The organism is Pseudomonas sp. FP2294 (assembly GCF_030687625.1).
Taxonomy (GTDB): domain Bacteria; phylum Pseudomonadota; class Gammaproteobacteria; order Pseudomonadales; family Pseudomonadaceae; genus Aquipseudomonas; species Aquipseudomonas shahriarae.
Genome location: NZ_CP117441.1, coordinates 516,688 through 574,358, shown reverse-complemented (window position 1 = coordinate 574,358; position 57,671 = coordinate 516,688). Strand labels below are relative to the sequence as shown.

The window sequence follows — 57,671 nt, the reverse complement described above, 5'->3', positions numbered from 1 at the left end:
CACGGCCAGAGGAAGTTGTTATGCCCAAACACCAGTTCTGCCGGCAGCAAGCCTTCGGCAATCAGGCGTTGCGGGCCATACAGGTCGGCCAGCACCGCATTGAGCAAGCGCGCACGCTGGGCAATGCCTGCCGACAAGTGCGCCCACTCATCCGCCGCCAATACATGGGGCAGCAGGTCCAGTTCCCATGGGCGGTCGGCGCCCTTGGGGTCGGCATAGACGTTGTAGGTCACGCCGTTTTCCTGGATCTGCCGCGTCAGCAACGCCTGGCGCTGGGCCAGTTGCGCCGGGGTGCTGCGCTGCAGGTGGTCGAGCAGGCGCTGCCAATGGGCGCGCACCGCGCCGCTGCCATCCAGCAGTTCGTGATAGGTGCCCGCAGTCAGCGGGTAACGGTCGAGCAAGTCGGACATGGAACGCTCGGCAGGGGCAAGGGAAGCCAGATTAACCTAACAAACACTGCAAATCCTCTGTGGAAACTGGCCGTGTGGGGAAGCGGGCTTGCTCGCGATAGCAGTGCGTCAGCCAATGCATGTCCTGGCTGATACTCGGTCATCGCGGGCAAGCCCGCTCCCACATAAGCCCGCGCCTACAGGTGGGGTTGTGTTTAGTCATTTTTATTGGGGAACCGCCGCAGATCCAGGGTCATTGGCAGTTCATCGTTGATCACCATCGCCGGCACCGGCAATTTGCCCGGGCTGTGACCCAGGCGGAAAAACCGCGCCATGCGCCGGCTTTCCGCTTCGTTGGCATTCACCGGCAAGCTGTCGTAATTGCGCCCACCCGGATGGGCCACGTGGTATTGGCAGCCGCCCAGGGAGCGTTGCATCCAGGTATCCAGCAAATCGAACACCAGCGGTGCATGCACCGCGATGGTCGGCTGCAGGCAATTGGCCGGTTGCCAGGCGCGATAACGCACGCCCGCGACGAATTCCCCCACCCGGCCGGTGGCGTGCAGTGGCACCGCCACCCCGTTGCAGGTCAGCACATAGCGCTGCGGCGCCAGGCCGCTGAGTTTTACCTGCAAGCGCTCCAGGGATGAATCCACGTAGCGCACCGTACCGCCCGCCGCGCCCTCTTCGCCCAGCACATGCCAGGGCTCCAGGGCCTGGCGCAGTTCCAACTCGATACCGCTGACGGCATAGTCGCCGACCTTGGGAAAACGGAATTCCAGGTGTGCCGCGAACCACTCGGCGCGCAGTGGATAACCGGCGGCGTTGAGCTCGACGATCACGTCGGCAAAGTCCTGCTCGATAAAGTGCGGCAGCAGGAAGCGGTCGTGTAGCTCCGTGCCCCAGCGCGCCAGCTTCGGCGGCGCGTAGGGCTCACGCCAGAAGCGCGCCACCAGGGCGCGCAGCAGCAGCTGTTGGGTCAGGCTCATGCGTGCATGGGGCGGCATCTCAAAGGCGCGCAGCTCCAGCAGGCCCAGGCGCCCGGTAGCACCGTCCGGCGAGTAGAGCTTGTCGATGCAGAATTCGGCGCGGTGGGTATTGCCGGTGACGTCGATCAGCAAGTTGCGCAGCAAGCGGTCCACCCGCCACGGCGGGCATTCCTCGCCTGGCGCGGGCATCTGCGCAAAGGCGATTTCCAATTCGTACAACGCGTCATTGCGCGCCTCATCCACCCGTGGCGCCTGGGAGGTCGGGCCGATAAACAGCCCGGAAAACAGGTACGACAACGACGGATGGTTATGCCAGTAACTGATCAGGCTGCGCAGCAGGTCCGGGCGGCGCAGGAACGGCGAATCCTTGGGCGTGGCCCCACCCAGCACAAAGTGGTTGCCACCGCCGGTGCCGGTGTGGCGCCCGTCGATCATGAACTTTTCGGTGGTCAGGCGGGTTTGCCGGGCCTCTTCATAGAGGAACTCGGTGCGCTCCACCAGTTCGTCCCAGGTGGCGGACGGCTGCACGTTGACCTCGATCACGCCAGGGTCTGGCGTCACGCGGAAGCTGCTCAGGCGCGGGTCGCTCGGCGGCTCGTAGCCTTCCAGCAATACCGGGCAATGCAGTTCCTGGGCGGTGGCCTCGATGGCGGTCACCAACTCCAGGTAATCCTCGACCCGCTCCAGGGGCGGCATAAACAGGTAGAGCCGCCCTCCCCGCGCTTCGGCGCACAAGGCGGTGCGGGTCAGCCAGTCGGCAGACTCGTCGACCTTGGGTACACGCTCGTCGCTGGGGGCCGGCTCGCCCGGGGCTGACGCGCTGATGGCCAGCGCCGGCAGATCTTGATTGGGATCGGTGGGGTGCACAAAGGGGTAATCTGCCGCCGTCACCCAGGGCTGCGAGGCCAGGGGCAAGCGATAGCCCAGCGGCGAATCCCCCGGCACTAGCCGGCAATGGGTGTCACGCAGGTACCAGCGGCCGCTCTGCCAGCGATCATTGGCTGCGGTGCGCGCCAGGGGCAGCACATGACCGATGACTTTATCCAGGCCCTGGCTGAACACCTTGCGCAGGCGTTCGCGCTCCAGCTCATCCTCCAGGCGTGAATCCTGAGCGCTGACGTTCTGTGGCAAGGCACCTTCGCGCCACAGGTAGTAAAAATTGTCCTCGAAGGCCGGGAATACAAAGCGCGCAGGGAGCTTCAGGCGCTCGGCAATGCTCGCCAGGAAGCGCCCGGCCATGACCTCATCCGCGCCGTAGTCTTGCTGCTCGTCGGCGATCAGCGCGTCGTTGTGCCAGACCGGCACGCCGTCCCGACGCCAATGACAATTGAGCGACCAACGCGGCAGTTGCTCGCCGGGGTACCACTTGCCCTGGCCGAAGTGCACCAGACCCTTGGGCGCGTAGTGCTTGCGCATGCGCTGGAACAGCTCGGCGGACAGTCGGCGCTTGTCCGGGCCCAGGGCAGCGGTGTTCCACTCGGCACCGTCGGGGTCGTCGATGGACACAAAGGTCGGTTCGCCGCCCATGGTCAGGCGCACATCGTCCTTGAGCAGGTCGCTATCAATCTGCCGGCCCAGGGCCTGGATCGCCAGCCATTGTTCTTCGGTGTAGGGCTTGGTCACCCGAGGGGCTTCCCAAATGCGCTCCACCGACATTTCGTGGGTGAACTCACACTCGCACGGCTCCACCAGCCCACTGATCGGGGCGGCAGACGATGGATCGGGACTACAGGCCAATGGGATATGCCCTTCACCGGCGAATAGACCGGAGGTAGCATCCAGGCCGATCCAGCCGGCGCCGGGCAAATACACCTCGCACCAGGCGTGCAAGTCGGTGAAGTCCACCTCGGTGCCGGAGGGCCCGTCGAGGGCTTTGACGTCGGCGGTCAACTGGATCAGGTAACCGGAGACAAACCGCGCCGCCAAACCCAGGTTGCGCAGCAGTTGCACCAGCAGCCAGGCCGAGTCGCGGCACGAGCCGGAGGCGTTTTCCAGGGTGAATTCCGGGGTTTGCACGCCCGGCTCCATGCGGATCAGGTAGCCGATATCCGCCGCCAGGCGCTGGTTGAGGCCGACCAGGAAATCCACGGCCGGCAGCGGCGTGCGGTCAAGACCGGCCAGGTACGCAGCAAACTTCGGCGTCAGCGGCAGAGTTTCCAGATACGGCGCCAGCTCGCGCTGCTCGTCGGCGGCGTAGCTGAAGGGGATTTTTTCGGCGTAGGGCTCAAGGAAAAAGTCGAACGGATTGAACACCGCCATCTCGGCGACCAAGTCGACCTCGATACGCAGCTCATCGGTCTTTTCCGGAAACACCAGGCGCGCCAGGTAATTGCCCTGGGGATCTTGCTGCCAATTGATGAAATGCTGCTCGGGCAGCACCTTCAGCGCGTAGGACAGGATCCGCGTGCGGCTATGGGCCGCCGGTCGCAGACGCACAATCTGTGGGCCAAGCTCCACAGCGCGGTCGTAACGGTAATGCGTAACATGGTGCAACGCGACATGAATCGACACGGCGGCCTCCTGCGAGCCAGAGCATGAACACAAAGCGCGCAAGACTTATGCCAGAGCGGCGGTCATTGCGCTTTATCGAGGGAGCCGGTGCAGTACAGCACCAAAACGGCGCGAGAGCGGCCGTCGTGGTGCGAGGGTTGCACATATTTGTGGCGCAAGTGCGGGGCGCAGTGGTGAATCTACCCAATCAGCGCTTTTTGCGCGTTGCGTTGAAACCGGTTATCGAAGGCAACGCCTTCACATGCGACTACTCGATCTAGCGGTTGATTTGACAGACTGCCGAATGCGACGGATTCCAACGAGTTTTGTACGCATCTCTCGTTGAACCTTGCTGTTAAGTGTCAACAATCCAAGGAATGGGAATAACAGCGCCAACCCATAGAGAACTTTATGAGGCTGGTACTGAACCATTGGAACTACAAACACTAGACAGGCGAGGTAGATACCGACCATCACCCACACCCAGGAGGGTCGGCCCCGCAAAATCATAAAGTTGCTATGGACCGTCAACAGAATGAGCAGCGCCCCGACCAACATGATCTTGAGCCCCACTTGAGCCAGCGGCACATCACGAAAATAAGTGACGAACGCCAGCGCAACAGCCAATGCCAACGAAAAATACGCAGCGAATACACCACCCAGAAACGTCAGAAAGTATTGCCTGAAAAAGTCGCGTAGCGTCATTAACTCGTTCATTCGCTTACCCCATCAACGCTTTTTGCGCGTTGCGATTACGGCTTGGCGCAGGTGGCGTATTTCGAGCAGCCGCTGGCGCATTTCGCGATGGCGCTTGCTATTGAGCAGCAGCAAGCCCAGCAGCGGGAACAGTACGGTGGAGCCATAAACCAGGCCATTGACGTCGTATTGAATCATCGGCAACACGAACAGCAGACAACTGCCCAGGTATCCCGCCACCAGCCTCGTAGCCCAAGAGTACCCACGCGCAATCATCACATTGCCAAACACCAACACTGCCACCAGCACCAGGATCGCGCCCCCCGTATAGCTGGACTTGAGCGCAGGATCAACGCCGCGTAAATACGTCACGCCAGCCATGGAAATCGCCGCAGCCCCCGAAAAGATCGCCATGAAGATGGTGCCCATGAACACGGGGAAATAACGGGCCAGGAAACGGCCCATGTCGGGAAAGCCGCTCACTGCGTTAACTCCTCGTACAGGCCGCTCGCGTTGAGGCAGGGCTAGTGAACATAAACAATCAAAGGTTTTTGTACTTTGCAGTCGCAGCCTCGCGCAGATGGCGCAGCTCGACGAGTTTCTGTCGCATTTCCCGATGACGCTGACTATTGAGCAACAGCAACCCCGCCAACGGAAACAGCAGCCCCATTACATACGCTGCCATATGTGGCCGATAGCTATAGGTTGGCAACACGACCAGCAAACATACAACGTAGAAGGCTGCGATAGCCCAAGCCCCCCATTCTCGCCCTCTGATCATGACGAAATGGCTGAACGCCAAGAGCAAGCCCAAGAAAACTGCCGCCAGAAAAGAGTAACGCGCCCGCTCTGGGTCACTGCGAAAAAATGTACTTGATGCCAATGAAATAGCGGCAGAGAGAGAGAAGCAGGCAAGGAAGAACGCGCATATAAACGCTGGAAAATATTGCGCCAAAAAAGCTCTTAATGAACCAGGACGATCCATCACTCAACCTCCTCATAGAGGCCAACTGCAATCGTTCGAATGTTGCCTGATATAGCGCTCCCGGTAAGACCAACGGCAGCCCCGAGGGAGTCTCTGATCTGCGTCACAGTAGCGTGATTGATCTCGCTAGCTGAATAGCGCTTGGCCAGCAGACCGGAGCGCTGGCGCAGTTTCAAGAGTTTATTGCTCAGTCTTGGATCTTTCAGGCTCAGCAACTCTTTGGTGAGCGCCTTGCGTTGCTGGCGGGTCAACCCCTTGGACAACTCGTACCAACTTCTGCCAGTGGTCACCTTTCGAGCCTGCAGCAGCCGAAGAGTGGTCAGAGTAGAGGCGCCGGCACCCAGCAGTGAAGCGGCGTCCAATACCGGCATTGCATAGCGATACCAGTCCTCGCTATCCATATCGTCGTTGGCTGCCGGGTCATTGAGTTCGTTGATAGTTCTCACCCCCCCGACGACACATTGCGCAGTACTGGCCGCTGCAGCCGTCGCACCGATGCCCGCCACCACCAGGCTCGCGCCACCCGTGAAAGGCACGGCGACTGTACCGCTGAACACAACAATCCAACCGAGGATTGCGCCCGCACAAGACAGGGTCGTATTGACTGCTTCGCCCACCAACCGGGACTCACGCGGGTTGTTAGCCACCTGATTGGCAAACTGCGCCGGCGAAATGTACCTCTGCGCCTCACGCAAAATGATGCGCTTGGGCTTGATGCTGCAGATCGGCTTGAACTCGCGCAGGGTAATGACATTGAAGTCAGCGTCGATATACACCACCCCTGCGCCGACGATGCCGGGGTCGGCGTCGATGGCCGCGAACAGCCGTGGCAGGTTGATCTGGCTTTCGATGCGCTGGCGCGCCATGAACTGGGAGCGGTTGGAGTCCATGCCGATGTTGAGCAAGGGGTTGCTCATGGGGTGTTCTTCCTTGAAATAGGTGGTGTCTGAACTGGCGCCTTCGCGAGCAAGCCCGCTCCCACAGTTGACCGAGTTCCAGCATGAGAATGCGGTCGAATGTGGGAGCGGGCTTGCTCGCGAAGGCGATTCAATGGGCGCCACCTTAACAAACAGGTTTCCCACCCGCTAGAAAGCAAAACGCCAGCACGAGGCTGGCGTTTTGCATTTCAGGCTGCGATCAACGCGGTACGACCGGCTTACGCGCAGGCTTCTTGCCTTTGCCCTTGGCCGCGTCGGTGCGCTCTTTAGCCGCCTGCTTGTTGCGGGCCATGGCCGCGGCCTTGGCTTGTTCGCGCTTGTCCCACGGGTTGCTGCCGTCGCTGCCACGAGGCGGCAGGCCGGTGTGCTGGGTGAGGATCCTGGTGGTGGTTTCCTTGGCGACCTTATGGCTGCCCACCGGCGTCGAGTTCTTGCGACGGGCGCTCTGGTAGCTGTCGGTGGACGGCTGATGCAGCGGAATCAACTGATCCTTGCCCGGCCCGATCAGGTCGGCGCGGCCCATGCGGGTCAGCGCTTCACGCAGCATCGGCCAGCCTTTGGGGTCGTGGTAGCGCAGGAACGCCTTGTGCAGACGGCGCTGTTCTTCGCTCTTGACGATGGTCACCGCGTCGCTCTTATAGGTGACCTTGCGCAGCGGGTTCTTGCCCGAGTGGTACATCGCGGTGGCGGTGGCCATTGGCGACGGGTAGAACGCCTGCACCTGGTCGGCGCGGAAGCCATTGCCCTTGAGCCACAGGGCCAGGTTCATCATGTCTTCATCGGTGGTGCCGGGGTGGGCGGCGATGAAGTACGGGATCAGGTACTGCTCCTTGCCCGCTTCCTTGGTGTACTTCTCGAACATGCGCTTGAACTTGTCATAGCTGCCAATGCCCGGTTTCATCATCTGGTTGAGCGGACCTTCCTCGGTGTGTTCCGGGGCGATCTTCAGGTAGCCACCGACGTGGTGGGTCACCAGCTCTTTGACATATTCCGGCGACTCCACGGCCAGGTCGTAACGCAGGCCGGAAGCGATCAAAATCTTCTTCACACCCGGCAAGGCACGGGCGCTGCGGTACAGCTGGATCAGCGACGAGTGGTCGGTGTTCAGGTTCGGGCAGATGCCCGGGAACACGCAGGACGGCTTGCGGCACGCGGATTCGATTTCCGGGCTCTTGCAGGCGATGCGGTACATGTTCGCGGTCGGCCCGCCAAGGTCGGAAATCACCCCGGTGAAGCCTGGGACCTTGTCGCGGATCTCTTCGATCTCGCGGATGATCGACTCTTCGGAACGGTTCTGGATGATCCGGCCTTCGTGCTCGGTGATCGAGCAGAAGGTGCAGCCGCCGAAGCAGCCACGCATGATGTTCACCGAGAAGCGGATCATGTCGTAGGCCGGGATTTTTTCCTTGCCGTACACAGGATGCGGGACACGGGCGTAAGGCATGCCAAACACGTAGTCCATTTCTTCGGTGGTCATGGGAATGGGCGGTGGGTTGAACCACACGTCCACTTCGCCGTGCTTCTGCACCAGGGCGCGGGCGTTGCCTGGGTTGGTTTCCAGGTGCAACACGCGGTTGGCGTGGGCATACAGCACTGCGTCGCCACGGACCTTTTCCACCGATGGCAGGCGGATCACGGTCTTGTCGCGGGTCATGCGCGGGCTGGCGAGGATCTGTACGACCTTGGCTTCTTCCGGGTCTTCAACCGGGCCCTTTTCCTGCTCGATGGCGCAGGCCTGGGTGTCCTGGGTATTCACGTACGGGTTGATGATCTTGTCGACCTTGCCCGGGCGGTCGATACGGGTGGAGTCCACTTCGTACCAGCCCGCTGGCGTGTCACGGCGAATGAACGCGGTGCCACGCACGTCGGTGATGTCTTCGATCTTGTGGCCCCACGACAGGCGCTGGGCAACTTCGACAATCGCCCGCTCGGCGTTGCCGTACAACAGGATGTCGGCGGTGGCGTCGATCAGGATCGAGTTGCGCACCCGGTCCTGCCAGTAGTCGTAGTGGGCGATGCGGCGCAGGGAAGCTTCGATGCCACCGAGCACGATCGGCACGTTCTTGTAGGCTTCCTTGCAACGCTGGCTGTACACCAGGCTCGCACGGTCCGGACGTTTACCGGCCATGCCGCCAGGGGTGTAGGCGTCGTCGGAGCGGATTTTCTTGTCGGCGGTGTAGCGGTTGATCATCGAGTCCATGTTGCCGGCCGCGACGCCGAAGAACAGGTTCGGCTCGCCGAGCTTCATGAAGTCGTCTTTGGACTGCCAGTTGGGCTGGGCAATGATCCCGACGCGGAAGCCCTGGGACTCCAGCAGCCGGCCAATGATCGCCATGCCGAACGAAGGATGGTCCACGTAGGCATCACCGGTGACGATGATGATGTCGCATGAATCCCAGCCAAGCTGATCCATCTCCTCCCTGCTCATGGGCAGGAATGGCGCTGGACCGAAACATTCGGCCCAGTACTTGGGATAGTCAAATAACGGCTTGGCTGTTTGCATGACGGTGACCGGTGTTGAGATGAAAAATCGCGGGCGCGGAATATAGCACAAAATTTGACCAATTCCGACGGTAATGGTCGGAATTGTGCTGACTCCATCGCGGGCTAGCCCGCCCCCACACTTGAATGGTGAATGCTTTCAAATGTGCGGGCGGGCTTGCCTGCGACAGGGCCCTTATAGACGCTGGAAACTATTCGTCGTCGTCGAAGTTATAACTGCCCGGCGCCAGGTTCTCGAAGCGCGTGTACTTACCGATGAACGCCAGGCGGATAAAGCCGATCGGCCCGTTCCGCTGCTTGCCGATGATGATTTCGGCAATGCCCTTGTGCTCGGTTTCCGGGTGATACACCTCGTCGCGGTACACGAACATGATCACGTCGGCGTCCTGCTCGATCGCTCCGGATTCACGCAAGTCGGAGTTCACCGGGCGCTTGTTGGGACGCTGCTCCAGGGAACGGTTGAGCTGGGACAGCGCCACCACCGGGCAGTTGAATTCCTTGGCCAGGGCTTTGAGGGACCGGGAGATTTCGGAAATCTCGTTGGTACGGTTGTCGCCGCTGGAGCCGGGGATCTGCATCAACTGCAGGTAGTCGATCATGATCAGGGCGATATCGCCGTGCTCACGCACCAGGCGCCGGGTACGCGCACGCATCTCGGACGGGCTGATACCGGCGGTGTCGTCGATAAACAGCTTGCGGTCGTTGAGCAGGTTGACCGCCGAGGTCAGGCGCGGCCAGTCGTCGTCTTCCAGACGACCGGCACGCACTTTGGTCTGGTCGATCCGGCCCAGGGACGAGAGCATACGCATGATCAGCGATTCGCCTGGCATCTCCAGGGAGTACACCAGCACGGCCTTGTCGCTGCGCAACACGGCGTTTTCCACCAGGTTCATCGCAAAGGTCGTCTTACCCATGGATGGACGGCCGGCGACGATGATCAGGTCGGACGGCTGCAGGCCGCTGGTCTTCTCGTCGAGGTCGGTGTAGCCGGTGGAAATACCGGTGATGGCGTTGTCAGTGTTGAACAAGGTGTCGATACGGTCGATGGCCTTGGTCAACAGGTCGTTGACGCTGACCGGGCCACCAGTTTTCGGGCGGGCCTCAGCGATCTGGAAGATCTGCCGTTCGGCTTCGTCGAGGATCTCGGCGGCGGTGCGGCCTTCAGGGTTAAAGGCACTGTCGGCGATTTCGGTGCTGATGCCGATCAACTGGCGCAGGGTCGCCCGCTCGCGCACGATCTGGGCATAGGCCTTGATGTTGGCGACGGACGGGGTGTTTTTTGCCAGCTCACCGAGGTAGCCGAGGCCACCGACTTGCGAGGTCTGGCCTTCCTTGTCCAGTTGCTCGGCCAGGGTCACCACGTCAATCGGTGAGTTCTGGTCGGCCAGCTTGGCAATGGCGCGGAAGATCAGGCGGTGGTCATGCCGATAGAAATCACCGTCCGAGACTTGATCGAGCACACGTTCCCAGGCGTTGTTATCCAGCATCAAGCCACCGAGCACGGCCTGTTCGGCCTCGATGGAATGCGGCGGCACCTTCAGGGCAGCGGTTTGCAGATCGTATTGCTCAGGAGCTGAAATATCGTTCATGGCCACTTGGAATTAGGGGGTGTGAAAAAAACAAAAGGCACGACCTGTAAACAGGATCGTGCCCGATGTTAACCGCCTGGCACGCGAGGTGCCAGTCAGTTAGGTGCTACTTAAGCTGCTACCACGACAACGCGTACGGTGGCTTCAACTTCAGCGTGCAGGTGCACGGCTACGTCGAATTCGCCTACGTTGCGGATGGTGCCGTTCGGCAGACGAACTTCGCTCTTCTGCACTTCAACGCCGGAGGCGGTCAGTGCATCAGCGATGTCGTGGGTGCCGATCGAACCGAACAGCTTGCCTTCGTCACCGGCGGTGGCAGTGATAGTCACTTCCAGCTCGGCCAGTTGGGCAGCACGGGTTTCAGCCGAAGCTTTCTTGTCTGCTGCGGCTTTTTCCAGCTCAGCGCGACGCTCTTCAAACGCGGCCAGGTTGGCAGCGGTTGCAGCGGTGGCTTTGCCGTATGGCAGCAGGTAGTTACGACCGTAGCCGGCCTTAACGTTTACTTTGTCGCCCAGGTTGCCCAGGTTGGCGACTTTTTCCAGAAGGATCAGTTGCATGTGAAAATCCTCTAACTTTTAACCTTCACCGTTCGCGTTGTCGGCGTCTTTCGGCGCCAGACGACCGCGAAAATCAATCAGGCCGTCGACAATGGCCAAGACCACGAGTAACGGATAGATCAGCTGCATAAACAGCAACAGCGTCACGTACAACCCCACCAGCCAGAACTTGGCCAGGCGCTTTTGCGCCACCAGCCCGTGCATCAGGGCCAGCCCGGCAATCACCAGCGGTACGCTGCACAACGGCGTCAACATGGCCATTTGCGGACCAAAGTTCGGCCCTACAAGCATGCACGCCAGCAGCAACATCGCTGGTCCTGCGGGGATTCTGATACTGCGAAACTCGCGACCAAAACCACCCGGGTTATACAACAACGCCTGCCAGTAGCGCCCAAGAATCAGGCTCAGCACACTGACGATCTGCAACAGTGCCGCTATCAGGCCGGTAAGGACCGGAGCAATCAGTGTGGCCATGCGCGCTCGCTCATCTACCGACAATTGCTGGTAGAGATCCCCGAGGGCCAGTGGCAGGATTTTTACCAACTCCTGCGACAGCGCCTCGATTTGCGGGCGGAAAGCCGCGCCAAGCACCACTGAATACACCACTCCCAATGCCACGCTGACCAGCAGCGTACGGACCCAGGACTCACTTGCGCGTAAAACCAACGCAAGGCTCGAAGACCCCAGCAGTACCAGAAGTACCCGTGGATCGTCGAATTGCAGCCACCAGATCAAGGCCGGCAGCAACCCCAGGGCAAGAACGCCCAGGGCGTCCTTCAAACCGCGCCGCAGCAGCACAAGGCTTCCTGCGGCGGCACCCAACCAATACAACAACGGCAATGCAGCACATCCAGCCACTACCAGAGTGGCCTGCACACGACCGCGCATGATGAACTCAGCTAAGGCGCGCATGCATTCAATCCCTTACTACTTGTCGACTGCCCGGTCTCAGCGGCCGTGGCTGTCGGTGTAGGCCAGCAGGGCCAGGAAGCGGGCGCGCTTGATAGCGGTGGCCAGCTGACGCTGATAACGAGCTTTGGTACCGGTGATACGGCTTGGAACAATTTTGCCGGTCTCGGATACGTAGGCTTTCAGAGTGTTGAGATCTTTGTAGTCGATCTCCTTCACTTCTTCAGCGGTGAAGCGGCAAAACTTACGACGACGGAAGAAACGTGCCATTTGATAGGCTCCTTAATAAGGTCCGTGGATTACTCGTCAGCGTTATCGCTGTTGTCGCTGTCATCACTATCAGCGCTTTCAGCGCCTTCGTGCTCAGGACGGTCGCGACGCTCACGGCGCTCACTGCGGTTTTCTTCAGCCTTGAGCATCTCGGATTGGCCGGTAACGGCTTCTTCGCGACGGATGACCAGGTTACGGATCACTGCATCGTTGTAGCGGAAGTTGTCTTCCAGCTCGGCCAGGGCCTTGCCAGTGCACTCAACGTTCAGCATCACGTAGTGAGCCTTGTGAACATTGTTGATTGCGTAGGCCAGTTGACGACGGCCCCAATCTTCCAGACGGTGGATTTTGCCGCCGTCTTCTTCGATCAGCTTGGTGTAACGCTCTACCATGCCGCCGACTTGCTCGCTTTGATCCGGGTGGACCAAAAAGATGATTTCGTAATGACGCATGAATGCTCCTTACGGGTTGTAGCCTGCCGCTCAAAAACGGTCAGACAAGGAGTGAATGACACTTAGGAATCTTGCCACTGGGAGGCACATGCGTGCCCGCCGGGAAGGCAAGGGGCGCAATTGTAGAGAAGGGGGAGAAAGGGCGCAAGGCAATTGGTGATTATTTGTACAACCTTCCAAACCCTGCAAACCAGTGTGGGAGCGGGCTTGCTCGCGAATACGTTAGGCCAGCCAACATCTATGGCGACTGACACTGCGCATTCGCGAGCAAGCCCGCTCCCACATTTGGACCTGCGCCAGACCTGATTACTTCTTGGACTTGGCCTTGGCGCCACGCTGACGCTGGGCTTCGAACAGGCAGACGCCCGTCGCGACTGAAACGTTGAGGCTGCTGACGCTACCGGCCATCGGCAAGTGCACCAGGTAGTCGCAATGCTCTCGGGTCAGGCGCCGCATGCCCTTGCCTTCAGCACCCATGATCAGGATGGTCGGGCCGGTGAGGTCCTGGTCATAGATGCTGACCTCGGCCTCACCCGCCGTACCCACGACCCACAAGCCGCGCTGCTGGAGTTTTTCCAGGGTGCGCGCCAGGTTGGTCACGGCCACCAACGGAATCACTTCCGCTGCGCCGCAGGCGACTTTACGCACGACCGGGGTCAAGGTAGCCGACTTGTCTTTCGGCACGATCACCGCCAGCGCGCCGGCAGCGTCCGCCGAACGCAGGCAGGCGCCGAGGTTGTGCGGGTCGGTCACGCCGTCCAGCACCAGCAACAGCGGCGCACCTTCGGTGCGGTCGAGCAGCTCGTCGAGCATGGCCTCGCCCCAGACCTGGCTCGGACTCACGTCCGCCACCACGCCCTGGTGTACGCCTTCGACCCAGACGTCCATTTCGCGCCGCTCGGCCTGGCCGATGGCAACTTTATTCTGGTTGGCCAGCTCGACCAACGCTTGAACGCGCGGCTCGCTACGACCCTCGGCCAACCACACTTGCTTGACGCGCTTGGGGTGGTGACGCAGCAACGCTTCTACGGCGTGTACGCCGTAGATTTTTTCCAGACTCATGACTTGGCCTTAGGTTTGCGCGACCCGCCGCTCTTGGCAGGGGCCGAACCCGCTTTTGGCGGGCCTTTACGGTGTTTACTCGGTTTGCTCGACGGCTTGTCGGCGGCCTGGGACTTTCCCCCAGACGCCGCTTTACCACCGCTTTTGGCTTCGTTGAGCAACTGCTGCTTCAACTCGCGACTCTTGCGCAACTCGGCGTTTTTCGCCGCCGCATCACTGGGGCGGTACGCGTCGCTGACCTTTTCCTTGGCCGAGGAGCGGCGCGCAGGCTTGGCCGGCGCAGGCTCGGCAGCCGCTGCAGCTTTCGCAGGAGCGCCTTTTTTCGCCGGCGCTGTGGTTTCGGCACCCCGCTTTTTTCGGCCAATCGGCGCTTCGAGGGTTTTTTCAGCCATCTCGAAGTCGATCTTGCGTTCGTCGAGATCGACGCGCATGACCCGTACTTCTACGGTATCGCCCAAACGGAAGCTGCGACCGGTGCGCTCGCCCGCCAGGCGGTGATGCACAGGATCGAAGTGGTAGTAGTCACCCGGCAAGGCGGTGACATGCACCAGGCCTTCGACGTAGATGTCGGTCAGCTCGACGAACAGACCAAAACCGGTCACGGCGGTGATAACACCTGGGAACGACTCGCCTACGCGGTCCTTCATGAACTCGCACTTGAGCCAGTTCACCACGTCACGGGTGGCTTCGTCGGCACGGCGCTCGCTCATGGAGCACTGCTCGCCCAGCTGTTCCAGGGCCGCTTCGTCGTACGGATAGATCCGCGCCTTCGGAATGGTCATGGCACCGGCGCGCTTGACGTGCGGGGTGTTCTGCTTGGAGTGGATCACGCTGCGGATGGCGCGGTGCGTGAGCAAGTCCGGGTAACGGCGGATCGGCGAGGTGAAGTGGGTATACGCCTCGTAATTCAGGCCGAAGTGGCCCTGGTTGTCGGCGCTGTACACCGCCTGGCTGAGGGAGCGCAGCATCACGGTCTGGATCAGGTGGAAGTCCGGACGGTCCTTGATGCTGGCCAACAGAGCCTGGTAATCCTTCGGCGACGGGCCATCCTTGCCTTTGTGCAGGGACAGACCAAGCTCGCCCAGGAAGGCGCGCAGTTTTTCCAGGCGCTCCGGTGGCGGACCATCGTGCACCCGGTACAGCGCAGGAATCTCGTGCTTCTTCAGGAATTCGGCGGTGGCCACGTTGGCCGCCAGCATGCACTCCTCGATCAGCTTGTGCGCGTCATTGCGGGTGGTCGGCGTGATTTCCGCGATTTTGCGCTCGGAACCGAAGATGATCCGGGTTTCCTGGGTTTCAAAATCTATCGCGCCACGGACATGACGTGCGCCCAGCAACACCTTGTACAGCGAGTAGAGCTGCTTGAGGTGTGGAACTACGTCAGCGTACTGGCTGCGCAAAGCCTTGGCTTCGCTGGTTTTCGGCGTTTCCAGGATAGTGCTGACCTTGTTGTAGGTCAGGCGGGCCTGGGAGTGGATCACCGCTTCGTAGAACTGGTAGTCGGTCATTTCGCCGGTTTTCGAGATGGTCATCTCGCACACCATGGCCAAACGGTCGACTTTCGGGTTCAGGGAGCACAGGCCGTTGGACAGCTGCTCAGGCAGCATCGGGATCACGCGCTCAGGGAAGTACACGGAGTTGCCGCGCACCTGGGCTTCGTTATCCAGGGCCGAACCGATCTTCACGTAGCTGGATACGTCGGCAATCGCGACGAACAACTTCCAGCCGCCGGAGAACAGGCGCAGCTTGCCGGGCTTGGCTTCGCAGTAGACCGCATCGTCGAAGTCGCGGGCATCTTCGCCGTCAATGGTGACGAACGGCAGATGACGCAGGTCGATGCGTTTCTCTTTGTCTTTTTCTTCGACTTCCGGCTTGAGCTTGGCGGCTTCTTTGAGCACAGCCTCCGGCCAGACGTGAGGAATATCGTAGGTGCGCAGCGCAACATCGATTTCCATGCCCGGCGCCATGTAGTTGCCGACCACTTCGACGATATCGCCCTGTGGCTGGAAGCGCGGGGTTGGCCAGTGGGTGATTTTCACCTCGACGAACTGACCGACCTTGGCGGCGCCATTGCGGCCCGGGGTCACCAGCACTTCCTGCTGGACCTTCGGGTTGTCCGGAATCACGAAGCCGATGCCGCCTTCTTCGAAGTAGCGACCGACGATGGATTCGTGGGCACGGGACACCACTTCGACGATCACGCCTTCGCGTCGACCGCGACGGTCCAGGCCGGACACGCGCGCCAGGGCGCGGTCGCCATCGAACACCAGGCGCATTTGCGCCGGGCTCATGAACAGGTCGTCACTGCCGTCATCAGGGATCAGGAAGCCGAAGCCATCACGGTGACCGGCAATGCGGCCAAGGATCAGGTCGAGCTTGTCCACCGGCGCGTAAGTGCCGCGACGGGTGTAGATCAACTGTGCATCGCGCTCCATGGCGCGCAGGCGGCGGCGCAGTGCTTCGAGTTGGTCTTCGGTGGTCAGACCGAATTCTTCAACCAGCTGCTCGCGGCTAGCAGGCGAACCCCGATCGGCGAGATGCGCCAGGATCAGTTCGCGGCTAGGAATAGGGTTTTCATATTTTTCCGCTTCACGAGCGGCCTCGGGATCGAGGGACTGCCAATCGGCCATTAGAGAGTTTTCACCTTGTCTATATGTGGGTTAGTTTGGCATACGCGTATTGAAACGGGAAATTTCAAGCAATAACTAGCCCGCAAATGCGTTTTATAGCCGCGCAAAACCACCTTGCGTGACCGCCTGCGAAATTTTCCAGGCTTTTTTGATGACGGGGGTTTACAGCTCAAAAGCCACTCCGTATAGTGCGCGCCATCGACGACGGCAACGTTGAAGATACTGCCCAGATGGTGAAATTGGTAGACACGCCAGCTTCAGGTGCTGGTGACCGCAAGGTCGTGGAAGTTCGAGTCTTCTTCTGGGCACCAATTCAAAACTTGAGGTTTGCGCCTTGAGTCTCACAAAAACCCGCGGAAGCGGGTTTTTGCGTTATAGCCCTTTGATTTTTAACCCAAAAGTTGATTTATAAAATCAAATCAGGGGTTTACAGATCAAAAAGCCCGCCGTATAGTTCGCCCCATCAACAGCGGCAACGTTGCTTGATAATGCCCAGGTGGTGAAATTGGTAGACACGCCAGCTTCAGGTGCTGGTGATCGCAAGGTCGTGGAAGTTCGAGTCTTCTCCTGGGCACCAAATTCAGATCAAACCCGCGAAAGCGGGTTTTTTCGTTTCCGGGGTTTAAAAACTCCACCCGCAATTCCCGCTGCGCCCGCACTTGAGAAGTTTTATCGTTTATCCTTGCAATGATTTGTTGCACTCAAGTGAGGAACACCCCGGATGATGATCCGCGATATCCGTCTCAAGACATCCCTTCTGCGTGGCCTGACCATCACTCTGCTCGGCCTGACCCTGCTCTCTCCCACCGCCTACTCGGCCGACAAGGTTGAACTGACCCTGTACAACGGCCAGCACAAGGAAGTCGGCGATGAACTCGCCAAGGCCTTCGAAGCCAAGACCGGCATTCATGTGAATGTACGCAAGGGCAGCAGCAACCAACTGGCCAGCCAGGTCGTCGAAGAGGGTGAGCGCTCCCCCGCCGACGTGATCTACACCGAAGAATCCCCACCACTGAACAAACTTGGCGAACAAGGCCTGCTGGCCACTATCGACGCCAGTACCCTGGATGTCCTGCCCAAGGAATACGTGGCCGCCAATGGCGCCTGGATGGGCGTCACCGCACGTACCCGGGTAGTGGCCTTCAATCCGAAATTGATCAAGGAAGAAGAGCTACCCAAGTCGGTACTGGATTTCGCCAACCCCGAGTGGCAGGGCAAAGTGGGCTTCGTCCCCACCAGCGGCGCCTTCCAGGAACAGGCCGTGGCCATCATCAAACTGCATGGTCGCGATGCCGCCGAAGAATGGCTGACCGGGCTGCGCGCGTTCGGCAAGGTCTACAGCAATAACATGGTCGCCCTCAAAGCCGTGGAAAACGGCGAAGTAGCGACGGTGCTGGTGAATAACTACTACTGGTTTGCCCTGAAAAAGGAAAAAACCAACCTGGATTCGCAACTGCACTACTTCACCGATGGCGATGCTGGCGGCCTGATCACCGTATCGGCAGCAGCGGCATTGAAATCCAGCAAGCACCCCAAGCAAGCCCAGCAACTGCTGGCGTTCATGGCCAGCGAAGAAGGCCAGCGGGTTATCACCAACACCTCCGCCGAGTACCCGCTGCGCAAGGGCATGCAGTCCAACCGCGGCCTCAAGCCATTCAGCGAACTGCAACCGCCCAAAGTCACTCCCGCCGACCTGGGCAACGCCGAAGAAGCCCTGGAGCTGGAACGTGACGTTGGCTTGAACTGATGACCCCATCGCAATCTGCCCCCGCCTTGCGCGGCGGCTTTAGCCCCCGGCGCAAACGCCCGTCAATCTGGCTGCTGCTGCCGGTCTTTTTACTGGTGGGCTTGAGCCTGCTGCCGTTGGTGTATGTGGGCCTCAAGGCCTGGCAAGCCGGCTGGGCCGAGGCTGTGCATCTGCTGTGGCGCCCGTATGTGTTCGGGCTACTGCGCAACACCTTGGCATTAATGGTCGGCGTGACCGTCGCCTGCGCGGTGATCGGCCTGTCCCTGGCCTGGCTGCTGGAGCGCAGCAACCTGCCGGGCCGGCGGATCTGGGGCGTAATCCTGTGCCTGCCGTTTGCCGTGCCGGCGTTTGTCAGCAGCTTTACCTGGGTATCCCTGAGCGCCCAGTTCGAAGGCCTGGGCGGCGCCATCCTGGTCATGACCCTGTCCAAATACCCCCTGGTGTTCCTGCCGGTGGCGGCCACCCTGCGCAACCTGGACCCGTCCCTGGAAGAGTCGGCCCGCACCCTGGGGCTCAATCGCTGGAGCGTGTTTTTTCGCATCACCCTGCCGTTGCTGTGGCCGTCGCTGCTGGCCGGCGCCCTGTTGATCGCCTTGCATATGCTGGTGGAATTCGGCGCCCTGTCGATCATCGGCCTGCAGACCTTCACCACGGCGATCTACCAACAGTTCGAATTGGAGTTCAGCAACGCCAATGCGGCGATGCTGTCTGCGGTGCTGCTGGTCATGTGCCTGACCCTGCTGTGGCTGGAACTGCGCGTGCGCGGCAAGGGCCGGCATGTGCGCACCGGACAAGGCGCGGCGCGGCATGCCGAACAGGTTCGACTGGGCAGATGGGCGCCATTGGGCCAGCTGTACTGCCTGATGCTGGCGATCATTGGCAGTGGCATTCCGTTGGGGATGCTCGGCTACTGGCTGGCCGTGGGTTCTTCAGCAGCCTTCCCGGTAGCCGAGATCAGCGAGGCGCTGCTGTCCTCCCTGGCGCTGTCCCTGGGCGGCGCGGCACTCTGCCTGGCGCTGGCCGTACCGGTGGGTCTTCTGGTGGTGCGCTACAAAGGCCAACTGGCGCTGTGGGCCGAACGCCTGCCCTACTTGCTGCACGCCCTGCCCGGCCTGGTGATTGCCCTGACCCTGGTGTATTTCGCCCTGCATTACGTGCCGGCGCTGTATCAGACCTCGGCGTTGCTGCTGATCGCCTACGCGCTGCTGTTCCTGCCACTGGCCCAGGCGCCGATCCGTACCGCCCTGAACAAGGCTGCACCGCAACTGGAAGAGGCGGCCCGCACCCTCGGCGCATCGTCATTCAGCGCGTTTTGCCGGGTGACCCTGCCGATTATCTTTCCGGCATTGGGCGCGGCGTTTGCGCTGGTGTTCCTCGATGCGATGAAGGAGTTGACCGCGACTTTGCTGCTCAGTCCAACCGGGTTGAATACCCTGGCCACGGCGGTGTGGGCGCACACCTCGAATGTGGAGTTTGCGGCGGCGGCGCCTTATGCGGCGCTGTTGATTCTGGTGTCGGGGCTGCCCGTCTACCTGCTCACGACACGGATGTATCTGAGCCGCTGAGAGCGCTATCGCAGGCAAGCCAGCTCCCACATTGGAGTGGGTTTGCCCGCGATAAGGCCCGAGCCGCCAACCTCAGGCCCGGAACTGCCCCAGGCTGGCCTTCAACTGCGCCGCCAAGCCATCCAGCACCTTGCCACTGGCCGTGGTTTCCACCACCGCCTGCGCTGCGCGCTCGGCCTGGGCATGGATCACCTCGACCCGCCCCCGCACCGCATGCGCGCCCTGGGCCTGATGTTCGGCAGCCCGGGTCGCCAGGCCAATCGCCGCATGCACCTGCTCCACTGAGTCTTGCACCGTTTGCTGCAAGCGCACACTTTCGCGCAGCACCAGCAGACCCTCGCTGGCCTGGCGCCCGGCCTTGCCGATGGTTTCCACCGCCTCACGCGCGCCTTGCTGCAACGCCACGATATGCGCCTGGATATCACCGGTAGAGCTTTGGGTTTTACTGGCCAGTGCCCGCACTTCGTCTGCCACCACCGCAAAACCCCGCCCGGTTTCACCGGCACGCGCTGCTTCAATGGCGGCATTCAGGGCCAGCAGGTTGGTTTGCTCGGCAATGCCGTGGATCACCGTCAGCACCACTTCAATCTGCTCGCTTTGCTGGGCCAGGCGCTCGATCACCTTGGAGCCGGCCTGCACCTGCCCGGCCAAGGCCTCGATCAAACTGCCGACTTCGGCCGAAGTACGGGAATTTTCATCCGTGGCCTGACGGATATCCACCACCTGCTGCAACGCGGCTTGCATGGCATGGCTTTCGGCCTGGGCCTCGTCAGCCATTTGCGACAGCGCCCGCAGGCTCTCGGCCACTTCATCACGCTGCAAACCTGCTGCGGCATCGGCGCCGGCATTGCGCAGGGTCATCGCGCCGATTTCCACGCCGGTACGCTGGGCCACATCCCCCGCCTCGCGCACGATGGGCTGCAACTTATCCACAAACCGATTGACCGCCGAAGCCATGGCGCCGATTTCATCCTTGCTGTTGATCTGCACACGCTTGGTCAGGTCACCGTCACCGGCCGCCAAATCATCCATGGCCGCGATCAGCAGCTTGAGGCGATTGACCACCCGCCGCCCCAGCACCACGGCAATCAGCAACAGCACACCCAGGCCCACCACCGCCAGACCCAGACCGATACGCCAGCGCAGGGCCTGCGCGGCCTCTTGTACGGCGCTGGAGGTATTGGCGGTCATTTGCGTGGCCGTGGCCTGCGCCGACTGCAGACGGGCACCCATGGCCGCCGCACTGTCCGCCGCCGCGCCTTTGAGGCTGTCGCCCACCAATTGACCGCCACTGGCGATCAGCGCGGCAAAACGCTGGTCCAGCGCCGCCAGGTCCGCCTCGACCGCTGCGGTGGAAACCCCCATCAGCACCTTGCCGATCTCTACACCATTGGGGCTGATGGACGCTTCGACGTAGTACACCGAAGGGTCGTTTTTCGCGGCATTCAACACTTTATCCAGCGCACGGTCGCCCTGGCCTTTTTCCAGGAGCGCCTTGTTGATCGGGTTTTCCCGGTTCAAATAACGGGTCAGGTGCTGGCCTGTGGCGTCGTCATACACCACAAACAGCACATTGGGATTGCGCTGGGCACGCCGAGCGAACTCCGACAACGCAGGAACATCGCTGTCCCACATTGCACGGGGCGCAACCGAGGCCAGCAACTGCGCCATATCATTGGCAGAGTCCCTCAGGTCCTTTTCCAGGGTCGTACGCAGTTGCTGCTGCTCTTGCTTCAATCGCGCAGAAAGCCCGGCCGTGAGGCGGTCGCTGGTGCTGGACGACAAGCTATCCAGGCTGGACGTCACTTCCTTGCCGGCCTGGGTCAATTCGCCCGACAGTTTCTGGCTGTCCACACCCAGGCGTTTGCCCAAATCGGCTTCCAGGGCCGTGACTGTGCTCCGGGTCAGGGCGACCGCCACCAGCACTTGCACCAAAAGAGCGATACCAAGGGTAACGAACACCGGCCGCAACAGCCGGCTTTGTAACAATGAGAGAACGGCAGACATCGGGAATCCCTCCACCACGGGTGCCATTAAATTGATAGCACCGCGAAAGAGAGAAACATAGCAAGGGTCGTGCCGTGCGCACCGCAGAAACGACAAAGGGCCCCCGAAGGGACCCTTTGCTTTTTACATCAACAGCTTATTAAGCGAACGGATGACGCAAAACGATGGTCTCGTTGCGGTCCGGGCCCGTCGAAATAATGTCGATCGGCGCGCCAATCAGCTCTTCAACGCGCTTGATGTAGGCGCGGGCGTTAGCTGGCAGTTCTTCCAGGGTCTTGGCACCCACGGTCGATTCGCTCCAGCCCGGCACTTCTTCGTACACAGGCTGCAGGCCCACGTAGCTGTCAGCGTCGGTCGGGGCAACATCATTACCTTCGGCGTCTTTGTAACCAACGCAGATGTTGATGGTTTCCAGGCCGTCGAGTACGTCCAGCTTGGTCAGGCAGATACCCGAGATGCTGTTCACGTCGATAGCGCGACGCAGGATGACAGCATCGAACCAGCCACAACGACGGGCACGACCGGTCGTCGCGCCGAACTCGTGGCCTTGTTTGGCCAGGTGCGCACCGACGTCGTCGAACAGCTCAGTCGGGAACGGACCCGAACCTACGCGCGTGGTGTAGGCCTTGGTGATGCCCAGGATGTAGTCCAGGAACATCGGACCAACGCCCGAACCCGTCGCAACGCCGCCAGCGGTGGTGTTGGAGCTGGTCACGTACGGGTAGGTACCGTGGTCGATGTCCAGCAACGAGCCCTGGGCACCTTCGAACATGATGTCTTTGCCGGCGCGACGCAGGTCGTGCAGTTCAGCAGTCACGTCCAGCATCAGCGGCTTGAGCAGCTCGGCGTATTCCTTGCACTCGGCCAGGGTCTTGTCGAACTCAATGGCTGGCTCTTTGTAGTAACCGACCAGCATGAAGTTGTGGTAATCCACCAGTTCACGCAGCTTGTCTTCAAAGCGCGGCATGTTGAGCAGGTCGCCCACACGCAGGCCACGACGTGCAACCTTGTCTTCGTAGGCCGGGCCGATACCGCGACCGGTGGTGCCGATCTTCAGCTCGCCACGGGCCTTTTCACGGGCCTGGTCCAGCGCAACGTGGAAGGACAGGATCAGCGGGCAGGACGGGCTGATACGCAGGCGCTCGCGCACCGGTACGCCTTTCTCTTCCAGCTTGGTGATCTCGCGCAGCAGGGCGTCAGGTGCAACCACCACGCCGTTGCCGATCAGGCACTGCACGCCTTCGCGCAGTACGCCCGACGGGATCAGGTGCAAGACGGTTTTTTCGCCATCGATGACCAGGGTGTGGCCAGCGTTGTGGCCACCTTGGTAGCGCACTACGGCGGCAGCATGTTCGGTCAGCAGATCAACGATCTTGCCTTTGCCCTCATCACCCCATTGGGTGCCCAGGACTACGACATTCTTACCCATAACACTTGTCCTCATTCGCGCAAACTTGGTGCCGGCGTTGGCCGGCAGGAAAACTCAAGAAGCCAGTGGCGATACTTGCCAAAGCCCGTTCTGCTGAATCAATTGCCGGTCGCAGTCCGCTTCACGGGCGGCGGCCAATGGCTGCCCAGGCAAGGCCTGGACGACACGCTGACCCTCACTGCGCAACTGGCAGACCTGCTGCCAGAGTGCCGCGTCCGTACTGTCTGGCATCCAGATACCGCCAGACGGTAGCTCGACTTCAGCACGCCCCAGGGTCACCAGGGTTTTCAAATCGGTGGAAAAGCCAGTCGCCGGACGGGCACGACCGAAGTCGGCGCCGATATCGTCATAACGACCGCCCTGGGCGATGGCTTGGCCAACGCCCGGAACAAACACCGCGAACACCACACCGGTGTGGTAGTGGTAGCCGCGCAACTCACCCAGGTCAAAATACAACGGCAGTTGCGGGAAGCGCGCCGACAACTGCTCGGCAATCGCCAGCACGTCGTCCAGGGCCGCCAGCACCGGGGCCGGCGCGTTGGCCAGGCGATCACGGGCAGCGGTCAGCACTTCGCGACCACCACACAGGTCCACCAGCGCACGCAGCATGCCAGCCAGGTCGGCAGGCACGCCTTCGGTCAGGGCGATCACTTCGTCGATGGCCTTGCGCTGCAGGGCATCGAACAACTGCTGCTCCACTTCGCCGGACAAACCGGCCGCACGGGCCAGGCCACGGTAGATACCGACATGCCCCAGGTCCATGTGGACATCCGGCACATCGGCCAGTTGCAGCATCGCCAGCATCAGGCTGATGACTTCAACGTCGCTGCTCGGGCTCGCATCGCCATACAACTCGGCGCCCAACTGGATCGGGCTACGGGACGATGACAAGGCGCGCGGTTGCGCATGCAGCACGCTGCCGGCGTAGCACAGGCGGCTCGGCCCTTCACGACGCAAGGTATGCGCATCAATGCGCGCCACTTGCGGCGTGATGTCGGCGCGAAAGCCCATTTGCCGGCCCGATTGCGGGTCGATGACCTTGAAGGTGCGCAGATCCAGGTCCTGGCCCGCGCCGGTCAGCAGGGATTCCAGGTACTCGATATGGGGAGTCACGACAAACTCGTAACCCCAGCTCTGGAACAGATCCAACACCTGGCGACGCGCGATTTCAATACGCGCAGCCTCTGGTGGCAGTACTTCTTCGATGCCATCTGGCAGCAGCCAGCGGTCTACCGTTGCCATTACGCCATTCCCCTATGACCCGGCCTGCCCTTGGGCGAGCCTTGAGTGAAGCAGAAAATACCCGGCCCCTGCATAAACCACGCGCAAGAGCGACGTGACGAATGGCCTGTAGACGGCCTCGTCGGGCACTTTCCTCGAAAAACCTGTCACGCCTGCAACGCACAACAACAATCAAACATGCAGACGCAAAAAAGCCGGGAATTTCCCGGCTGCCGCATCATACACCCGTTTTCCGAAAGGATCACCCCGCCGAGCGTTTTAGCCGCCCGACGGAGTGGAACCAGCCAGTCAGCGGGTTACTTGGACTTTTCCAGGTAGCGGAAGAAATCGCTACTTGGGTCCAGCACCATGACATCGGTTTTGTTCGCAAAGCTTTCACGGTAGGCACGCAGGCTACGGTAGAACGCGTAGAACTCCTGGTCCTGGCCATAAGCCTTGGCGTAGATCGACGCGGCTTGGGCATCACCATCACCACGAGCCTCTTCGGACTCACGATAGGCCTCTGCCAACAGTACGCGACGCTGACGGTCGGCATCCGCACGGATACCTTCAGCCAGTTCGTTACCCTTGGCACGGTGCTCACGCGCCTCACGCTCACGCTCGGTGCTCATACGCTCGAACACGCTGCGGTTCACTTCCTTGGGCAGGTCAATGGCCTTGACCCGAACATCGACCACTTCGATACCCAGCTCTTTTTCCGCCATGGTGTTCAGCGAACGGGTGATGTCAGCCATCAGCGCATCACGCTCACCGGATACCACCTCGTGCAGGGTGCGCTTACCAAACTGGTCGCGCAGGCCCGATTCCAGACGACGGGACAAACGCTCGTCGGCAATCTGCTTGAGGCCGGAAGTCGCGGTGTAGAAGCGCTCGGCATCCTTGACGCGCCACTTGGCGTAGGCGTCAACCATCACGGCTTTCTTTTCCAGGGTCAGGAAACGCTGTGTCGGTGCATCCAGGGTCATCAGGCGGGCGTCAAACTTGCGCACCTGGTTGACGTAGGGGACTTTCACATGCAGGCCCGGCTGGACATCCGCCTGAACCACACGCCCGAATTGCAGCAACACCGCACGCTCGGTCTGAGCCACGATGTAGAAGCAGTTCCAGGCAGCGATGACCACGACGACGCCCACAATCAGGGCGGTCAGCGATTTATTGCTCATCAACGACTCTCCCGGGAACGTGTTTGCTGTTGCTGCAAGTCAGCGGCCGCACGGGCGCTCGCTTCGTTGGCAGCGGCAGTCGAACTGGCGGAAGACGAAGTACTGCCGGCACTACGACCACCTTCGATCATCTTGTCCAGCGGCAGGTACAGCAGGTTGTTCTGCCCACCCTTGTTGCCGGTCACGAGAACCTTGCTGGTGTTGGTGAAGACTTCCTGCATGGTGTCCAGGTACAGACGCTCGCGGGTGACTTCCGGTGCCTTGCGGTACTCGGCCACCAGCTTGGTGAAGCGGTCAGCCTCACCCTTGGCGCGGGACACGACTTCGTCGCGGTAACCGTTGGCATCTTCAATGATGCGCTGGGCCTGACCACGGGCTTCCGGCACCACGCCGTTGGCGTAGGTTTCAGCCTGGTTGCGCGAACGCTGCTCGTCTTCACGGGCACGGATCACGTCATCGAAGGCTTCCTGCACTTCACGCGGTGCCGCTGCGCTCTGTACGTTGACCTGGGTAACGGTGATACCGGTGCGATAGGTATCGAGGAACCGTTGCAGGCGCTCCTTGATCTCGCTGGCCATCAGTTCACGGCCTTCGGTCAGCACCTGGTCCATCGCAGTGGAACCCACTACGTGGCGCAGGGCGCTTTCGGTCGCGTGCTGCAAGCTGATTTCCGGCTGGTCGACGTTAAGCACGAAGTCCTGCAGATTGCTGATCTTGTACTGCACGGTCAGCGGCACTTCGACGATGTTCTCGTCTTCGGTCAGCATCTGGCCCTGCTTGGTGTAGGCACGCTCACGCGTGACGTTCTCCATGTACTTCTTGTCGATCGGCGGGAAGTAGATATTCAGGCCGGGGCCGACAGTCTCGTAGTACTTGCCGAAGCGCAGCACCACGGCTTGCTCCTGCTCGTCCACCACATAGACCGCGCTGTACAGCCAGACAGCCGCCAGCGCCACGAGGCCCAGGCCAAGCAGGCCGTAGCCGCCGCCCTTGCCTGTGCGACCGCCGTCGTCACCACCACGTTTTTTTCCACCACCGAACAACCCATTCAGGCTTTCCTGCAGCTTTCGGAAGGCCTCGTCGAGATCTGGTGGCCCCTTGCGGTCGCCATTATTGCGGCGTTTACCACCCCAAGGATCCTGATTATTCGAGTTGCCACCCGGCTCATTCCAAGCCATAGCGCTCTCCATCTGATAAAGCAAAGACGCACCCACGGCGCGCCGACCAATGCTACAGAATGCCTGCCACAGCGGCACAACCGCTTTCTCAGGCTTTTATTGCAAAGTGTGTTGTTCGAGGAACTCCGTCGGTACAACGCCCTCACGACTCACCAGCCGATTGAGCTCCGAACGAGGCAAACGAACAGCCAGCAGGCTGACACCCTCTTCGTCGTGTTCTTCTTTCTGTACGGCACCCAGTTCAAAGAACTGAGCACGCAGTCGAGCAAAACGCTGAGGCAAGCGCAAGGTGCCGACGAACAAATCGCCACCGAGCAACTCGGCAATCGCCTGCTCAAGCAATTCCAGACCACTACCGTCCCGCGCCGACAGCCAGACCCGCTGGGGCCTGCCGTTTTCGTCGCGCTGGATTTGCGGCTCCACACCTTCAAGCAAATCGAGTTTGTTATAGACCTCGAGGATCGGCAAGTCCTGGGCGCCAATCTCACCCAGTACTACCATGACCTGCTCGATCTGCAACATCCGGTCAGGCTCGGCCGCATCAATGACGTGCAGCAGCAGGTCGGAGTTGCTCGACTCTTCGAGCGTAGACCGGAATGCCTCGACCAGCTTGTGCGGCAAGTGGCGGATGAAGCCCACAGTGTCGGCCAGCACAATCGGCCCCAAGTCGTCGAGTTCCAGACGGCGCAAGGTCGGGTCAAGGGTGGCGAACAATTGGTCTGCCGCGTACACGTCCGATTTGGTCACGTTGTTGAACAGCGTGGATTTACCGGCGTTGGTGTAGCCCACCAGGGACACGGTAGGGATATCCGCACGGGTACGGCCGCGTCGCGATTGCTCGCGCTGACTGCGCACCTTCTCCAGCCGGCCCTTGATCTGGCGCAGGCGCACCCGCAGCAGACGCCGGTCGGTTTCGAGTTGGGTTTCACCCGGCCCACGCATGCCGATACCGCCACCCTGACGCTCAAGGTGCGTCCAGCCGCGAACCAGGCGGGTGCTCATGTGGTCAAGCTGGGCCAGTTCGACCTGGAGCTTGCCTTCATGGGTACGAGCGCGTTGGGCGAAGATATCGAGAATCAGACCGGTACGGTCAATCACGCGACACTCGAAAACACGTTCGAGGTTACGTTCCTGACTGGGCGTGAGGATGTGATTGAAGATAACCAGATCGGCTTCTTCGGCATGGACCAGGTCGCGCAGTTCCTCGACCTTGCCGCTGCCAATCAGAAATTTGGCGGTTGGCCGATGACGCGGCACGTTAAAAAACGCGACGGTCTCGGCGCCGGCCGAATTTGCCAGCTCCTGAAACTCCTGCGGATCTTCGCGCGCCTCAGGGTCCTGTCCATCCAAGTGAACGAGGATTACTCGCTCACCACCACCGTGGCGCTCAAAGAACAAAGGAGACTCCTATCAGGCGTTACCTGGCTCAGCGTCACCCTGTTCGGATTCGGTTGCGCTAGGCAGACGAATTGGACGAACCGGCACTACTGTCGAGATAGCGTGTTTGTAGACCATCTGGCTGACGGTGTTTTTCAGCAGGATCACGAACTGGTCGAAAGACTCGATCGTACCTTGCAGCTTGATGCCGTTGACCAGATAGATGGAAACCCCAACTTTCTCTTTACGTAAAGTATTCAAGTAAGGGTCTTGTAGCGAATGCCCTTTTGACATGTGCCGCACTCCTTTAAGGATCAATAATAAAAAATCGGAAAAATAGATAGCTTGTGACCGTCACACCCCCAAGGATAGACGGCAATTGCAAGGACTCAGCTCAATATGGAGACCGTTCCCAAGTATTTCAAGGCGCGTGACAGATTGTCGCAATCCAGACTGTCCAGCCAATGCAGGTCAGTCCAACTGCGCAGCCAAGTGAACTGGCGTTTTGCCAATTGGCGCGTGGCAATAATGCCGCGCTCCTGCATTTCGGCTGACGTCAGCTTGCCATCCAGATGATCCCAGACTTGGCGGTAGCCTACAGCACGTATCGAAGGCAATCCCGGATGCAGATCACCTCTTGAACGCAGTGCTACGACCTCCTCCACGAACCCCTGTTCCAACATAATTGTGAATCTTTGTGCAATTCGTTCATGCAGCACCTGCCGATTCGCCGGAGCGATAGCCAGATTGGCGACAGTATAGGGCAATTGTCCCGGTCCAGAGGTGCCTGCGTCAGTACTTTGCGCAGATTGTCTGAGGCGATGGGCCGTCATTGTCTGGCCACTCACGCGCCAGACTTCCAGAGCCCGGCTCAGGCGCTGGGGGTCGTTGGGGTGAATGCGCGCGGCAGATACCGGGTCAATCGCCGCCAATTGCTCGTGCAGGGCCTGCCAACCAAGGCGTGCAGCCTCTTCTTCGATTTCGGCGCGCACCTGCGGATCGGCGGGCGGCATGTCGGCCAAGCCTTCCTGCAGCGCCTTGTAATAGAGCATCGTGCCGCCCACCAGCAGCGGGATATTGCCCCGCGCGGTGATTTCAGCCATGGCCGCCAGGGCATCGGTACGAAAATCCGCCGCCGAGTAGCTTTGCGATGGATCAATAATGTCGATCAGTCGATGGGGATGGGCGGCCAACAGCTCCTTGGACGGCTTGGCGGTACCAATGTCCATGTCCCGGTAAACCAGGGCTGAATCGACACTGATCAGCTCACAGGGCAAAACCTTGGTCAGCTCGATCGCAAGGTCTGTCTTGCCGGCGGCCGTCGGGCCCATCAGGAAGATGGCGGGAGGTAGAGAGCTCATCAGCGGCCGCGCAGGAATAGTTTGTCCAGATCATCCAGGCCCATTTGGGTCCAGGTCGGTCGGCCATGGTTGCACTGGCCACTGCGCTCGGTGTTTTCCATGTCCCGCAGCAGGCCGTTCATTTCCGGCAGGGCCAGGCGCCGGTTGGCGCGGATCGCGCCGTGGCAGGCCATGGTGCCGAGCAGTTCGTTGATATGCGCCTGGATCCGGTCACTGGTGCCGTATTCCATCAGGTCCGCCAGCACGTCGGCCACCAGCCGATTGGCCTCGGCCTGCTTGAGCAGGGCGGGAATCTGCCGGATGGCCAGGGTTTCCGGGCCCAGGCGCTGCAACTCAAAACCCAGTTTCTGGAACACCGCGTGGTGCTCCTCGGCGCAATCGGCTTCCCGCTGGCTCACCGCCAGGGACTCCGGCACCAGCAATGGCTGGCCGCTCAGGCCTTCACTGGCCATGGCGATCTTCAGGCGCTCGTACATGATCCGTTCGTGGGCCGCGTGCATGTCCACCAGCACCAGGCCGTGGGCGTTTTCCGCGAGGATATAGATGCCCTTGAGCTGGGCCAGGGCATAACCCAGGGGCGGGATATCACCGCCGCCTTCCGGCAGGGCCACTGCGCCCGGCTCGGCACCGGGCAGCGGCGCGAAGAATTCGCGATAGGCCGCCTGGGCCTCGGCCACCGGCACCGCCGATTGCGGACGCGGGGTGTATTGATACTGATAGCCCGCCCCCGCGCCGGAACCCGGCGCCGGGTAACTTGGCTGGGCTTGCGGCGATTGCAGCAGGTTGGCCGCCAGGCTCATTTCGCCCTGGGGCCCGAATTCACCGGCCTCCGGCCCTGTCGGGCGGACGACGGCGGTGACAATCGGCGCCGCCAGTTGATCGTCCGGGCGCACATCGCCCAAGGCACGGTGCAAGGTGCCATAGAGGAAGTCATGGACCATGCGCCCGTCACGGAAGCGCACCTCGTGCTTGGTCGGGTGCACGTTGACGTCGACCACCGCGGGGTCCACTTCAAAAAACAGCACAAAGGTTGGGTGCCGGCCATTGAACAGCACGTCGCGATAGGCCTGGCGCACCGCATGGGCCACCAGCTTGTCGCGTACGGCACGGCCATTCACAAAGAAATACTGCAAGTCTGCCTGGCTGCGGGAGAACGTCGGCAGGCCGACCCAACCCCACAAATGCAGGCCGTTACGCTCGATCTCAATCGGCAGCGCCTGTTCCAGGAAGCCTGCGCCGCAGATTGCCGACACGCGTCGGGCGCGGGCGGCATCGTCATTGGCCTCATGCAGGCTGAGGATGGTCTTGCCGTTGTGGCGCAGGTGGAAGGCCACATCAAAGCGCGCCAGGGCCAGGCGCTTGATGACTTCTTGCAGGTGATCGAATTCGGTTTTTTCGGCCTTGAGGAATTTGCGCCGCGCCGGGGTATTGAAGAACAGGTCGCGCACTTCCACCGAGGTGCCCACTGGATGGGCTGCCGGCTGGACCCGAGGGGCCATGTCACGGCCTTCGGTTTCCACCTGCCAGGCCTGTTCGGCGCCACGGGTGCGGGAGGTCAAGGTCAGGCGCGCCACGGAGCTGATTGATGCCAGCGCCTCACCACGAAAGCCCAGGCTCATCACCCGCTCAAGGTCTTCCAGGTCACGGATTTTGCTGGTGGCATGGCGTGCCAGTGCCAGCGGCAGGTCGTCCGAGGAAATCCCGCTACCGTCGTCGCGCACCCGCAGCAGCTTGACGCCGCCCTGCTCGACATCCACGTCGATGCGCTTGGCGCCGGAGTCGAGGCTGTTTTCCAGCAGTTCCTTGATCACCGACGCCGGGCGCTCAACCACCTCGCCCGCAGCGATCTGGTTGGCCAGCCGCGGGCTGAGCAGTTCGATGCGCGAAGCGCTGTTCAATACCGATTCGCTCATTACTGTGCTGCCAACTTAGTGCTGGGGATGGTCAACACCTGGCCGACTTTCAGCTCATCGGTTTTCAGGTTATTGGCGCTGCGCAAGGTGGCGGCCGAAACCTGGAAACGCACGGCCAGCATGGCCAAGGTGTCGCCGGGCTGCACCCGGTGATCACGCGGGCCCTGGGCGATTTTCCCGGAGTCCCGTAGCCAGGCGATATAGGTGCCCGGCGGCGGGTTCTGCTGGAAGAACTGACGCACGCCGGAACTGATGGAGCGCGCCAGCGCCTGCTGGTGGCTGGCGCTGGCCAGCTTGTTGGCTTCGTTGGCGTTGGAGATAAAGCCGGTTTCGACCAGGATCGACGGGATATCCGGCGACTTGAGCACCATAAACCCGGCCTGCTCCACCCGCTGCTTGTGCAACGGGGTGACCCGGCCCATGTTGGTCAGGACTTTCTGCCCGACGTTCAGGCTGGAGGTCAGCGAGGCAGTCATCGACAGATCCAGCAATACACCCGCGAGCATGCGGTCCTTGTCATCCAGGGACACGTTGCCGGCACCGCCGATCAAGTCGGAACGGTTTTCGCTGTCGGCCAGCCAGCGTGCGGTCTCGGATGTGGCGCCACGATCCGACAGGGCAAACACCGAGGCGCCAAAGGCGGCCTTCGACGGGGCGGCGTCGGCGTGGATCGACACGAACAGGTCGGCGCCCTTCTTGCGGGCGATTTCGGTACGCCCGCGCAGCGGGATGAAGTAGTCGCCGGTACGGGTCAATTCGGCGCGGTAGCCTTTCATCCCGTTGATCTGACGCTGCAATTCGCGGGCGATGGCCAGGACCACGTCTTTTTCGTGCTGGCCACGGGATCCCGAGGCGCCCGGGTCTTCACCGCCGTGGCCGGCGTCGATCACCACGATGACGTCACGTTTGCCGGCCGGGGCTGGCGGCAGCGGTGGCAACTTGACCTGGGGCTGCGCGGGGCTGACCGGCACGGCTGGCGTGGTGGCGACAGAAGGCGCAGGTGCAGGGGCTGGTGCCGCATCGGCAGGGTTATCGAACAGATCGACCACCAGGCGGTTGCCATACTGGGCGTTCGGCGCGAGGGAAAAACTCTTCGGCGTCACGACCTTTTTCAGGTCGATGACCACCCGCAGGTCAGTCGGCGTGCGCTGGGCCGAGCGCATCGCGGTAATCGGCGTGTTCGCAGTGGAGACCTTCAGGGGCGCGGCCAGGGTCGCACCGTTGATGTCAATCACCAGGCGATCAGGCGCCGTCAGGGTAAAGACACTGTGCTGGACCGGGCCAGACAGGTCGAACACCAGTCGCGTGTTATCCGGAGCTCGCCACAGGCGCACACTTTTCACCTGTGAAGCAGCCAGAGCATTGACAGTCATTGCCGCAAGCAACACCCCCACGACAGCAACCAACGCGCGAAAGCGCATACCTAACCCACCCATTATTAGAATTTCAAAGCCAAAGCGGCACACCAGGACTCACTGCGCGCGCTCTGGGACAACAATTTCAACTGACGCCCATGGTTATGCGCAGTAATGGTAATGGTCAGGTCGGGCTTTGGCAAAAAGCCTGTGCCCTTGTCCGGCCACTCGATCAGACACAAGGCGTCGCCATCGAAGTAATCGCGGATGCCCATGTACTCCAATTCCTCGGGATCCACCAGGCGATACAGGTCGAAATGGAACGCCCGCACCTCACCGATCTCGTAAGGTTCTACCAGGGTGAACGTCGGACTTTTCACTGCACCACTATGCCCAAGCCCGCGAATGATGCCGCGCGACAGCGTGGTTTTGCCGGCGCCCAGATCACCTTGCAGAAAAATCAGGCCCACACCCCCGGTGATCTCGGCAATGCTTTTGCCGAGAGCCACCATGGCCTCTTCATCCGCTATAAACAGCGTTACTTCAGACACGGTGACTGCTCCTCCAACAACTGACGAATGGCGGGAATCAGGTCACTGGCCACCAGGCCGCGACCCAAGGTGCCCTGACGATCGCCCGCCGTGGCGTGCAACCACACTGCCAGGCTGGCGGCCTCGAACGCTGGCATGCCTTGGGCCAGCAGCGCGCCGGTCAAGCCGGCGAGCACATCCCCCAGGCCCGCCGATGCCATGGCCGGATGCCCCTGGTCACAGCGCGCCACCCGCCCATCCGGGCTGGCGATCAGGCTGCCCGCGCCCTTGAGCACCGTGACTGCATTGAATTTCTGGCTCAGCGCGCGCGCCACCTTAAGCCGGTCGGCCTGAACCTCGGCTGTCGAGATCCCCATCAGCCGCGCCGCCTCCCCTGGGTGCGGAGTGATCACGCAATCGGCCGGCAAGGTTACATGGCCTGCGGCCAGCAGGTTCAGCGCGTCTGCATCCCAGACCTGGGGTTGCCGGGCATTGGCGGCCACCGACAGTAGGCTTTTGCCCCACGCCATGTCGCCCAGGCCAGGGCCGACAACCATCACCGAGACTTTTTCCAGCAAACCCATCAACTGATTGGCCGAATGCACGCCGCGCACCATGACTTCCGGCAAGCGGGTCAAAGCGGCGGGGACATGTTCACTTCGGGTCGCCAGGGACACCAGGCCAGCACCGCTGCGCAAGGCGCTTTCAGCACTCAGTAGCGCGGCGCCGCCAAAGCCATGGTCGCCACCAATCACCAGGACGTGGCCAAACTGCCCCTTGTGGGCCTCTGGGGAACGCGCAGCCAGTTGCGGCAATTGGCCGGGCAACAGGGGCTGCACGTCGGTTATTTCGTGTTTTGTCTGCGGCATGCGTCTTCAAGCTCCGATGTCTGGCAGAATTATACGCATCTAACCTGCGGTTTCTCTCGTCTCATGCCTGCTATTACCACCGATCTGCCCGCCCTCGCCCAATCGATCAAAGACTGGGGTCGCGAGCTGGGCTTTCAACAAGTCGGCATCAGCGGCCTGGACCTGGCTGAGCATGAACAGCACCTGCAGCGCTGGCTCGACGCGGGCTACCACGGCGAGATGGACTACATGGGCGCCCATGGCAGCAAACGCTCGCACCCGGACGAGTTGGTACCCGGCACCTTGCGCGTGGTGTCCCTGCGCATGGATTACCTGCCCGGCGATACGCAAATGGCGCAACTGCTGGCCCAACCCGAAAAAGCCTATATCTCCCGCTACGCCCTGGGCCGCGACTACCACAAGCTGATCCGCAAGCGCGTGCAGCAACTGGCCGACCGCATCCAGGCACAGATCGGCCCGTTTGGTTTTCGCGCCTTTGTCGACAGCGCCCCAGTGCTGGAAAAAGCCATCGCCGAACAAGCCGGCCTGGGCTGGATCGGCAAAAACACCCTGGTCCTCAGCCGCAAGGCCGGTAGCTACTTCTTCCTCAGCGAACTGTTCGTCGACCTGCCACTGCCCGTCGACCCGCCCCACAGCACCGAACACTGCGGCCGCTGCACCGCCTGCCTGGACATCTGCCCCACCAATGCCTTCGTCGGCCCCTATGTGCTGGACGCCCGGCGCTGCATTTCCTACTTGACCATCGAACTCAAGAGCGCAATCCCCGAGGATCTGCGGCCACTGATTGGCAACCGCGTGTTCGGCTGCGATGACTGTCAGATCGTTTGCCCGTGGAATCGTTTCGCCCGACCTTCAGGAGAAAGCGATTTCAAGCCGCGCCACAACCTGGATAACGCCGAACTGGCCGAGTTATTTATGTGGGATGAGGATAAATTCCTCAGCAGCACCGAAGGCTCGCCGCTACGCCGCGCCGGTTATGAGCGTTGGCTGCGTAACCTGGCCGTGGGCCTGGGCAACGCGCCTTCCAGCATTCCGGTGCTGGAAGCCTTGAAGGCGCGCCGGGACTACCCCTCCGAACTGGTCCGCGAACATGTCGAATGGGCGCTGAACCAGCACGCGACGCGTCAATGTTCGTCGTTGTAGACGAACTTGGGCATTTCCCAGTGAAAGCGGATGGCCAGCAGTCGCAGTAGAAAACCGCTGAACAGGGTGAGCAGAATCGCTTGCTCGCTGGGCAGTTCGAGGTAGATGCACAGCATGTAGCACCAGGCGGCGAGGAACGACACGCTGGCATACAACTCGCGGCGGAAGATCAACGGAATATCGTTACAGAAAATATCCCGCAGGATCCCGCCGAAGACTCCGGTGATCACCCCGCTGACCGAGGCCACCAGCATGCCGTGCCCCATTTCCAGGGCCGTCATGCAGCCGATCAGGGTGAAAGCCACCAGCCCTACGGCGTCCAGCGCCAAAAACAGTGAGCGCAAGTGGCGCATCAGCGGGGCGATAAAGATCGTCACCAATGCCGCTACCGAGGTCAGCACCAGGTATTCCGGATGTTTGACCCAGGTCAGCGGGTAATGGCCGAGCAACACATCGCGCACCGAACCGCCACCCAGCGCCGTCACGCAGGCGATCAACACCACGCCAAACCAGTCCATGCCACGACGGCCGGCGGACAAGGCGCCGGTCATGGCTTCGGCGGTGATGGCGATGAGGTAGAGCATCAGCAGCATGATGGCGATCCTTGCAAAGAGGCGCGCAGTCTAATCATTTGGCGAGGGCACCAAAAGGGGGCGCTCGGCGAAAGACCGAGCATGCCCACACGTGGAATGCGATCAAATGTGTGGCTTGCCTGCGATAGCGGTAGGTCAGTCGATACATCCTTACTTGTCCCACCGCCATCGCGGGCAAGCCCGCTCCCACAGGGGATCTGGGCAGGGCACAGAACTTTGCACACACCACACAGCAACTGTGGGAGCGGGCTTGCCCGCGATGGCGCCAGCCCTGGCGCCACGAACTCAAGCCTTGATGAAATGCTTGCGGTAATGCTGCAACTCGGCAATCGACTCGCGGATATCATCCAGGGCCAGGTGGGTGCTGCCCTTATGGAAGCTGTCCTTGACCTCTGGCGCCCAACGCGCGGCCAGTTCTTTCAAGGTCGACACATCGAGGTTGCGGTAGTGGAAGTAGCTTTCCAGCCCCTTCATATGGGTATAAAGGAAGCGGCGGTCCTGGCAGATGCTGTTGCCACAGATCGGCGACTTGCCCTTGGGCACCCACTTTTCCAGGAAGGCAATCGTCTGGGCCTCAGCCTCGGCCATGCTGATGCGGCTGTCGCGCACGCGCTGGGTCAGGCCCGAGTTGCCGTGGGTGCGGGTGTTCCACTCGTCCATGGTGGCCAGCACCGCGTCGCTGTGGTGGATGGCGATCACCGGACCTTCGGCCAAGGTGTTGAGGTTGCTGTCGGTGACAATGGTCGCCATCTCGATGATGACGTCGGTGTCAGGGTTCAGACCGGTCATTTCCAGATCGATCCAAATCAGGTTCTGTGGGTTTTGCATGTCGTGGTTCCTTGGCACCTTGGCGTAGCTGCGCAGTTTAGCAGGCGGGGCGTGCTAGACTCGCGACCGTTTTATCCAACCTTTGCATTATCGACACGGAACACCAATGGCCAAACGCCAGCTCAACCGTCGCCAAAACTGGCGCATCGAAAAAATCCAGGGTGAACGCGCTGCCCGCGCCGCCAAACGTGAATCTTCCGCCGTGGAAGCGCTGGAGGGTGGCGACCTGGGCCCCGAACAAACGGGCCTGGTGATCGCGCACTTTGGGGTGCAGGTCGAAGTCGAGGCCCTGGAGGGCGAGCTGGCCGGCGAAGTGTTCCGCTGCCACCTGCGCGCCAACCTGCCGGCCCTGGTAACCGGCGACAAAGTGGTGTGGCGTGCCGGCAACCAAGGCATCGGGGTGATCGTCGCGCAACTGCCGCGCAGCACCGAACTGCGCCGCCCGGACAGCCGTGGCCAACTCAAGCCGGTGGCGGCCAACGTCGACATGATTGTCATCGTCTTCGCCCCGCTGCCCGAGCCACACGCCAACCTGATCGACCGCTACCTGGTGGCGGCCGAGCACGCTGGCATCCGCCCGCTGTTGCTGCTGAACAAATTCGACCTGATCGACGACCAGAACGCCCCGGCGCTGAATGCGTTGCTTGCGGTGTATCGGCAGTTGGGCTACCCGGTGCTGGAAGTCTCGGCACACCATGGCAACGGCATGGAACAGCTGCAACAGCAGTTGGACGGGCGCATCAGCGTGTTCGTCGGCCAGTCGGGCGTGGGTAAGTCGTCGCTGGTCAACAGCCTGCTACCGGAAGTCGAGACCCGCGTCGGCCCGCTGTCGGAGCTGTCCGGCCAGGGTACGCACACCACCACCACCGCACGCCTGTTCCACTTCCCGGGCGGTGGCGAGCTGATCGACTCCCCCGGCATCCGTGAATTCGGCCTGGGCCACGTCAGCCGCGCAGATGTAGAAGCGGGTTTCATCGAGTTCAACGACTTGATCGGCACGTGCCGCTTCCGCGACTGCAAGCACGACCGCGAGCCGGGTTGTGCGTTGCTCAAGGCCCTGGAAGACGGGCGCGTGCAGCAGCAACGCATGAACAGCTATCGCTCGATCATCGCGAGTTTGCCGGAAAGCAGTTACTGAGTGGCCATGCCTCAATACACTTTAAGTGCAGCCTGCAACCCCCTACTCCATTGATTTAATAGGGGCCGGCATCAAGAATTCAGGACAACTGGGTGGCTCGTTGACACAAGCCAGCTTGAATTCGGAATTCCTGATGCCCATAATCACTCCGTTACCGGCGAAAGTCGGCAGGAGTCTGGATCCTTCCCGGAGTTGATCCAGCGGCGCAGAAGGGGCGAAGCAAGCTCCACTGCGTGTCGAATGAAGCCGCCTTCGGGCGGCTTTGCTTTTGTGGGACATTCGATTGACTCTCTACTATCACCCCAAACAAGGCGATGTTCTTCTCTGCGATTTCACACGAGGCTTTGTCGCCCCTGAAATGCTGAAGATCCGTAAAGTCGTGGTGATATCCCCTACCTCCAGCCACAATCGCAGGCTGTGCACTGTAGTCCCGATCGCCTCTACTGCCCCCGAAGTCCAGCATGCCTGGCACCACCTGTTACACATCAACCCCCTTCAGTCCGATGGCTACAAAGAGCTGTGGGTGAAGTGCGACATGATCTATACCGTGAGTTTCGAGCGCCTCGACAAGCTGCATAGAAAGACCCGCTCCAAAGGTCGGGAGTACTTCGTACCGCGGCTGAATACCGATGATATGCAAGGCGTGATCAGTGGCGTCAAAGCCTACCTCCCACTTTGAGCACAAGTAAAAACGCCCCGACTGATCGGGGCGCTTTCATTTAGACGGTACGCCTACGAGCCTGGCGCAGGCACCGTAGGAGCCTTTACCCCGCCCTCATCAAACAGATTCAGCTTCTGCCGCAACTCATGGGCCGGCAACGGCTGCTGCTCGGGTGGCAGGGCATTCGGGTCTACCGGCACTTCACCCGGCGCGCCCTCGCCCTGGGTCGGTACCGGCGCAGGGGCACCCTGCTCGCCTTCGATGGCACGCTGGGCCTTTTTGGTCAGCACCACAATATCAATGCGCCGGTTGATCGGGTTGAACGGGTCCTGGACATCAAACAGCTGGGATGAAGCAAAGCCCACGACGCGCGCCACCTGGGTATCCGGATAGCTGCCGGCCACCAGGACACGGCGGGCGGCGTTGGCACGGTTGGCCGACAACTCCCAGTTACCGAAATCGCCCAGGCCCGAATACGGCTTGGCATCGGTGTGGCCGCTGACGCTGATCTTGTTCGGCACCGCCTTGATGGTGTCGGCCATGGCCAGCAGGATGTCTTCGAAGTAAGACTTCAGGCGCGCACTGCCAGAGTCGAACATCGGTCGATTGGCCGCATCCATGATCTGGATACGCAGGCCGTCCTGGGTGATATCGAAGTGGATCTGATCCTTGAATTTTTGCAGTTGCGGGTTTTCATCGACCTTGTTCTGCAACTCTTGCAGTAACAGCTCCAGGCGTTCCTGCTCGACCTGTTCGGCCATGCTCTCGACGGTCTGGCGTTCGATCGGGATATTTTCCTGGGGCGCTTCGGTCTGCACCTCCGGGTTGATGGTGCGCTCAGGGGCCAATTCGGGCGAGCCGCCCAAGTCGATCACAAACGGCGTGCCGCTCTCGGAAAACCCAATGGGATCCTTGAAGTAACCGGCGATGGCGATCTTCTGTTCCGGCGTCGCGGTGGACATCAGCCACAACACCAAAAAGAACGCCATCATCGCCGTCGCAAAGTCAGCGAAGGCAATTTTCCAGGCACCACCGTGGTGCCCGGCAGCGAAGCGCTTGACGCGCTTGATGATAATCGGCTGGTTGTTTTCCATGGCTTAGCGACCGCGAACTGCTTGTTCCAGCTCGGCAAAGCTTGGACGGTGCTTCGGATACAGCACCTTGCGCCCGAACTCCACCGCCAGGGATGGCGGCATGCCGGAAGCCGAAGCCACCAGGGACGCCTTGATCGCTTCGTAGATATTCATCTCTTCCTTGGCGTCGTGGGCCAGGGAGGTGGCCAGCGGGCCAAAGAAGCCATAGGCCGCGAGAATACCGAAGAAGGTCCCCACCAGCGCCGCACCGACATGCTTGCCGATCGCGGCCTGGTCGCCCTCGCCCAACGACGCCATGGTCACCACGATTCCCAGCACCGCCGCGACGATACCGAAACCGGGCATGCCATCAGCGATACCGTTCACGGCATGGGACGGGTGTTCGATTTCTTCCTTGAGGCTGAACAGCTCCATGTCGAACAAGCCTTCCAGCTCGTGGGGGGCCATGTTGCCGGAGGACATGATGCGCAGATAGTCGCAGATGTAGGCAGTCATGCGGTCGTCCTTGAGCACGGCCGGGTACTTGGCGAAGATCGGGCTCGCCGCAGCGTCCTCGATATCAGCCTCGATAGCCATCATGCCTTCACGGCGGCTCTTGTTAAGGATCTCGTAGACCAGGCCCAACACTTCCAGGTAGAACGTGTGGGAAAAGCGCGAGCTGAACATGCCCAGCGATTTCTTGAGCACGTGCATGGTCATGTAGCTGGGGTTAGCTTGCAGGAAAGCGCCAAACGCCGCACCGCCGATGATCAGCACTTCGAAGGGCTGGATCAGCGCAGCAATTTTACCGTGGGACAGAACGTATCCGCTGAGCACGCTTGCGATGACGACGATGATGCCGATAATTTTAGCCATAGGGGATGAGTACTTGCGCCGTCGGGTTCATGGACATATTCGGAAGATCTAAAAACTCTTCTTCTACTTATCGGCAAAACTGCGCCAGACTATAGCCCGTTAAGGCGAAAAGCCAGTTCGGCCCACTCCGGGCGTGTTGACCGCAAGTGATGATCGCGCCCCAATCATGGCAAACGAAACGACAGTCCCAACTACAAAACCCAACTCTCTGGCTGGCTGGATCAAGCGTCTGGACGAGGTTCTCCTGCCCGTCCCGCAGGCGAGCCACATTGCCGTGTGCAAGGCCATCGGCGACAGTCGCCGTTCGTTGCGAGATATTGCAGAGCTGATGCAAGACAGCCCGGCACTGGTCCTGAGCGTCATGCGTGAAGCCAACAACCAGGCCCACGGCAGCCTGGCAGAGCCCGCAGAAAACCTTGAAGTGGCGATCAACCGCCTCGGCCTCAAGCGCACCGAAGAACTGCTCGCGCGCCTGCCGTCAGTGCCGCTCAATGAAATCCCCGTGGCCCTGCGCCAATTGCAACTGATCAGCCAGCATGCCTCGCAGCAAGCCAGCGGCCTGTTTGCCAGCCGCCTGGCGCGCCTGTGGCAGGATATTCATTGGGGCAGCCTGCTATTTCTTTCACCGCTGTGGCCGATGGCCGTTGCCTACCCCAAGCTCCTGGAGGAATGGGAGCTGCGGGTGATCCACAAGGGTCAATCGGCACGCAAGGTCGAACAGGAATTGTTTGGCGTGCCCCTGCTGGCACTGTGCCTGGAGCTGACCGAGGCCTGGCGCTTGCCGATCTGGGTGTCCCAGGGCTACCAACTGCTGCTCAAGGAACAACGCTTACTGGTCAAGGCCCTGCACATCGCCCGCGATGAAGTGCCGTTGAGCCAGCAGCAAAAACTCGATGCCGACCCGGCGCTGCGGCGCTGGCTGAACCAACCGGCCAATACCGTGCTACTGGCCAATGGCATGGCACTGGCGGCCCAGGAATCCTGGGCCTGCCCCCATACCCAGCGCTGGCAGTACCTCACCGCGTTGTACCTGCAACAACCACTGGCCGACGTGCAGCAACAGGTGCACCAACAGGCGGTCATCAGCGCGCGCCATACCCTGACCGCCGGTCTCTGGCATCCGGCACTGGCGTTGATCTGGCCCTGGCATGTGCAACGAGTGCATCGCGGCCTGCTGCCCGCACCGCCGCCGACCGCCGAAGCCCTGGCGGTGTGGCGCAAGCGTTGTACTGAGCTGCTGGTGGAGCCCAGCCGCTTCGCCAATGCGATGCACTTGACCACCTGCGCCAAGGAGGCCCTGGTTGCCAGTGGCATGCAGCGCGTGATGTTGCTGATGGCCGACAAGGCCTTGGCCACTTTGCGCGTGCATCAGGTCGACGGCCTGCCCAAGGACGCTGCCAACCTGAGCCTTGAGTCCGCACAAAGCACGCTGCTGCAACGCTTGCTGGAGAAGCCTGCGCAAGTGCGCCTCAACCCGGAAAATCACGCACAATTCGCGGTGCTGCTGCCTGCTTCATTGCGGCGCCTGTTCGTCGGCGAGCATTTGCTGCTGCGCTCCCTGAGCTGTAACGGCCGGGTGGTGATGCTGATGATTGCCGACCAGGGGGGCGGGCCGTTCTCCGAAACCACCGTGCAGGCCTTCGGCAAAACCGCCCAATGCATCGAGAAAGCCCTGCACTGCTTTACCAACCGCACCGCTTGATGCTTGCGTTACAATCGCCCTCTTTTATCACCCAACCTAGCGCCCGGGAGACCTCACATGCCTGACTTTTCTGGCTTGCCGCTGGTGATCGAACCCAGCGACCTGCTTAGTCGCCTCGCCGCCGAGCCGTTGATTCTGGTGGACCTCACCAGCACCGCCCGTTATGCCCAGGGGCATATCCCCGGCGCGCACTTTGTCGATCCCAAGCGCACCCAGTTGGGCCAGCCACCGGCCCCAGGGCTGCTGCCGGCCAAGGCCGACCTGGAGAAACTGTTCGGCGAACTGGGCCACACCCCGGATGCCACCTACGTGGTGTATGACGACGAAGGCGGCGGCTGGGCCGGGCGGTTTATCTGGTTGCTCGACGTGATCGGCCACAAGAAATATCACTACCTTGATGGCGGCCTACTGGCATGGCTGGATGAACAGCACCCCGTGTCCACTGAGGTCACCGCAGCCGTCGGCGGCCCGGTCAGCCTGACCCTGCACGACGAGCCCACGGCCACCCGCGAATACCTGCAAAGCCGCCTCGGCGCTGCCGACCTGGGCATCTGGGATGCCCGTGGCCCGCTGGAATACAGCGGCGAAAAAGTCCTCGCGGCCAAGGGCGGGCATATTCCCGGCGCAGTCAACTTCGAATGGACGGCGGGCATGGACAAGGCACGCAACCTGCGGATCCGCCGCGACATGCCGCAGATCCTCGAAGGCCTGGGCCTGACCAAAGACAAAGAAATCATCACCCACTGCCAGACTCACCACCGTTCTGGCTTCACCTACCTGGTGGCCAAGGCGCTCGGTTATCCGCGAGTCAAAGGTTATGCCGGTTCCTGGGGCGAATGGGGCAACCACCCCGACACCCCCGTCGAGATTTAAGGTTTAAGGACAGTTCATGAAAAAGCGTTTGTTTATCCTCAGCCAGTACCTGCTGCCCCACCACCTGCTGTCGCGCCTGGCCGGCTGCATTGCCGAATGCCGTGTGCGCTGGTTTAAAAATGCCTTCACCACCTGGTTCGCCAAGCGCTATCAGGTGGATATGTCCCAGGCGCTGGTAGAAGACGTGACCGCTTACGAGCACTTCAACGCCTTCTTCACCCGCGCCCTGAAAGACGGCGCCCGCCCCCTGGACCCAACCCCAGGCGCGGTGCTGAGCCCGGCAGACGGCGCAGTCAGCCAGCTCGGCCCGATCGAGCACGGCCGCGTGTTCCAGGCCAAGGGCCACAGTTTCAGCGTGCTGGAACTGCTCGGTGGCGACGCCGCCGTTGCCGCACCGTTCATGGGCGGCGACTTTGCCACCATTTACCTGTCGCCGAAGGACTACCACCGCGTGCACATGCCACTGGCCGGCACCCTGCGGGAAATGGTCTACGTGCCTGGGCGGATTTTCTCGGTCAACCAGACCACGGCCGAAAACGTGCCGGAGTTGTTTGCGCGTAACGAGCGTGTGGTTTGCCTGTTCGACACCGAGCGCGGCCCGATGGCCGTGGTATTGGTGGGCGCGATGATTGTCGCGTCGATTGAAACCGTATGGGCCGGCCTGGTAACGCCGCCCAAGCGCGAGCTGAAAACCGTGCGCTACGACGAAGCCGCCCGTGCGCCGATCCACCTGGAAAAAGGTGCGGAACTGGGACGCTTCAAGCTGGGTTCGACCGCTATCGTGCTGTTTGGGCCGGATCAGGTGAAGTGGGCGCAAGAGCTGGCGGCAGGCACGCCGGTGCAGATGGGCCAGGGTATCGCGCTGCCAAAAGCCTGATCCGAATACAGCGAAAATCAAATGTGGGAGCGGGCTTGCTCGCGAAGGCGGTGTGACAGTCGACACCTTAGTTGACTGACACACCGCCTTCGCGAGCAAGCCCGCTCCCACATTTTTGACCGCGTTCCTGTCGTTATTGGCCGTCGCGGTCGCGAAAGCCCAACAGATACAACACACCGTCCAACCCCAAGGTCGAAATCGCCTGCTTGGCCGACTGTTTGACCAACGGCTTGGCCCGGAACGCTACGCCCAACCCGGCGATAGCCAGCATCGGCAAGTCGTTGGCGCCGTCGCCGACCGCAATGGTCTGCTCCAGACGCAAACCTTCCTTGTGCGCCAGCTCCTTGAGCAAGTCAGCCTTGCGTTGCGCATCGACAATCGGTTCGACCGCCACGCCCGTCACCTTGCCATCCACCACTTCCAGCTCGTTGGCGAACACGTAGTCGATGCCCAGCTTGGCCTGCAATTGCTTGGCGAAGTAGGTAAAGCCGCCCGAGAGGATCGCCGTCTTGTAGCCCAGGCGCTTGAGTTCGGCGAACAGGGTTTCGGCACCTTCGGTCAAGCGCAGGGAGGCGCCAATGGAATCGAGGACGCTGACGTCCAGGCCCTTGAGCAATGCCAGGCGCTCCTTGAAGCTGGCGCGAAAATCCAGCTCGCCGGCCATGGCGCGCTCGGTGATCGCCGAGACTTGCTCGCCCACACCTGCGGCCTTGGCCAACTCGTCGATAACTTCGGCTTCGATCAGAGTCGAGTCCATGTCGAACACCGCCAGGCGCCGGTTACGACGGAACAGCGAATCTTCCTGGAAGGCGATATCCACGTTCAGTTCCTGGGCCACGCTGAGGAACTCGGCGCGCAAGGCTTGCGGGTCAGCCGGCTCACCGCGTACGGAGAACTCGATGCAGCCCTTGCCCTGGTCCGCCGGGGTGTCCAGGGGCATGCGACCCGACAGACGGTCGATATGGTCGATATTCAAGCCATATTGCGCAGTGATCGAGCTGACCCGCTGCAATTGTTCAGCGGTGACCTTGCGCGTCAGCAGGGTGACGATGTGGCGTTTCTTGCCTTGGCCGGCCACCCAGTGCTGGTAATCCGCTTCGGATACCGGGGTGAAACGCACCTGCTGGTCCAGCTTATAGGCGGTAAACAGGATGTCCTTGAGCACAGACGACGCCTGTTCGGTATCTGGAATCTCCACCAGGATGCCGAACGACAGGGTGTCGTGGATCACGGCCTGGCCGATGTCGAGAATGGTCACGCCACCCTGGGCCAGAACACCGGTAATGGCTGCGGTAAGACCCGGACGGTCAACACCGGTGATGTTAATCAGGACAATTTCGCGCAAAGCGCACCCCCGAGCTGGAAAAAAACCGCATTCTACCCACTTTCAGTGACCATCGGGCACAGCCAGCGCTTTGCCGGTCTTGGGCCTGTCGCTATACTGCGCGTCAACTTCACGGACCAAGAGCCGAGCGCAAGTGAACCGGCCCACGCCAGTAAAAACCGATAACTTCTTCCTGCTGATCTTCCGGGCACTGCGCCACCGCCGTGTACCGATCGCATTACGCATCGCCAGCCATAACGTGATCCTGGTCGCCCTGGCCCTGGTGATCTACGCCTGCGTGATGGGTTTGCAGTTCAAACAGGCCATGCACGAGCAAGCCGACGCCCTGGGCGAGAGCTTGACGACCCAGACCGCCACCTCGGCGACCGAGCTGTTGGTGTCCAACGACATCCTCAGCCTCAACGTGCTGCTCAACAACCTGACCAAGAACCCGCTGGTGGCCCACGCGGCCATCTACAGCGTGGACAACCGGATCATGGCCGAAGCCGGGCAACGCCCGAAAAACGGCCTGCTGGGTGAGGCCGAAGGCCTGTACCAGAGCAATATCACGTTTCAGGATGTGAAAGCCGGCCAATTGCGCATCAGCCTGGACATGCAACAGTTCCAGCAGCCGATGACCATCAGCCTGCAAAGCATGGGCATCCTCAGCGCGATCCTGCTGGCCTTGGCCCTAGCCTTGAGCCTGCGCCTGGGCCGGCATATCTCCACGCCGCTGATGCAGTTGCGCATCTGGCTGCGCGATATCGACGAACACACCCCGGCCACCGACCGCCAGGATGAGATCGGCGACCTTGCCCGCCAGTTGCACACCAGCTTTGCCCCGGAGCCGGTCATACCTGAAGCCAAGCCCGAGCCGGAGTTCGACGACACCGACTATGACGACGAACCCGAGTTCGAAGTGCGCAACCTGCGCGATCCGAGCTTCGACGAGTCGACGCCGATGGCTGGCCTCAAGCCGGCACCGCGTACGGCCATCAAGGCCGAAGAAGACCGCCTGGACGATGACGATCCGTTTGCCGACCTGCGTGACGAGTCGGCGCCAAGCCCGGTGGTCGCGCCTCGGCCTGCGAGCAGCCAGCCCCAGCACAGCGCGGTATTGGCCGTGCAACTGGGCGCCCAGGAGCAATTGCGCCGCCTGCCACGGGCACGCCTGACCGAGTTGCTGGAACGCTACCGCGATTGCCTGGACCAGGCAGCCTCGCTGTACCAGAGCGAACTGCACACCCTGAACGACGGCAGCACGTTGATGCTGTTCCACAGCGAAGACAGCGGCGAAGACTACCTGACCAATGCCATCTGCTGCGGTGAACTGCTGCGCGCCCTGGGCCATGCCTTGCAGATCGAAGTCGCCGACAGCGGCATCACCCTGCAACTGCAACTGGGCCTGACATTGGGCGATGATCTGTATGGCATGAGCCAGATTGATCTGCTGCTGACCGAAAACGCCCAGGACGCCCTGGCCTTGTCGCAACACAGCCGCAACCTGCTGCTGGTGGAGCGCAAGATCAGCGACGACGCCTTGATCCGCCAACGCGCACGTATCCGCCCGATTGCCAGCCCTGAAGGCGCGTGCTGTGTAGAGCGCTTGATGGAACCTTACCCGTCGATGCTGGAACGTCAGCTGGCACGGATGCATGAGACCCGCAACAAGCCAGCAATGTGACACAGGCTTGTGTGGGAGCGGGCTTGCCCGCTATAGCGCTGGATCAGTCATCAAGTGTCGACTGACACTGCGCTATAGCGGGCAAGCCCGCTCCCACATTTGATCTGCGCCAAACAAAAAGGCCCGCTTACTCAGCGGGCCTTTTATTTGGCTGCGATTCAGGTCAGAACCTGAACACTTCCATATCCGTACGAATCGGCGATGCCATCGGGATCTTCGGCTTTTCCGGGGCTGCCGGCTTGGCCGGCGCCGGGGCCTGCTTGCGCGGGGCCTCGGCAATCGGTGGCTGGTTGGCCAATGGCTTGAGGGCAACCGACAACTGCTCAGCCAAACGCTGCAACAACACGCCCTGGGCCTGGACCTGGGAAGCGGTGCTGCCGGCATGCTGCTCCTGCAGATGCACAATGCGGTTGTCCCGCACCTGGCCACGGCGGTCGATCAGGCGCCATTGCGCGTCAAGGATGGCCGGCTGCGAAGCCCCGGAGTCCAGACGCGTGATAGTCAGCAACACCTGCACATCCGGCGTAAAGCTGGTGGGCGCCGGCGACAGCACCACACGCTGGCTGTCCAGATGGCCGGCCACCTGGCGCAGCATCAACTGGTTGATATCCGACGACAGGCTACCGGCCCAACGGCCGTCGATGGAGCCTTGCAGGCTGCCATCGTCCTGGCGTTGCAGCAGGGTTTCACGTTGCAGGTAATCGGCAACCACGACCGGCCCGAGCAAGACCGCCATGCCAGCACTTTGCGCAGGCTGCGCCGGATTTCCGCTATCCAGCTGGTACAGCGACACCGGTTGGTGCGTAGTGCAACCCGCCAACCCCAAAAGGCCAGCGAGCATCAAAAATAAAGGAAGGCGTGGAGCAGTCATCATCCCATCCAGGTGGCTGCCACAAGGCAAACCACAATGTAATACTAAAAATAACCTATACGCGCTCAGCCACGCCGGCGCTGGAAAGGCCATATCATCCGTGAATATGCGCCATGACTCCAGCGCGAAAGCGCCGATCTACGCGTTAAATCGTAGATCGGGTGCTCTATATCGCTTTAAGCAGGTGTTTCTACCAGCAAAGCATCCACCCGCTGGAAGCCACGGGGCAATTTGTTCCCGCGGCGTCCACGTTCACCCTTGTAATGCTCAAGGTCATCAGGGCGCAGGGACAGCGTACGCTTACCGGCCTGCAGCACCAGGGTAGAGCCTTCCGGGATCACCGCGATGTCGGTCACGTACTCTTCGCGACTGGCCACCCGCTCCCCTGGGATACCAATGATCTTGTTGCCCTTGCCCTTGCCCAACTGCGGCAGGTCGCTGATCTTGAACACCAGCAAACGCCCCTCGGTGGTCACCGAGGCCAGCCAATTGCCTTCACGGTCCTCGACCGGACGCGGCAGGATCACCTTGGCGTTGTTCGGCAGGCTCAACAGCGCCTTGCCCGCCTTGTTCTTGGCCTGCAAATCCTCGCCCTTGACCACGAAACCGTAGCCGGCGTCAGAGGCGATGACGTACAGCGAGTCATCATCGGGCAGCAATACACATTCAAAACTTGCCCCTGGCGGCGGCGCCAGGCGGCCGGTCAACGGCTCGCCCTGGCCCCGTGCAGATGGCAGGGTATGGGCCGGCACCGAATAACTGCGCCCGGTGGAGTCGATAAACACCGCGAACTGGTTGGAACGCCCGGCTGCGGCGGTCTTGAACCCATCGCCGGCTTTGTACGACAAACCGGTGGCATCAATATCATGCCCCTTGGCGGAACGAACCCAACCCTTTTCCGACAGAACGACGGTAATTTTCTCGTTGGGCAACAGCTCGGTTTCGGTCAGGGCCTTGGCTTCGGCACGCTCGACAATCGGCGAGCGGCGGTCGTCGCCATAGGTTTCGGCATCTTTGATCAATTCGCTGCGCACCAGCTTCTTGAGCTTGGCTTCGCTGCCCAGCAGGGCTTGCAGCTTGGCTTGTTCCTTGAGCAGCGCGTCCTGTTCGTCGCGCAGCTTCATCTCTTCCAGGCGCGCCAACTGACGCAGGCGGGTGTCGAGGATGTAGTCGGCCTGGATCTCGCTCAGCTCGAAACGCGCGATCAGCTCGGCTTTCGGGTGCTCGGCGGTGCGGATAATGTGGATCACTTCATCCAGGTTGAGATAGGCGATCAGCAAGCCGTCCAACAGGTGCAGGCGACGCTCGACCTTGTCCAGGCGGAACTGCAGGCGGCGGCGCACGGTATTGACCCGGAACTCCAGCCACTCCACCAGCAGGTTGCGCAGGTTTTTCAGCTGCGGCTTGCCGTCCAGGCCAATGATGTTGACGTTGACCCGGTAGCTGGATTCCAGCTCGGTGCTGGCAAACAGATGCTGCATCAGCACTTCGTGATCGACCCGGCTATTGGTCGGGATGATCACGATGCGGCAAGGGTTCTCGTGGTCGGACTCGTCACGCAGGTCCGCCACTTGCGGCAGCTTCGACGGCTTGGCCTGCATCAGCGCGGCAATCTGTTCCAGCACCTTGGCGCCGGAGACCTGGTGCGGCAAGGCGGTGACGATGATGTCGCCATCTTCGATGTGGTACACCGCACGCATGCGCACCGAGCCCTTGCCGGTCTCGTACATTTTCAGCAGGTCGGCACGCGGCGTGATGATTTCCGCTTCGGTCGGGTAATCCGGGCCCTGGATATGCTCACACAGTTGCTCAACCGTGGCCTTGGGCTCATCGAGCAGGCGCACGCAGGCCGTGGCGACTTCACGCAGGTTGTGCGGTGGCACATCAGTGGCCATGCCCACGGCGATGCCGGTGGTGCCGTTGAGCAGGATATTGGGCAGGCGCGCCGGCAATACCAATGGCTCGTCGAGGGTGCCGTCGAAGTTCGGGCCCCAGTCTGCCGTGCCTTGGCCCAGCTCGCTGAGCAGCACTTCGGAGTAGCGCGACAGGCGCGCCTCGGTATAACGCATGGCAGCGAACGACTTGGGATCATCCGGCGCCCCCCAGTTGCCCTGGCCATCGACCAGGGTGTAGCGGTAGCTGAACGGCTGGGCCATCAGCACCATGGCTTCGTAGCACGCCGAGTCGCCGTGGGGGTGGAACTTGCCGAGCACGTCACCGACGGTACGCGCCGACTTCTTGTGCTTGGAGTCCGCGTCCAGGCCCAACTCACTCATGGCGTAGATAATGCGCCGCTGTACCGGTTTCAGGCCGTCGCCGATGTGCGGCAAGGCACGGTCCATGATCACGTACATGGAGTAGTTGAGGTAGGCATTTTCGGTGAAGTCAGCCAGCGACCGGCGTTCTACGCCGTCTAAGCTGTCTGCAAGGATGTCACTCATGCGGGCCTCATCATTGTCTGGTCTGGCGTAGCAGCAAGGTGCCGCCACGCTGGGTAAATTCAAGTTGTTTCAATGCGCTCATGCCCAACAGCACTTGCTCGCCACCCAGCCCCGGCGCCACCAGGGCGCGCACGTCCTGCAGGACGATATCGCCCAACTGCAGGCGGTCGAGGTGGGTGCGATAGCCCTGGCTGCGGCCGTTGGCGGTGCTCAAGGTCACCGGCAAACCGCGCTTGAGCCCCAGGCGTTCGGCCAACTCGGCCGGCACCGCCACATCGGTGGCGCCGGTATCGAGCATGAAATCCACCGGCTGGCCGTTGATCTGGCCAGTGGCGACGAAATGCCCTTGGCCGTTGCCGACCAGTTTCACTTCGATATAACCCTCGTGTTGCTGTGAGGTGACCGCGGCATTGGGGTTTTCCTGCCGCGCCTCCCATTGCCCGAAAAACCGCGTGGCCAGAAACAGTCCGGCACCCCAGGCCACGAACATCAACACCCGCCCGGCACGCTTGCCCGGTGGTTGCGCACTCAAGGCTGGGCGCTCCAGCCACCGGCCGGGGCGGCAAAACGATAGACCATCGGGCGTTTTTCAGCATCGGCCCGAGCGCCGAAATTATTGTCGATGCCAATCCAGGCGCCGTCGGCGTCAATCAACAGGGCTTCCGCCAGGCCGTAGTTCTGGGGGTAACGTCGATTTGGCACCAGGGCCTCATCGGCATACGACCAGCACAACTCGACCTTGGCCGTCACGCTGTCGCGCCGGCAGATCTGGAACGCGTTGCGCTCCAGGGTAAACAGCTTGCCGTTGAACAACGCCAGGTCAGCAAAGTCCTTGGACACCGCCCTGGCCCCCGGAAACTGCGCCGGTTGCATTTCCTGGCCGGCTTCGCTCAACAGTACGCACGGGCCATCACAATCCCAAACGCTTTGCCCGCGCTTGATCGAGATCAGCCCGCGCCGCTCACGCTCGGCTGCCAGCCAGATCTGGTTGCCCTCGGGGTTGACCGCCAAGCCCTCAAACAGGGCATTGAAGTGCAACAACAGGCCACTGGCCCGCGCCTCGCGGACCATGCCAGGGGCAATCTTCAGCCACTCGGGATCACCGCTTGCCGGCACCTGCAGCACGGCCGCATGGGCTTCGCTGACGATATAGCGATTACCCGCGGCGTCACAGCTGATGCCTTCAAAATCCAGGTCGCCGCCGCGAATTACCGACGCCGCCGTGGTGCGTGCGCGCAAGCCCCAGGGCAGGCCAGACTCGGGCACCGGCGGCACGTTGATCGTTACCGTCTCGGCCTGCCAGGTGTCGGCGCGGGTATCGAGGCGGTAGATCTGGTCGTCGTCGCGGTCAGAGACCGTCCACAAGTCCTTGCCACACAAGGCCAGGCCCGACAGGTTGCCGCCGCGCATGCCGTCTACAGGGTGTTCGGACAACAACTTGAGCTCGGCCGCAGGCTGGGCAACCACTGGGGTAGCAGCCAACCCGCTCAACAACAGTATCGCCAGGGCGAAACCGCTGCGCATCAGCCCAATACCTCGGCCAGGTTGCCTTTGGACTCCAGCCAGGCCTTGCGGTCGCCGGCGCGCTTCTTGGCCAGCAACATGTCCATCATTTCCGAAGTGGCGGCATAGTCTTCGAGGGTCAACTGCACCAGGCGCCGGGTGTTCGGGTCCATGGTGGTTTCGCGCAGTTGCGGCGGGTTCATTTCACCCAGGCCCTTGAATCGGGTGACTTGTGGCTTGCCGCGCTTCTTCTCGGCCACCAGGCGGTCGAGGATGCCGTCGCGTTCGGCCTCGTCCAGGGCGTAGAAGATTTCTTTGCCCAGGTCGATGCGGTACAGCGGCGGCATGGCCACGTAGACGTGACCGGCATCCACCAGCGGGCGGAAATGCTGGACGAACAGTGCGCAGAGCAACGTGGCAATGTGCAGACCATCGGAGTCGGCGTCGGCCAGGATGCAGATCTTGCCGTAGCGCAACTGGCTCATGTCCTCGGCGCCTGGATCGACGCCAATGGCCACGGCGATGTTGTGCACTTCCTGGCTGGCCAGGACTTCGCTGCCATCGACTTCCCAGGTGTTGAGGATCTTGCCGCGCAGCGGCAGGATCGCCTGGAATTCCTTGTCCCGCGCCTGTTTGGCCGAACCACCGGCGGAATCACCTTCGACCAGGAACAGTTCGGAGCGCATCGGGTCCTGGCCGGCGCAGTCCGCCAGCTTGCCGGGCAACGCCGGGCCCTGGGTAATGCGCTTGCGCTCGACCTTTTTGCTGGCCTTGAGGCGACGGCCGGCGTTGTTGATCGCCAGCTCCGCCAGGGCCAGGCCCAGTTCCGGGTGCTCGTTGAGCCACAGGCTGAACGCATCCTTGACCACGCCCGAGACAAACGCCGCGGCCTCGCGGGACGACAGGCGTTCCTTGGTCTGGCCGGAGAATTGCGGCTCCTGCATTTTCATCGACAGCACAAAGGCGATGCGTTCCCAGACGTCTTCCGGCGCCAGCTTCACGCCGCGCGGCAACAGGCTGCGGTATTCGCAGAATTCGCGCATGGCATCCAGCAAGCCCTGGCGCAGACCGTTGACGTGGGTACCGCCCTGGGCGGTGGGGATCAGGTTGACGTAGCTTTCCTGGACGCTGTCGCCCCCTTCGGGCAGCCACAGCAAGGCCCAGTCCACGGCCTCCTTGTTACCTGCCAGGCTGCCGCAGAACGGCTCGTTGGGCAGGCGTTCGAACTCGCTGACCGAGTCTTCGAGGTAGGAGCGCAAGCCGTCTTCGTAGTGCCACTCGACCTTTTCGCCGGTGCCTTTGTCTTCAAAACTGACCAGCAAGCCCGGGCACAGCACGGCCTTGGCCTTGAGTACGTGCTTGAGGCGGCTGATGGAGAATTTCGGGGAATCGAAGTACTTCGGGTCCGGCGCGAAGTACACGCTGGTCCCGGTATTGCGCTTGCCGACCGTGCCGACCACTTCCAGCTCGGTGGCCTTGTAGCCATCGGCGAAGGTCATCTGGTATTCGTTGCCGTCGCGCTTGACCTTGACCCGCACCTGCGTGGACAAGGCGTTGACCACGGAAATACCCACACCGTGCAAGCCGCCGGAAAACTGGTAGTTCTTGTTGGAGAACTTGCCGCCCGCGTGCAGCTTGGTGAGGATCAGCTCGACACCCGACACGCCCTCTTCCGGGTGGATGTCCACCGGCATGCCGCGCCCGTCGTCGGACACTTCCAGGGAATGGTCGGCGTGCAGGATGACCTGGACCGACTTGGCATGCCCGGCCAAGGCTTCGTCGACGCTGTTGTCGATGACTTCCTGGGCAAGGTGGTTCGGCCGACTGGTGTCGGTGTACATGCCGGGGCGTTTGCGCACCGGGTCGAGGCCCGAGAGGACTTCGATGGCGTCGGCGTTATAAGAGCTAGCGCTGGGAGTGGCCATGGGGTCTCGTCGTGAGTCGTTCGATTAAAAAGTAACCTGCGGTTTCACAATGCGGTGAAATCGAAGGATTGGTACTGATCTGCACCAATGCCGGCAAAACTCAACAGCGCCGGCAACTGTCGGCCAAAGCCCTGGTAACCGTGGTCGCCGCCAGCCTGGATACGCAAGGCACAGGCCCGGTAATACTGCTCGGCGAGGCGATAATCCAGTGTTTCGTCCCCGGTCTGCAACCACACCTGATAGCGCTGGGCATCCTGGGGCGCTGCAACCTCAAGCTCAGCCAGGGCCGCGACGTGATCGTGGGTCAGTTCCCAGGTTTCATCGGTGTAGAGGTTCGTCTGGGTGCCCAGGTAACCGTCGAACATGCGATGGGGGCTGACCGCCGGGTTGACCAACAGCGCCTTGAGGCCATGGCGTTCGGCAAGATGGGTTGCATAGTAGCCGCCGAGTGAGCTGCCGACCAGCAGCGGCCGCCCCAGCTCGCCGATCGCCTGCTCCAGCTGGACCATCGCCTGGCGTGGGTGGTGATGCAAGGCCGGCACCCGCAGTTGGTCGGCCAGACCGAGACTGTCCATCACGCCCATCAGTAAGCTGGCCTTGGTCGAGGCCGGCGCACTGTTGAAACCGTGGATATACAAGATCGAAGCGGACATGCCGGGCTCTCCGTGCGTTTACAGCCAAAGGGGCGCAGTTTACAGGGAACGCGGGGGTTGTGGGTGCAGCCCATCGCCGCTGGCGGTACTATCGCTGACGCCGCGTTGATGAGCCGCCAGGCAGGAAAACCGCATGCAACTAGAATGGCTTGAGGATTTTATCGAACTGGCCCGCACCCGCAGCCTGTCGCGGGCCGCCGAAAATCGCTGTGTCACGCACCCGGCGTTCGGCCGACGTATCCGCGCCCTGGAAGAATGGGTCGGTACACCCTTGATCGAGCGCAAACAGCCCCTGTCACTGACGCCTTGCGGCGTGCTGTTCCTGGACGCCGCGACACAATCATTGCAACTGCTGACCACTGTCAGGGCGCAATTCAAAGGCACCACCCTGAGCCGCGACGAACCCGTGCGCATCGCCACCGGCCGGACCCTGGCCAGCGATTTTTTCCCGGACTGGTACGAGTCATTGCACCAGCGCCTGGGCAATTTTGCGGTGTCATTGGTCACCAGCGGGGCGCAAGAAGCGATCAGCAAGTTATCCGCCGGTGAGGTCGACCTGCTGTTGAGCTTTTCCAGCCCATTGACCCAGACACTGCTGGGCGCGGAGCGTTGCGACTCCCGGGTACTGGCCAATGAGGAACTGTTGCCGGTCAGTGCGCCGGACGCCAATGGCCTGCCGCGCCAGCAGATCTGCACCGCGCCCTGCGCCATGAGCATCCCCTGGCTGGCCTTTTCTCCGTCCCTGGCACTGCGCGGCGTGCTGGCCCAGCACCTTGAGCGGCTGCCACAGCACCTGGCGCTGCGCATGGTCTACCAGGCGGACTCTTATGACGCCATCCTGGAAATGGCCAAGCGTGGCAGAGGCCTGGCATGGCTGCCGCGCATGGTGGTCAAGGATGCGCTGGCCTCGGGCGAGTTGCTGATTGCAGGCGGCCCCGAGTTTCACGTCGCCTTCGACGTCTCGCTGCATCGCCTGCACGCCAACCAGAGCGAAATGGTCATGAAGATCTGGGAAGGTCTGTGAACCTGTCGTTGCGCCAACAGCGTTTGCGCTCATAGCTTCTGGCATTGCATCAACTCCAAGATGCGTAAAACCCAATGCCTGTCGGCCCCGTGCCAAAACAGCTCAAACCTGTGCCGAAACGGCAATTGCTGTTCGTGCGCACTTGATTCAATTTCACCCGGGCTTTCACCCATAACAATTAATGCCTTCGATCTCGTCAGGCCGCGCTGCGGTTCGGCGAATCCGAATGCCAACTGTGAAACAGACCCGGTGCACACCCATGACAGTCCCATCATCCGTCTTATCATCGGCACAGGCTCCAACCCAGCGAGGTCCATGGAAGGAGATCGTCGCTGCCAGTGTCGGTAACGCCTTGGAGTTTTATGATTTGCTGATCTACGGCTATTTCGCGGTAGTGATCAGCAAACAGTTTTTCCCATCCGATAACGAAACCACCTCACTGCTGCTGGCCGTAGGCTCGTTTGGCATTTCCTTCCTGATGCGCCCCCTGGGCGCCATCGTGCTCGGTTCCTACACCGACAGGGCCGGGCGAAAGGCATCGTTAACGATGTCGATCATGATCATGCTGATCGGCACCGCAATGATTACCTTCGCCCCGACCTATGAGCAGATCGGCTTGGCAGCGCCGCTGTTGATCATCGTTGCGCGCATGCTCCAGGGCTTTTCTACGGGCGGTGAGTTTGGTGCGGCGACCGCATTCATGGTCGAGCACGCCGATGCCAAACGCCGTGGCTTCTTTGCCAGTTGGCAATTGTCGACCCAGGGCCTGGCGACCATACTGGCCGCGGGGGTCAGTGCAATCCTCAGCTATGTGCTGTCGGATGTGCAGTTGAACGACTGGGGTTGGCGTGTGGCCTTCGGCTTCGGCCTGCTGATCGGGCCGGTGGGTTTCTACATTCGCACGCAAATCGATGAAACCCCGGACTTCAAGAAAACCGCCGCCAGCACAAAGTTGAAGACGCCGCTGCGCGATGTGTTGGTCAAAGGGCACGTCAGCCTATTGCTGGCTATCGGCGTGGTGGCCGGGGCCACAGCATTCAACTATGTGCACAAGCTGTACATGCCCATTTATGCCCTTAAACAACTGAACATCACCGCCACCTCTTCGTATCTCGGGGCGCTGATGACTGGCGTGACCCTGATGTTGATGGCCCCGGTATTTGGCGGCTTATCCGATCGCTACGGACGCTTTCGGGTACTGACAATCGCCTTGCTGCTTACCGGGTTTTCGTCCTATCCGATGTTCGCCCTGCTCAACGCCTTCCCCAGCTTTTCTACGCTGCTGACCGTGCAGGCGATTGTCGGGTTGTTGATCGCTGCCTGCCTGGGGCCCATCCCGGCGATGCTTGCCGATATTTTCCCAACCAGCATTCGCGGGACCGGCCTGGCGCTGAGCTACAACTTTTCCGTCACCCTGTTTGGTGGTTTTGCGCCCTTGATCGTGACGTGGATGATCGACGCCAGCGGCAGCAAGCTGGCCCCCAGCTTTTATGTCATGGCGACCATTCTGATCAGCGTACTGGCGATTATCTGCCTGGGCCGACGCATGCGCGGCACCCACCCCGCTGCCCATTAAACAAACCCTTCCTGCTTGTCGCGCGCCAAGCCCGCGCGGCAAGTGCACACCTCGGTCAGTCGGAGACTGAAATGAAAACCCTTGAGCAGGTTCGTGCAGCACTCAAACCCTACCCCGTGGAGGTCCAGTTCCCTGATCTGAGCCAATGGAAAACCGGTAACTGCGGGATCGACTACATACACAGCTTCGACAGCGGCACGCCAGGGCCCCATGTGCTGATCATGGCACTGACCCATGGCAATGAAGTCAGCGGCGCAATCGCGGTGGACGCCCTGTTGCGCAGCGGGGTGCGCCCGCGCCAGGGGCGATTGTCACTGGGCTTTGCCAACATACAGGCCTATCAACGCTTCGACCCACAGGACATTGATGCGACCCGCTTTATTGACGAGGACATGAACCGCGTCTGGCTGCCATCAACCCTCGACGGCCCGCGCGACTCCGCCGAATTGCGCCGCGCCCGGGAGCTGCGCCCGCTGATCGACAGTGTGGATTTGCTGCTCGATATCCACTCAATGCACGAAGAATCACCGCCGCTGATGATGTGCGGTGCATGCGCCAAAGGCCTGGCGTTCGCCCAATCATTAGGCGTACCGGCAACCATCGTCGCAGACGCCGGCCACGCCAACGGCCGGCGCATGCGTGACTACGGCGGATTCGGCGATGCCGCCAGCCCCAAGAATGCGCTGCTGATCGAGACCGGCCAGCACTTTTC

General features: G+C 61.3%; 49 protein-coding genes and 2 tRNA genes (2 of these 51 only partly in view). 14 read left to right on the top strand and 37 right to left on the bottom strand.

Annotation, left to right across the window (positions count from 1 at the left end; genetic code table 11):
• The 14 genes from PSH73_RS02450 to rnr all read right to left on the bottom strand — a co-directional run.
• Positions 1-410, bottom strand: the 5' end (the start) of a protein-coding gene (locus PSH73_RS02450; protein WP_198791924.1) for a circularly permuted type 2 ATP-grasp protein. 2,077 nt of this gene lie to the left of the window's left edge; 410 of the gene's 2,487 nt are visible here — the first part of the coding sequence; it begins with the start codon at positions 408-410; its stop codon lies off the left edge, out of view.
• Between the two features lie 194 nt (positions 411-604).
• Positions 605-3,889, bottom strand: a complete 3,285-nt coding sequence (locus tag PSH73_RS02445; protein WP_305461862.1) for a DUF2126 domain-containing protein — start codon at positions 3,887-3,889, stop codon at positions 605-607.
• A 237-nt stretch (positions 3,890-4,126) separates the two neighbouring features.
• A complete protein-coding gene (locus PSH73_RS02440) occupies positions 4,127-4,585 on the bottom strand; it encodes a hypothetical protein (RefSeq protein ID WP_057437428.1) in 459 nt (152 codons plus the stop codon).
• Positions 4,586-4,597: 12 nt separating this feature from the next.
• Positions 4,598-5,047: a hypothetical protein gene (locus PSH73_RS02435; protein ID WP_169959881.1), complete on the bottom strand. Its 450-nt coding sequence runs from the start codon at positions 5,045-5,047 to the stop codon at positions 4,598-4,600.
• A gap of 58 nt (positions 5,048-5,105) precedes the next feature.
• Positions 5,106-5,549 (bottom strand): hypothetical protein, encoded by a 444-nt coding sequence (locus PSH73_RS02430; RefSeq protein WP_169959882.1) that lies wholly within the window; start codon positions 5,547-5,549, stop codon positions 5,106-5,108.
• Positions 5,549-6,466: a hypothetical protein gene (locus tag PSH73_RS02425; RefSeq protein WP_057958159.1), complete on the bottom strand. Its 918-nt coding sequence runs from the start codon at positions 6,464-6,466 to the stop codon at positions 5,549-5,551. The genes PSH73_RS02430 and PSH73_RS02425 overlap by 1 nt, the downstream gene beginning before the upstream one ends.
• A gap of 220 nt (positions 6,467-6,686) precedes the next feature.
• Positions 6,687-8,990 (bottom strand): YgiQ family radical SAM protein, encoded by a 2,304-nt coding sequence (locus tag PSH73_RS02420; protein ID WP_057958158.1) that lies wholly within the window; start codon positions 8,988-8,990, stop codon positions 6,687-6,689.
• Positions 8,991-9,180: 190 nt separating this feature from the next.
• Positions 9,181-10,578: a replicative DNA helicase gene (dnaB, locus tag PSH73_RS02415; protein ID WP_017138451.1), complete on the bottom strand. Its 1,398-nt coding sequence runs from the start codon at positions 10,576-10,578 to the stop codon at positions 9,181-9,183.
• A gap of 110 nt (positions 10,579-10,688) precedes the next feature.
• Positions 10,689-11,135 carry a 50S ribosomal protein L9 gene (gene rplI, locus PSH73_RS02410; protein WP_003171376.1) on the bottom strand — a complete coding sequence of 149 codons (447 nt, stop codon included), beginning with the start codon at positions 11,133-11,135 and terminating at the stop codon, positions 10,689-10,691.
• An 18-nt stretch (positions 11,136-11,153) separates the two neighbouring features.
• Positions 11,154-12,047: a hypothetical protein gene (locus PSH73_RS02405; protein WP_057437422.1), complete on the bottom strand. Its 894-nt coding sequence runs from the start codon at positions 12,045-12,047 to the stop codon at positions 11,154-11,156.
• Positions 12,048-12,083: 36 nt separating this feature from the next.
• Positions 12,084-12,314, bottom strand: a complete 231-nt coding sequence (gene rpsR, locus PSH73_RS02400; protein ID WP_003171373.1) for a 30S ribosomal protein S18 — start codon at positions 12,312-12,314, stop codon at positions 12,084-12,086.
• 29 nt (positions 12,315-12,343) lie between these two features.
• Positions 12,344-12,766: a 30S ribosomal protein S6 gene (rpsF, locus tag PSH73_RS02395; protein ID WP_003217491.1), complete on the bottom strand. Its 423-nt coding sequence runs from the start codon at positions 12,764-12,766 to the stop codon at positions 12,344-12,346.
• A 306-nt stretch (positions 12,767-13,072) separates the two neighbouring features.
• Entirely contained in the window at positions 13,073-13,828 is a 756-nt protein-coding gene (gene rlmB, locus PSH73_RS02390; RefSeq protein ID WP_057444490.1) for a 23S rRNA (guanosine(2251)-2'-O)-methyltransferase RlmB, read from the bottom strand.
• Entirely contained in the window at positions 13,825-16,458 is a 2,634-nt protein-coding gene (rnr, locus tag PSH73_RS02385) for a ribonuclease R (protein ID WP_115127258.1), read from the bottom strand. Before rnr ends, rlmB begins: the two co-directional genes overlap by 4 nt.
• Before the next feature lie 224 nt (positions 16,459-16,682).
• Here rnr and PSH73_RS02380 point away from each other — a divergent pair.
• The 4 genes from PSH73_RS02380 to PSH73_RS02365 all read left to right on the top strand — a co-directional run bounded on the left by PSH73_RS02380 (position 16,683) and on the right by PSH73_RS02365 (position 19,770).
• Positions 16,683-16,769, top strand: a tRNA-Leu gene (locus PSH73_RS02380).
• Between the two features lie 179 nt (positions 16,770-16,948).
• Positions 16,949-17,035, top strand: a tRNA-Leu gene (locus tag PSH73_RS02375).
• A 144-nt stretch (positions 17,036-17,179) separates the two neighbouring features.
• Positions 17,180-18,205 carry an extracellular solute-binding protein gene (locus PSH73_RS02370; protein ID WP_057958156.1) on the top strand — a complete coding sequence of 342 codons (1,026 nt, stop codon included), beginning with the start codon at positions 17,180-17,182 and terminating at the stop codon, positions 18,203-18,205.
• Positions 18,205-19,770, top strand: a complete 1,566-nt coding sequence (locus PSH73_RS02365; protein WP_128593133.1) for an iron ABC transporter permease — start codon at positions 18,205-18,207, stop codon at positions 19,768-19,770. Before PSH73_RS02370 ends, PSH73_RS02365 begins: the two co-directional genes overlap by 1 nt.
• A gap of 72 nt (positions 19,771-19,842) precedes the next feature.
• On the opposite strand, the gene PSH73_RS02360 is transcribed toward PSH73_RS02365, so the two are convergent.
• The 12 genes from PSH73_RS02360 to PSH73_RS02305 all read right to left on the bottom strand — a co-directional run bounded on the left by PSH73_RS02360 (position 19,843) and on the right by PSH73_RS02305 (position 34,194).
• Entirely contained in the window at positions 19,843-21,777 is a 1,935-nt protein-coding gene (locus tag PSH73_RS02360) for a methyl-accepting chemotaxis protein (RefSeq protein ID WP_305461858.1), read from the bottom strand.
• Positions 21,778-21,916: 139 nt separating this feature from the next.
• A complete protein-coding gene (locus PSH73_RS02355) occupies positions 21,917-23,206 on the bottom strand; it encodes an adenylosuccinate synthase (RefSeq protein ID WP_057437412.1) in 1,290 nt (429 codons plus the stop codon).
• 54 nt (positions 23,207-23,260) lie between these two features.
• Entirely contained in the window at positions 23,261-24,448 is a 1,188-nt protein-coding gene (locus PSH73_RS02350; protein ID WP_057958153.1) for an ATP phosphoribosyltransferase regulatory subunit, read from the bottom strand.
• A 296-nt stretch (positions 24,449-24,744) separates the two neighbouring features.
• Positions 24,745-25,611 carry a protease modulator HflC gene (gene hflC / locus PSH73_RS02345; RefSeq protein ID WP_017849753.1) on the bottom strand — a complete coding sequence of 289 codons (867 nt, stop codon included), beginning with the start codon at positions 25,609-25,611 and terminating at the stop codon, positions 24,745-24,747.
• Positions 25,611-26,789, bottom strand: coding sequence for an FtsH protease activity modulator HflK (hflK, locus tag PSH73_RS02340; protein WP_057958152.1), 1,179 nt, complete (start codon positions 26,787-26,789; stop codon positions 25,611-25,613). Before hflK ends, hflC begins: the two co-directional genes overlap by 1 nt.
• 96 nt (positions 26,790-26,885) lie before the next feature.
• Positions 26,886-28,187, bottom strand: a complete 1,302-nt coding sequence (gene hflX / locus PSH73_RS02335; RefSeq protein ID WP_029299582.1) for a ribosome rescue GTPase HflX — start codon at positions 28,185-28,187, stop codon at positions 26,886-26,888.
• A gap of 12 nt (positions 28,188-28,199) precedes the next feature.
• Positions 28,200-28,460, bottom strand: coding sequence for an RNA chaperone Hfq (gene hfq / locus PSH73_RS02330; protein ID WP_010221594.1), 261 nt, complete (start codon positions 28,458-28,460; stop codon positions 28,200-28,202).
• Positions 28,461-28,555: 95 nt separating this feature from the next.
• Entirely contained in the window at positions 28,556-29,527 is a 972-nt protein-coding gene (gene miaA / locus PSH73_RS02325) for a tRNA (adenosine(37)-N6)-dimethylallyltransferase MiaA (protein WP_057958151.1), read from the bottom strand.
• On the bottom strand, positions 29,527-31,425 hold the full coding sequence (gene mutL / locus PSH73_RS02320) for a DNA mismatch repair endonuclease MutL (protein WP_162947781.1): 1,899 nt from the start codon (positions 31,423-31,425) through the stop codon (positions 29,527-29,529). The genes miaA and mutL overlap by 1 nt, the downstream gene beginning before the upstream one ends.
• A 14-nt stretch (positions 31,426-31,439) precedes the next feature.
• Complete coding sequence (locus PSH73_RS02315; RefSeq protein ID WP_057958187.1) at positions 31,440-32,861, bottom strand: N-acetylmuramoyl-L-alanine amidase; 1,422 nt, start codon at positions 32,859-32,861, stop codon at positions 31,440-31,442.
• A gap of 17 nt (positions 32,862-32,878) precedes the next feature.
• Positions 32,879-33,346 (bottom strand): tRNA (adenosine(37)-N6)-threonylcarbamoyltransferase complex ATPase subunit type 1 TsaE, encoded by a 468-nt coding sequence (tsaE, locus tag PSH73_RS02310; protein ID WP_057437400.1) that lies wholly within the window; start codon positions 33,344-33,346, stop codon positions 32,879-32,881.
• Positions 33,334-34,194 (bottom strand): NAD(P)H-hydrate dehydratase, encoded by an 861-nt coding sequence (locus tag PSH73_RS02305; protein ID WP_057437392.1) that lies wholly within the window; start codon positions 34,192-34,194, stop codon positions 33,334-33,336. Before PSH73_RS02305 ends, tsaE begins: the two co-directional genes overlap by 13 nt.
• Before the next feature lie 63 nt (positions 34,195-34,257).
• Between PSH73_RS02305 and queG the strand changes: the two genes are divergently transcribed.
• Positions 34,258-35,337 carry a tRNA epoxyqueuosine(34) reductase QueG gene (gene queG / locus PSH73_RS02300; protein ID WP_305419040.1) on the top strand — a complete coding sequence of 360 codons (1,080 nt, stop codon included), beginning with the start codon at positions 34,258-34,260 and terminating at the stop codon, positions 35,335-35,337.
• On the opposite strand, the gene PSH73_RS02295 is transcribed toward queG, so the two are convergent.
• Both PSH73_RS02295 and orn read right to left on the bottom strand, forming a co-directional pair.
• Positions 35,319-35,933, bottom strand: a complete 615-nt coding sequence (locus PSH73_RS02295; RefSeq protein WP_169851492.1) for a trimeric intracellular cation channel family protein — start codon at positions 35,931-35,933, stop codon at positions 35,319-35,321. The two genes, queG and PSH73_RS02295, sit on opposite strands and share 19 nt — an antisense overlap.
• Positions 35,934-36,215: 282 nt before the next feature.
• On the bottom strand, positions 36,216-36,758 hold the full coding sequence (orn, locus tag PSH73_RS02290; protein ID WP_003188046.1) for an oligoribonuclease: 543 nt from the start codon (positions 36,756-36,758) through the stop codon (positions 36,216-36,218).
• Positions 36,759-36,864: 106 nt separating this feature from the next.
• On the opposite strand from orn, the gene rsgA reads away from it, so the two are divergent.
• On the top strand, positions 36,865-37,896 hold the full coding sequence (gene rsgA / locus PSH73_RS02285) for a small ribosomal subunit biogenesis GTPase RsgA (RefSeq protein ID WP_057437388.1): 1,032 nt from the start codon (positions 36,865-36,867) through the stop codon (positions 37,894-37,896).
• A gap of 283 nt (positions 37,897-38,179) precedes the next feature.
• Positions 38,180-38,575 carry a type II toxin-antitoxin system PemK/MazF family toxin gene (locus PSH73_RS02280; protein ID WP_200659362.1) on the top strand — a complete coding sequence of 132 codons (396 nt, stop codon included), beginning with the start codon at positions 38,180-38,182 and terminating at the stop codon, positions 38,573-38,575.
• 53 nt (positions 38,576-38,628) lie between these two features.
• On the opposite strand, the gene motB is transcribed toward PSH73_RS02280, so the two are convergent.
• A complete protein-coding gene (motB, locus tag PSH73_RS02275; RefSeq protein ID WP_128593134.1) occupies positions 38,629-39,651 on the bottom strand; it encodes a flagellar motor protein MotB in 1,023 nt (340 codons plus the stop codon).
• 3 nt (positions 39,652-39,654) lie between these two features.
• Positions 39,655-40,506, bottom strand: a complete 852-nt coding sequence (gene motA / locus PSH73_RS02270; RefSeq protein WP_057958147.1) for a flagellar motor stator protein MotA — start codon at positions 40,504-40,506, stop codon at positions 39,655-39,657.
• Between the two features lie 166 nt (positions 40,507-40,672).
• Here motA and PSH73_RS02265 point away from each other — a divergent pair, with 166 nt between their 5' ends.
• The 3 genes from PSH73_RS02265 to asd are packed head-to-tail and all read left to right on the top strand — an operon-like array spanning position 40,673 to position 43,958.
• Positions 40,673-42,208, top strand: coding sequence for an HDOD domain-containing protein (locus tag PSH73_RS02265; protein WP_120731391.1), 1,536 nt, complete (start codon positions 40,673-40,675; stop codon positions 42,206-42,208).
• Between the two features lie 57 nt (positions 42,209-42,265).
• Positions 42,266-43,081 carry a rhodanese-like domain-containing protein gene (locus PSH73_RS02260; RefSeq protein ID WP_200659355.1) on the top strand — a complete coding sequence of 272 codons (816 nt, stop codon included), beginning with the start codon at positions 42,266-42,268 and terminating at the stop codon, positions 43,079-43,081.
• Positions 43,082-43,097: 16 nt separating this feature from the next.
• Positions 43,098-43,958, top strand: coding sequence for an archaetidylserine decarboxylase (gene asd / locus PSH73_RS02255; RefSeq protein WP_289138599.1), 861 nt, complete (start codon positions 43,098-43,100; stop codon positions 43,956-43,958).
• Between the two features lie 133 nt (positions 43,959-44,091).
• Here asd and serB read toward each other — a convergent pair whose 3' ends face one another.
• The gene (gene serB, locus PSH73_RS02250; RefSeq protein WP_305461853.1) at positions 44,092-45,303 is read right to left on the bottom strand and encodes a phosphoserine phosphatase SerB; all 1,212 of its coding nucleotides are present in this window, start codon (positions 45,301-45,303) and stop codon (positions 44,092-44,094) included.
• 133 nt (positions 45,304-45,436) lie between these two features.
• Between serB and PSH73_RS02245 the strand changes: the two genes are divergently transcribed.
• Positions 45,437-46,966 carry an AhpA/YtjB family protein gene (locus PSH73_RS02245; protein ID WP_186625917.1) on the top strand — a complete coding sequence of 510 codons (1,530 nt, stop codon included), beginning with the start codon at positions 45,437-45,439 and terminating at the stop codon, positions 46,964-46,966.
• A gap of 163 nt (positions 46,967-47,129) precedes the next feature.
• Here PSH73_RS02245 and PSH73_RS02240 read toward each other — a convergent pair whose 3' ends face one another.
• From PSH73_RS02240 to PSH73_RS02215, 6 genes are all read right to left on the bottom strand, one after another.
• Positions 47,130-47,837, bottom strand: coding sequence for a membrane integrity-associated transporter subunit PqiC (locus PSH73_RS02240; protein WP_057444497.1), 708 nt, complete (start codon positions 47,835-47,837; stop codon positions 47,130-47,132).
• Between the two features lie 176 nt (positions 47,838-48,013).
• A complete protein-coding gene (gene parC / locus PSH73_RS02235) occupies positions 48,014-50,278 on the bottom strand; it encodes a DNA topoisomerase IV subunit A (RefSeq protein ID WP_057437367.1) in 2,265 nt (754 codons plus the stop codon).
• Between the two features lie 10 nt (positions 50,279-50,288).
• Positions 50,289-50,810 (bottom strand): TIGR02281 family clan AA aspartic protease, encoded by a 522-nt coding sequence (locus PSH73_RS02230; RefSeq protein ID WP_305461850.1) that lies wholly within the window; start codon positions 50,808-50,810, stop codon positions 50,289-50,291.
• Entirely contained in the window at positions 50,807-51,802 is a 996-nt protein-coding gene (locus PSH73_RS02225; protein WP_057958140.1) for an esterase-like activity of phytase family protein, read from the bottom strand. The genes PSH73_RS02230 and PSH73_RS02225 overlap by 4 nt, the downstream gene beginning before the upstream one ends.
• Complete coding sequence (gene parE / locus PSH73_RS02220; protein WP_057437361.1) at positions 51,802-53,706, bottom strand: DNA topoisomerase IV subunit B; 1,905 nt, start codon at positions 53,704-53,706, stop codon at positions 51,802-51,804. The genes PSH73_RS02225 and parE overlap by 1 nt, the downstream gene beginning before the upstream one ends.
• 44 nt (positions 53,707-53,750) lie before the next feature.
• Positions 53,751-54,359: a YqiA/YcfP family alpha/beta fold hydrolase gene (locus PSH73_RS02215; protein ID WP_057958139.1), complete on the bottom strand. Its 609-nt coding sequence runs from the start codon at positions 54,357-54,359 to the stop codon at positions 53,751-53,753.
• A 133-nt stretch (positions 54,360-54,492) separates the two neighbouring features.
• Between PSH73_RS02215 and PSH73_RS02210 the strand changes: the two genes are divergently transcribed.
• From PSH73_RS02210 to PSH73_RS02200, 3 genes are all read left to right on the top strand, one after another.
• Positions 54,493-55,383: a LysR family transcriptional regulator gene (locus PSH73_RS02210; protein ID WP_057437349.1), complete on the top strand. Its 891-nt coding sequence runs from the start codon at positions 54,493-54,495 to the stop codon at positions 55,381-55,383.
• 352 nt (positions 55,384-55,735) lie between these two features.
• Positions 55,736-56,959, top strand: coding sequence for an MFS transporter (locus PSH73_RS02205; protein ID WP_233100725.1), 1,224 nt, complete (start codon positions 55,736-55,738; stop codon positions 56,957-56,959).
• A gap of 71 nt (positions 56,960-57,030) precedes the next feature.
• Positions 57,031-57,671, top strand: the 5' portion of a protein-coding gene (locus PSH73_RS02200) for a M14 family metallopeptidase (protein WP_120731380.1). The gene runs 343 nt beyond the window's last position; the window shows 641 of its 984 coding nt (coding positions 1-641); its start codon is at positions 57,031-57,033; its stop codon lies off the right edge, out of view.

Excerpts from the sequence above, each read along its gene's own strand:
- rnr (WP_115127258.1), bottom strand. The coding sequence starts at position 16,458 with ATGGCCGATTGGCAGTCCCTCGATCCCGAGGCCGCTCGTGAAGCGGAA.
- hfq (WP_010221594.1), bottom strand. The coding sequence starts at position 28,460 with ATGTCAAAAGGGCATTCGCTACAAGACCCTTACTTGAATACTTTACGT.
- PSH73_RS02355 (WP_057437412.1), bottom strand. The coding sequence starts at position 23,206 with ATGGGTAAGAATGTCGTAGTCCTGGGCACCCAATGGGGTGATGAGGGC.
- rlmB (WP_057444490.1), bottom strand. The coding sequence starts at position 13,828 with ATGAGTCTGGAAAAAATCTACGGCGTACACGCCGTAGAAGCGTTGCTG.
- PSH73_RS02315 (WP_057958187.1), bottom strand. The coding sequence starts at position 32,861 with ATGCGCTTTCGCGCGTTGGTTGCTGTCGTGGGGGTGTTGCTTGCGGCA.
- PSH73_RS02440 (WP_057437428.1), bottom strand. The coding sequence starts at position 4,585 with ATGAACGAGTTAATGACGCTACGCGACTTTTTCAGGCAATACTTTCTG.
- queG (WP_305419040.1), top strand. The coding sequence starts at position 34,258 with ATGCCTGCTATTACCACCGATCTGCCCGCCCTCGCCCAATCGATCAAA.
- miaA (WP_057958151.1), bottom strand. The coding sequence starts at position 29,527 with ATGAGCTCTCTACCTCCCGCCATCTTCCTGATGGGCCCGACGGCCGCC.
- rpsF (WP_003217491.1), bottom strand. The coding sequence starts at position 12,766 with ATGCGTCATTACGAAATCATCTTTTTGGTCCACCCGGATCAAAGCGAG.
- PSH73_RS02420 (WP_057958158.1), bottom strand. The coding sequence starts at position 8,990 with ATGCAAACAGCCAAGCCGTTATTTGACTATCCCAAGTACTGGGCCGAA.
- rplI (WP_003171376.1), bottom strand. The coding sequence starts at position 11,135 with ATGCAACTGATCCTTCTGGAAAAAGTCGCCAACCTGGGCAACCTGGGC.
- rsgA (WP_057437388.1), top strand. The coding sequence starts at position 36,865 with ATGGCCAAACGCCAGCTCAACCGTCGCCAAAACTGGCGCATCGAAAAA.
- PSH73_RS02370 (WP_057958156.1), top strand. The coding sequence starts at position 17,180 with ATGATGATCCGCGATATCCGTCTCAAGACATCCCTTCTGCGTGGCCTG.
- PSH73_RS02425 (WP_057958159.1), bottom strand. The coding sequence starts at position 6,466 with ATGAGCAACCCCTTGCTCAACATCGGCATGGACTCCAACCGCTCCCAG.
- PSH73_RS02405 (WP_057437422.1), bottom strand. The coding sequence starts at position 12,047 with ATGCGCGCCTTAGCTGAGTTCATCATGCGCGGTCGTGTGCAGGCCACT.
- PSH73_RS02215 (WP_057958139.1), bottom strand. The coding sequence starts at position 54,359 with ATGTCCGCTTCGATCTTGTATATCCACGGTTTCAACAGTGCGCCGGCC.
- parE (WP_057437361.1), bottom strand. The coding sequence starts at position 53,706 with ATGGCCACTCCCAGCGCTAGCTCTTATAACGCCGACGCCATCGAAGTC.
- PSH73_RS02365 (WP_128593133.1), top strand. The coding sequence starts at position 18,205 with ATGACCCCATCGCAATCTGCCCCCGCCTTGCGCGGCGGCTTTAGCCCC.
- PSH73_RS02305 (WP_057437392.1), bottom strand. The coding sequence starts at position 34,194 with ATGCCGCAGACAAAACACGAAATAACCGACGTGCAGCCCCTGTTGCCC.
- dnaB (WP_017138451.1), bottom strand. The coding sequence starts at position 10,578 with ATGAACGATATTTCAGCTCCTGAGCAATACGATCTGCAAACCGCTGCC.
- PSH73_RS02360 (WP_305461858.1), bottom strand. The coding sequence starts at position 21,777 with ATGTCTGCCGTTCTCTCATTGTTACAAAGCCGGCTGTTGCGGCCGGTG.
- hflK (WP_057958152.1), bottom strand. The coding sequence starts at position 26,789 with ATGGCTTGGAATGAGCCGGGTGGCAACTCGAATAATCAGGATCCTTGG.
- PSH73_RS02430 (WP_169959882.1), bottom strand. The coding sequence starts at position 5,549 with ATGGATCGTCCTGGTTCATTAAGAGCTTTTTTGGCGCAATATTTTCCA.
- PSH73_RS02260 (WP_200659355.1), top strand. The coding sequence starts at position 42,266 with ATGCCTGACTTTTCTGGCTTGCCGCTGGTGATCGAACCCAGCGACCTG.
- PSH73_RS02210 (WP_057437349.1), top strand. The coding sequence starts at position 54,493 with ATGCAACTAGAATGGCTTGAGGATTTTATCGAACTGGCCCGCACCCGC.
- PSH73_RS02265 (WP_120731391.1), top strand. The coding sequence starts at position 40,673 with ATGGCAAACGAAACGACAGTCCCAACTACAAAACCCAACTCTCTGGCT.
- motB (WP_128593134.1), bottom strand. The coding sequence starts at position 39,651 with ATGGAAAACAACCAGCCGATTATCATCAAGCGCGTCAAGCGCTTCGCT.
- rpsR (WP_003171373.1), bottom strand. The coding sequence starts at position 12,314 with ATGGCACGTTTCTTCCGTCGTCGTAAGTTTTGCCGCTTCACCGCTGAA.
- motA (WP_057958147.1), bottom strand. The coding sequence starts at position 40,506 with ATGGCTAAAATTATCGGCATCATCGTCGTCATCGCAAGCGTGCTCAGC.
- PSH73_RS02225 (WP_057958140.1), bottom strand. The coding sequence starts at position 51,802 with ATGCGCAGCGGTTTCGCCCTGGCGATACTGTTGTTGAGCGGGTTGGCT.
- parC (WP_057437367.1), bottom strand. The coding sequence starts at position 50,278 with ATGAGTGACATCCTTGCAGACAGCTTAGACGGCGTAGAACGCCGGTCG.
- PSH73_RS02240 (WP_057444497.1), bottom strand. The coding sequence starts at position 47,837 with ATGACTGCTCCACGCCTTCCTTTATTTTTGATGCTCGCTGGCCTTTTG.
- asd (WP_289138599.1), top strand. The coding sequence starts at position 43,098 with ATGAAAAAGCGTTTGTTTATCCTCAGCCAGTACCTGCTGCCCCACCAC.
- PSH73_RS02350 (WP_057958153.1), bottom strand. The coding sequence starts at position 24,448 with ATGGCAACGGTAGACCGCTGGCTGCTGCCAGATGGCATCGAAGAAGTA.
- hflC (WP_017849753.1), bottom strand. The coding sequence starts at position 25,611 with ATGAGCAATAAATCGCTGACCGCCCTGATTGTGGGCGTCGTCGTGGTC.
- orn (WP_003188046.1), bottom strand. The coding sequence starts at position 36,758 with ATGCAAAACCCACAGAACCTGATTTGGATCGATCTGGAAATGACCGGT.